Annotated in this window: 47 protein-coding genes (2 of these 47 cut by a window edge); 22 read left to right on the top strand and 25 right to left on the bottom strand. The window is 68.3% G+C overall.

Going from position 1 to position 57671, the window contains the following annotated elements; all coding sequences use genetic code 11:
• Nucleotides 1-350, bottom strand: partial view of an acyl-CoA carboxylase subunit beta gene (locus AC1REK_RS16470; protein WP_492269208.1) — the 5' portion only. Its footprint begins 1249 nt before the window's first position; only the first 350 of its 1599 coding nucleotides appear in the window; the start codon lies at nt 348-350; its stop codon lies off the left edge, out of view.
• A 148-nt stretch (nt 351-498) separates the two neighbouring features.
• Here AC1REK_RS16470 and AC1REK_RS16465 point away from each other — a divergent pair, with 148 nt between their 5' ends.
• Nucleotides 499-969: a MaoC/PaaZ C-terminal domain-containing protein gene (locus AC1REK_RS16465; RefSeq protein ID WP_492269209.1), complete on the top strand. Its 471-nt coding sequence runs from the start codon at nt 499-501 to the stop codon at nt 967-969.
• Entirely contained in the window at nt 966-1571 is a 606-nt protein-coding gene (locus AC1REK_RS16460; RefSeq protein ID WP_492269210.1) for a TetR/AcrR family transcriptional regulator, read from the top strand. Before AC1REK_RS16465 ends, AC1REK_RS16460 begins: the two co-directional genes overlap by 4 nt.
• 19 nt (nt 1572-1590) lie before the next feature.
• Here the strand turns inward: AC1REK_RS16460 and AC1REK_RS16455 are convergent, their stop codons facing one another.
• Nucleotides 1591-5595, bottom strand: coding sequence for a Pls/PosA family non-ribosomal peptide synthetase (locus AC1REK_RS16455; protein WP_492269211.1), 4005 nt, complete (start codon nt 5593-5595; stop codon nt 1591-1593).
• Nucleotides 5596-5769: 174 nt separating this feature from the next.
• Nucleotides 5770-6243, bottom strand: a complete 474-nt coding sequence (locus AC1REK_RS16450) for a MarR family winged helix-turn-helix transcriptional regulator (protein WP_492269212.1) — start codon at nt 6241-6243, stop codon at nt 5770-5772.
• Nucleotides 6244-6321: 78 nt separating this feature from the next.
• On the opposite strand from AC1REK_RS16450, the gene AC1REK_RS16445 reads away from it, so the two are divergent.
• From AC1REK_RS16445 to AC1REK_RS16410, 8 genes are all read left to right on the top strand, one after another.
• A complete protein-coding gene (locus AC1REK_RS16445; RefSeq protein WP_492269213.1) occupies nt 6322-6729 on the top strand; it encodes a Rid family hydrolase in 408 nt (135 codons plus the stop codon).
• Nucleotides 6713-7792: a TRAP transporter substrate-binding protein gene (locus tag AC1REK_RS16440; protein ID WP_316017691.1), complete on the top strand. Its 1080-nt coding sequence runs from the start codon at nt 6713-6715 to the stop codon at nt 7790-7792. The genes AC1REK_RS16445 and AC1REK_RS16440 overlap by 17 nt, the downstream gene beginning before the upstream one ends.
• A 46-nt stretch (nt 7793-7838) precedes the next feature.
• Nucleotides 7839-8600 (top strand): aspartate/glutamate racemase family protein, encoded by a 762-nt coding sequence (locus AC1REK_RS16435; protein ID WP_492269214.1) that lies wholly within the window; start codon nt 7839-7841, stop codon nt 8598-8600.
• A 105-nt stretch (nt 8601-8705) separates the two neighbouring features.
• On the top strand, nt 8706-9005 hold the full coding sequence (locus AC1REK_RS16430; protein ID WP_316017693.1) for a PepSY domain-containing protein: 300 nt from the start codon (nt 8706-8708) through the stop codon (nt 9003-9005).
• A gap of 33 nt (nt 9006-9038) precedes the next feature.
• Nucleotides 9039-9575 (top strand): general stress protein, encoded by a 537-nt coding sequence (locus tag AC1REK_RS16425; protein WP_492269215.1) that lies wholly within the window; start codon nt 9039-9041, stop codon nt 9573-9575.
• Nucleotides 9576-9631: 56 nt separating this feature from the next.
• Nucleotides 9632-9835, top strand: coding sequence for a CsbD family protein (locus AC1REK_RS16420; RefSeq protein WP_066476002.1), 204 nt, complete (start codon nt 9632-9634; stop codon nt 9833-9835).
• Between the two features lie 446 nt (nt 9836-10281).
• A complete protein-coding gene (locus AC1REK_RS16415; RefSeq protein WP_492269216.1) occupies nt 10282-10491 on the top strand; it encodes a hypothetical protein in 210 nt (69 codons plus the stop codon).
• Between the two features lie 120 nt (nt 10492-10611).
• Entirely contained in the window at nt 10612-10737 is a 126-nt protein-coding gene (locus tag AC1REK_RS16410; RefSeq protein ID WP_282568049.1) for a hypothetical protein, read from the top strand.
• Between the two features lie 218 nt (nt 10738-10955).
• On the opposite strand, the gene AC1REK_RS16405 is transcribed toward AC1REK_RS16410, so the two are convergent.
• The gene (locus tag AC1REK_RS16405; protein WP_327522648.1) at nt 10956-11324 is read right to left on the bottom strand and encodes a hypothetical protein; all 369 of its coding nucleotides are present in this window, start codon (nt 11322-11324) and stop codon (nt 10956-10958) included.
• Nucleotides 11325-11674: 350 nt separating this feature from the next.
• Here AC1REK_RS16405 and AC1REK_RS16400 point away from each other — a divergent pair, with 350 nt between their 5' ends.
• From AC1REK_RS16400 to AC1REK_RS16345, 12 genes are all read left to right on the top strand, one after another.
• Nucleotides 11675-12559: a MurR/RpiR family transcriptional regulator gene (locus tag AC1REK_RS16400; protein WP_492269217.1), complete on the top strand. Its 885-nt coding sequence runs from the start codon at nt 11675-11677 to the stop codon at nt 12557-12559.
• A 299-nt stretch (nt 12560-12858) separates the two neighbouring features.
• Nucleotides 12859-14007 (top strand): mandelate racemase/muconate lactonizing enzyme family protein, encoded by a 1149-nt coding sequence (locus AC1REK_RS16395; protein ID WP_492269218.1) that lies wholly within the window; start codon nt 12859-12861, stop codon nt 14005-14007.
• 16 nt (nt 14008-14023) lie between these two features.
• Entirely contained in the window at nt 14024-14782 is a 759-nt protein-coding gene (locus tag AC1REK_RS16390; RefSeq protein ID WP_327522646.1) for a creatininase family protein, read from the top strand.
• A gap of 58 nt (nt 14783-14840) precedes the next feature.
• On the top strand, nt 14841-16376 hold the full coding sequence (locus AC1REK_RS16385; RefSeq protein WP_492269219.1) for an ABC transporter substrate-binding protein: 1536 nt from the start codon (nt 14841-14843) through the stop codon (nt 16374-16376).
• A gap of 267 nt (nt 16377-16643) precedes the next feature.
• Nucleotides 16644-17585 (top strand): ABC transporter permease, encoded by a 942-nt coding sequence (locus tag AC1REK_RS16380; RefSeq protein ID WP_316017700.1) that lies wholly within the window; start codon nt 16644-16646, stop codon nt 17583-17585.
• Nucleotides 17585-18445 carry an ABC transporter permease gene (locus AC1REK_RS16375; RefSeq protein ID WP_327522644.1) on the top strand — a complete coding sequence of 287 codons (861 nt, stop codon included), beginning with the start codon at nt 17585-17587 and terminating at the stop codon, nt 18443-18445. Before AC1REK_RS16380 ends, AC1REK_RS16375 begins: the two co-directional genes overlap by 1 nt.
• Before the next feature lie 2 nt (nt 18446-18447).
• Nucleotides 18448-19494: an ABC transporter ATP-binding protein gene (locus tag AC1REK_RS16370; protein ID WP_492269220.1), complete on the top strand. Its 1047-nt coding sequence runs from the start codon at nt 18448-18450 to the stop codon at nt 19492-19494.
• Entirely contained in the window at nt 19491-20489 is a 999-nt protein-coding gene (locus tag AC1REK_RS16365) for an ABC transporter ATP-binding protein (RefSeq protein WP_492269221.1), read from the top strand. Before AC1REK_RS16370 ends, AC1REK_RS16365 begins: the two co-directional genes overlap by 4 nt.
• 115 nt (nt 20490-20604) lie before the next feature.
• A complete protein-coding gene (locus AC1REK_RS16360) occupies nt 20605-20871 on the top strand; it encodes a heavy-metal-associated domain-containing protein (RefSeq protein ID WP_492269222.1) in 267 nt (88 codons plus the stop codon).
• Between the two features lie 71 nt (nt 20872-20942).
• Nucleotides 20943-23309 (top strand): heavy metal translocating P-type ATPase, encoded by a 2367-nt coding sequence (locus AC1REK_RS16355; RefSeq protein ID WP_492269223.1) that lies wholly within the window; start codon nt 20943-20945, stop codon nt 23307-23309.
• Nucleotides 23310-23496: 187 nt separating this feature from the next.
• Nucleotides 23497-24417 (top strand): LytTR family transcriptional regulator DNA-binding domain-containing protein, encoded by a 921-nt coding sequence (locus AC1REK_RS16350; protein WP_492269224.1) that lies wholly within the window; start codon nt 23497-23499, stop codon nt 24415-24417.
• 300 nt (nt 24418-24717) lie between these two features.
• A complete protein-coding gene (locus AC1REK_RS16345; protein WP_492269225.1) occupies nt 24718-31635 on the top strand; it encodes a hypothetical protein in 6918 nt (2305 codons plus the stop codon).
• Nucleotides 31636-31707: 72 nt separating this feature from the next.
• Here AC1REK_RS16345 and AC1REK_RS16340 read toward each other — a convergent pair whose 3' ends face one another.
• The 21 genes from AC1REK_RS16340 to AC1REK_RS16240 form a co-directional block, all read right to left on the bottom strand.
• Entirely contained in the window at nt 31708-33306 is a 1599-nt protein-coding gene (locus AC1REK_RS16340) for an isochorismatase family protein (protein ID WP_492269226.1), read from the bottom strand.
• 220 nt (nt 33307-33526) lie between these two features.
• Complete coding sequence (locus tag AC1REK_RS16335) at nt 33527-34375, bottom strand: N-acyl homoserine lactonase family protein (RefSeq protein WP_316018452.1); 849 nt, start codon at nt 34373-34375, stop codon at nt 33527-33529.
• A 12-nt stretch (nt 34376-34387) separates the two neighbouring features.
• Entirely contained in the window at nt 34388-35272 is an 885-nt protein-coding gene (locus AC1REK_RS16330; protein ID WP_492269227.1) for an amidohydrolase family protein, read from the bottom strand.
• On the bottom strand, nt 35269-36381 hold the full coding sequence (locus AC1REK_RS16325) for a vWA domain-containing protein (protein WP_492269228.1): 1113 nt from the start codon (nt 36379-36381) through the stop codon (nt 35269-35271). The genes AC1REK_RS16330 and AC1REK_RS16325 overlap by 4 nt, the downstream gene beginning before the upstream one ends.
• Nucleotides 36378-37262: an AAA family ATPase gene (locus AC1REK_RS16320; RefSeq protein WP_492269229.1), complete on the bottom strand. Its 885-nt coding sequence runs from the start codon at nt 37260-37262 to the stop codon at nt 36378-36380. Before AC1REK_RS16320 ends, AC1REK_RS16325 begins: the two co-directional genes overlap by 4 nt.
• A 4-nt stretch (nt 37263-37266) precedes the next feature.
• Nucleotides 37267-38310: a xanthine dehydrogenase family protein molybdopterin-binding subunit gene (locus AC1REK_RS16315; protein ID WP_066469480.1), complete on the bottom strand. Its 1044-nt coding sequence runs from the start codon at nt 38308-38310 to the stop codon at nt 37267-37269.
• A gap of 1 nt (nt 38311) precedes the next feature.
• Nucleotides 38312-40057 (bottom strand): xanthine dehydrogenase family protein molybdopterin-binding subunit, encoded by a 1746-nt coding sequence (locus AC1REK_RS16310; RefSeq protein ID WP_492269230.1) that lies wholly within the window; start codon nt 40055-40057, stop codon nt 38312-38314.
• An 11-nt stretch (nt 40058-40068) separates the two neighbouring features.
• Nucleotides 40069-40551 (bottom strand): (2Fe-2S)-binding protein, encoded by a 483-nt coding sequence (locus AC1REK_RS16305; protein ID WP_327524327.1) that lies wholly within the window; start codon nt 40549-40551, stop codon nt 40069-40071.
• 10 nt (nt 40552-40561) lie between these two features.
• Complete coding sequence (locus tag AC1REK_RS16300) at nt 40562-41386, bottom strand: FAD binding domain-containing protein (RefSeq protein WP_492269231.1); 825 nt, start codon at nt 41384-41386, stop codon at nt 40562-40564.
• 1 nt (nt 41387) lies between these two features.
• Nucleotides 41388-41840, bottom strand: a complete 453-nt coding sequence (locus tag AC1REK_RS16295) for an SRPBCC family protein (RefSeq protein ID WP_066469470.1) — start codon at nt 41838-41840, stop codon at nt 41388-41390.
• Nucleotides 41841-41844: 4 nt separating this feature from the next.
• Nucleotides 41845-42282 carry an SRPBCC family protein gene (locus tag AC1REK_RS16290; RefSeq protein WP_492269232.1) on the bottom strand — a complete coding sequence of 146 codons (438 nt, stop codon included), beginning with the start codon at nt 42280-42282 and terminating at the stop codon, nt 41845-41847.
• Nucleotides 42283-42294: 12 nt separating this feature from the next.
• Complete coding sequence (locus AC1REK_RS16285; RefSeq protein WP_492269233.1) at nt 42295-45183, bottom strand: flotillin family protein; 2889 nt, start codon at nt 45181-45183, stop codon at nt 42295-42297.
• A gap of 28 nt (nt 45184-45211) precedes the next feature.
• On the bottom strand, nt 45212-46105 hold the full coding sequence (locus tag AC1REK_RS16280) for a phosphoenolpyruvate hydrolase family protein (protein ID WP_492269234.1): 894 nt from the start codon (nt 46103-46105) through the stop codon (nt 45212-45214).
• Nucleotides 46102-48351, bottom strand: coding sequence for an ABC transporter permease (locus tag AC1REK_RS16275; RefSeq protein ID WP_492269235.1), 2250 nt, complete (start codon nt 48349-48351; stop codon nt 46102-46104). The genes AC1REK_RS16280 and AC1REK_RS16275 overlap by 4 nt, the downstream gene beginning before the upstream one ends.
• On the bottom strand, nt 48344-49132 hold the full coding sequence (locus AC1REK_RS16270; RefSeq protein ID WP_327524332.1) for an ABC transporter ATP-binding protein: 789 nt from the start codon (nt 49130-49132) through the stop codon (nt 48344-48346). Before AC1REK_RS16270 ends, AC1REK_RS16275 begins: the two co-directional genes overlap by 8 nt.
• Complete coding sequence (locus tag AC1REK_RS16265; protein ID WP_492269236.1) at nt 49129-50214, bottom strand: branched-chain amino acid ABC transporter permease; 1086 nt, start codon at nt 50212-50214, stop codon at nt 49129-49131. Before AC1REK_RS16265 ends, AC1REK_RS16270 begins: the two co-directional genes overlap by 4 nt.
• Nucleotides 50215-50216: 2 nt before the next feature.
• Nucleotides 50217-51227 (bottom strand): branched-chain amino acid ABC transporter permease, encoded by a 1011-nt coding sequence (locus tag AC1REK_RS16260; RefSeq protein WP_327524334.1) that lies wholly within the window; start codon nt 51225-51227, stop codon nt 50217-50219.
• A complete protein-coding gene (locus AC1REK_RS16255) occupies nt 51220-52074 on the bottom strand; it encodes a helix-turn-helix transcriptional regulator (protein ID WP_316018439.1) in 855 nt (284 codons plus the stop codon). Before AC1REK_RS16255 ends, AC1REK_RS16260 begins: the two co-directional genes overlap by 8 nt.
• A 164-nt stretch (nt 52075-52238) precedes the next feature.
• Nucleotides 52239-53489 carry an ABC transporter substrate-binding protein gene (locus tag AC1REK_RS16250; RefSeq protein ID WP_316018438.1) on the bottom strand — a complete coding sequence of 417 codons (1251 nt, stop codon included), beginning with the start codon at nt 53487-53489 and terminating at the stop codon, nt 52239-52241.
• 466 nt (nt 53490-53955) lie between these two features.
• On the bottom strand, nt 53956-56877 hold the full coding sequence (locus tag AC1REK_RS16245; protein ID WP_492269237.1) for an FAD-binding and (Fe-S)-binding domain-containing protein: 2922 nt from the start codon (nt 56875-56877) through the stop codon (nt 53956-53958).
• 159 nt (nt 56878-57036) lie between these two features.
• On the bottom strand, nt 57037-57671 hold the 3' end of the coding sequence (locus tag AC1REK_RS16240) for a tripartite tricarboxylate transporter permease (protein ID WP_316018436.1). 889 nt of this gene lie beyond the right edge of the window; the window shows 635 of its 1524 coding nt (coding positions 890-1524); its start codon lies off the right edge, out of view; its stop codon occupies nt 57037-57039.

Raw genomic sequence — 57671 nt, 5'->3', positions numbered from 1 at the left:
AAGAAGGAGCCGCCCTTCACCGTCGCGTCATTGGCGATGATCATGCAGGGGGTGCCCGAGACCATGCCGATGCCGGTGACGATGCCTGCCGCCGGCACCTCGTTGCCATAGAGCTCCCAGGCCGCGAGCGGCGACAATTCCAGGAAGGGCGAGAACGGGTCGACGAGCAGGTCGATGCGCTCGCGCACCGGGATCTTGCCCCGCTCGCGATGGCGTGCCTGCAGCTTCTCGCCGCCGCCGGCGAGCACGCGGCCGTGCCGCTCGCGCAAGGTCTCGACCAGCGCGGCATAGGCGGCCCGCCTCTCATCCTGCTCGGCCCCGCCGCGCAGCCTGCTCTCGATCACCGGCATTCGCCCGTGCCTCCCGTCATCTGCCGCGCCGGCGCCTTGCCAGCGCGCCGCGGCGTTGCTACCTAACTACCGTTAGGGAGATAGCAAAGGCAAGGGCCATTCCGCGCCGGGCGAACGGAGGATGCCTTGCCAATCCGGGAGGAAATCGATGGGCCGCGTCTATGACGAGTTTTCGCTCGGCCAGCGTTTCGTGACGCCGGGCCGGACGATCACTGAAGGCGATATCGGCGATTTCGCCGGCCTCACCGGCGACTACAACCCCGTCCACACCGATGCCGAGTTTGCGGCGAAGACCGAGTTCAAGACCCGCATCTCCCATGGCCCGATGGGCATCGGCATTGCCTTCGGCCTCGCCTCGCGGCTAGACCTGATCGACGGGACGGTGATCGCGCTGCTCGGCGTCAGCTGGGATTTCGCCGCCCCCGTCCGCCCCGGCGACACCATCCGCGCCGTGATCGAGGTCACCGAGATGCGAGCAGTCAAACACCCGGATCGCGGCCTGATCGCGCTTGCGATCGCGTTGGAGAACCAGCACGGCACCGTGGTCCAGAACGGCACGGCCCGGCTCCTGATGCGCCGTGAGCGGATCGCCGGCACCGCCTGGGGCGAGATTTCGTGAAGCCGGACCCGGCCAGCAATCCGGCGGCCGGCCAGCGCCCGGAAGGCGGCGCGCGCCGCCAGATCCTCGACGCCGCCGCGGCGTTGCTGCGCCAGGGCTACGACGCCACGACCACGCGCGAGATCGCCACCCGGGTCGGGATCAAGGCCGGCAGCATCTATCACCACTTCGCCTCGAAGGACGACATCGTCGGCACCGTCGTCAACGAAGGCGTGCGCGTCGTCCAAGAGGCCGTCACAGCCGCGCTCGAAGCGCTCGGGCCGGAGGCGGAGCCGCGGCAGCGTCTGGAGGCCGCGATCAAGGCGCATCTGCGCTCTTCGCTCGAGCACAGCGACTATACCTCGGCCAGCATCCGCGCCTTCCCCTTCCTGCCCGCCACGGTGCAGGAGGGCTGCCGCGTCGAGCGCCGGCGCTATGAGGAGATCTGGCGCGGGCTGGTGGCGGAGGCCGCCGCGGCTGGGCTCCTCGCCCCGGGGGTCTCACAGGATTCGGTGCGCCTCCTGCTGCTCGGCGCGGTCAACTGGGCCGGCGAATGGTACCGGCCCGAGCGCATGAGCATCGACGAGATCGCCCGCGACTTCGCTGCCAGCATCCTGCGCTGACCCGCCGCCTCTCTACTCTCTACGCCGCCGCCGGCTGTGCCGGGGCGCCAGCCCATTGGGTATGGGCCGGGATCGCCTCGCCCTTCATCACGATGGTGAGGTTGCCGAGCCTGGCATAATCGCCGATGCGGGTGTCGTAGAGCACCGTGGTCAGCGCCGAGATCGCCGTGCCCTGGCCGATCTCGATCCGCCCGATCTTCATCACCCGGTCCTCGAACAAATGAGTCTGCAGGTTCGAGGTCGCGTTGATCGCCGCATGGTCGCCGATCGAAACGCAGTCGAATTCGGTGATGTCGGTGCTGTCGAGGAAGACACCCTTGCCGACCTTGGCGCCAAACAGCCGCATCCCCCAGGGCAGCATCGGAGTGCCGCGCAGCGCGTTGAGCAGCAGCGCCCCGGCGGTGCCCCAGTAGAAGGTCGTCATCGCCTCGGTGCGCAAGGCCCACCACGACCACAGCCCGTGATTGCCGGGGCGGTAGACGCCCATCAGCAGCCATTTCACCAGGAGGACCACGCTCGCCAGGATGATCGAGCAGGCGACGCAGGTCGCGATGAAGATCGGTGCGAACTCGGTCCAGCTCTGCGATTTCTCCAGCGCCGGGAACAGCACGTATTCGGCGGCGAAGGTGCCGAGCGTGATGAACATCATCGTCGGCATCGAGACGCTGAACAGTTCGAACACAGCGCGCAGCACGCGCCGCCAGGCCGGCGGCCGGAAGGTCTTGGCGACATCGGCATCGTCGAAGCGCTGGCGGGCCGGCAGCAGGATCGGCGGGCTGCCGAAGCGGGTCTCGTTCGGCGCCATCGGCTGGTCGGCAGGCGGCTTCGACTTGATGCCGATCAGCGCGCCATCGGGAATCGAGGCGCCGGGCGGCAGCACGGAATCATTGCCGATGAAGACGCGCGAACCGGTGCTGACCTGACCGGAGGTCATCCAGCCGCGGCGGACATCCTCGTCGCCGAGCACCACCTCGTCGGCGACGAAGCACTGGTCGCCGATCGCGATCGTGTCGTAGCGCCCGGCGAAATTGGTGGCGATCTCGGTGTCCTTGCCGATCTTGGCGCCCATCAGCCGGTACCAGACCCGCATGTAGATGGTCGAGAACAGCGAGCTCAGGCTGTCCAGCATGACATCGGAGGCGAGCCCGACTGTCCATTTGCGCACTGCGAAGCCGGAATGGATCGACTTGGTGCCGGCCGGCGCGCTCGGCAGCACGATCCAGCGGATCGCGGTCACCAGCAGCACCGTGCCGAGCATCATCAGCATCGCCGTCGGCCAGGTCAGCACCGGCAGGAACCAGTGATAGTCGACGCCGACCATCTGCTGGAGCACCGTGTCGTAGCGATCGAACAGATAGAAGGCCGGGAAGATCGGCAGCAGGCTGAGGGCCGGCATCGCCAGCACCATCAGCGCGTAATAGACCGTCTGCAGTGCCTGGACCGGGGCGGAGGGCGCCGGCGCATGCTGCGGCCACTTCGCCGGATCGACCGTGCCAACCTTATGGCCGGGCGAGCCGTCCCAGTGCTCGAAGGCTCCGACCCGCATGCCGGGCGAGAGCGCGGTCAGGTCTGCGAGTTCGGCGCCCTCGCCGATGACGGTGTCATGGCCGATGGCGCAGGAGGTTCCGATATAGGCGTCCCGCCCGATCGTCACCGTGCCGATCACCAGCTCGTTGCCGATCACCTCGGCATTGGCGATGCTGAGCTTGCCGCCAAGGGTGACGTCGTCGCCGATCTCGACGAGATCGACCGCGCCGGCCTCGAAGCCGCTGAAGAAGACGCGCTTGCCGACCTTAGCGCCGAGCAGGCGCAGCACGAACGGCCCGAGCGGCGTGCCCTGCATGCGGTTGAGATGGATGAAGGAGGTGAGCTGCCGGGCGAGCCACCAGCGGAAGAAATAGACGCCCCAGAGCGGATAGCGCCCCGGCTTCGTCCGCCACAGCACCAGCCGCTTGCCGACGATGCCGGCGATCAGGATGGCGAGCGTCACCAGCATGTAGACGCCCATCAGCATCAGGATTTCCCGGCCTTCGACCTTCTCGTCGACCGTGATCAGCTCATAGGTCACGAAGATGGTGAGCCAGGGCCCGGTCAGCGCCAGCAAAAGCAGCGGCATGCAGGCGAGCTGCGCCAGCCCGCAGAGCACCCGGCGCAGCAGTGGCGGCGGCGTGAAGCTGAGATCGCGCCGCTTGCGCCCGCCCGCGGCCTGCTCGCGCTCGTCGAGCCGGGCGGCGATCGCCCTCAAGCTGCGCAGGCTGTAAATGTCCTCCAGCGTGATCGCCGGCAGGTCGGGATTGCCGCGCACGGCCGCCAGGAAGGTCGCGGCCAGCAGCGAATGGCCGCCGAGATCGGCAAAGAAGTCTGCGTCGAACCCGACATTCTGGCCCGGGAAGAGCGGCTTGGCCGCCGCCAGCAGCGCGGCCTCGGTCGGCGTCTGCGGTTCCTCCTGCTCCTCGGTCTCGGCCGGAGCGCTGAGCTGTGCGGCCTTCAGCGCCTTGCGGTCGGCCTTGCCCGAGGTCAGGCGCGGCAGCTCGGCCATCTCCTCGAAATGCGATGGCACCATATAGGGCGGCAGCGTCTGCTTCAGCGCACTGCGGATTTGCGCCCGGTCGAGCGCGGCGCCAGCGGCCGGCACGACGAAGGCGACGAGCCGGTCGATGCCGTCATCGCGGCGCAGCACCACCGTCGCCTGCGCGATGCCGGGCAGGTCCGACAGCCGCGCCTCGATTTCGCCGAGCTCGAGCCGGAAGCCGCGCAGCTTGACCTGGTCGTCGATGCGGCCATGGAAGAGGATCTTGCCGTTCTCGGCGACGCTGACCGCATCGCCCGAGCGATAGAGCACCGGGTCGCCCGCCATCGGGTGGAACGGGTTGGCGATGAACTTCTCGGCGGTCAGGTCGGGCCGCCCGAGATAGCCGCGCGCGACGCCCGGCCCGCCGATCAGAAGCTCGCCCTCGACGCCCGGGCCGACCAGCCGCATCTGCTCGTCGACGACATAGCAGGTGTAGTTCGGGATCGGCACGCCGATGGTCACCGCCTCCTCCGGCGTGACCTCGTCGACCGTCGCGACGACGGTCGCCTCGGTCGGCCCGTAGGAGTTGAAGATCTTCCGGCCCGGCCGGCACCAGCGCTGCTTCACCGAGGGCGGGCAGGCCTCGCCGCCGAGGATGATGATGCGCAGGCTCGGCACATCCTGCGGCAGCATGGCGAGCAGCGTCGGCACGGTGTCGAGCACGCTGATCCCGGCCGCGTTCATCAGCTCCGGCAGACGCTCGACCTCGCCGAGCACCTTCTGGGAGGCGACCCAGAGCGTCGCGCTGACGAGATAGGGGACGAATATCTCTTCCAGCGACAGGTCGAAGGCGACCGAGGCGCCCTGGAAGGAGACGTCGTCCTGCGTCATCCCGTAGATCGCGTTGGACGAACGCAGGTAATGGCAGATGTTGCGGTGCTCAATGACAATGCCCTTGGGCTTGCCGGTCGAGCCCGAGGTGTAGATCGCATAGGCCGGGGTTTCGGGCGTGACGCCGTCGGCGCGCAGGTCGAGAGGTACGCCCTCGCCGCCCTCAGCCACCAGTTCGAGGCAGTCCCGCGCCGTCGCCGGCAATTCGCGGTCGAGTTTTCCGGCGGTAACCGCGTCGATCACGATGACCTTCGCCGCGCAATCGCTCAGGCATTCGCCGATGCGTTCGGCCGGCGCGTCGACGTCGAAGGGGATGTAGGCGGCGCCGCTCTTCAGGATGCCGAGCAGGCCGACATGCAGGTCGAGCGAGCGCGACATCCACAGCCCGACGAACTCGCCCGGCTTCACGCCCTGCTTGCGCAGCGCCCGGGCGACCCGGTCGGCCTGCGCATTGAGCTCGGCATAGCTGATGCGACGATCCTCGAAGACGATCGCGGTGCGCTCGGGCGTCCGTGCCGCCGAAGCCTCGAAGATCTCGGAAAGCAGCTCGTCCCGCAGCAGCGACGGATCCACGACACCATGCAGCACACCGGCACGGTCGCCGCTTACGGACATCTCCATCGAACCCCACCCCTCTTTGCGGACGCGCTTGGCCGCTCCGGCCGGGGGCAAGACGGCGCCGCGACGCCCCCGCATCGCACCGTTGATAGGGGTGACGTTGTGTAAATTGCGTTATCGCGCCTCGGAAAAGCGAAACGGACGGCGCAAATACACGAAAGCGGCTGCGACGCGGCTCTAGACGGTGGTGTCGAGCCAGTCGTCGCTCCGGAAGATCAGCCGGGCGAGAAGCCCGTCCAGCGCTGCGCGGTCGGCGGCCGAGGCCAGCGGCTCGAGCATCGGGCGCTCGCGCGCGACGAAATAGGCGACGACCTTCTCGCTCATCGCCTTGCCCTCCGCCGTCAGCGAGAGCAGCTCGATCTTGCGGTTCTGCTCGGCCGGCTCCTTCACGATCATGCCGAGCCGCAGCAGCTTGCCCACCGCGGGGCTGATGCTGTTGCGCGGCCTCCCGGTCATCTCGGCGATCTCGATGCCGCTCAGCGGCGCCATATGCGCCAGGCAGAACAGGATCGCGGCCTCGGCCCGGTTGAAGCCGAGATCGGCCTGCACCCGCGCATAGATCGCCCCCATCAGATAATTGGCCAGGAAGCTGATGCGATAGCCCGTGGTGATCGCATTGCCGGTGAGCATGGCCTTCGCAGAATCTCGCATCGCGCCCTGAATCCGATTGACAGGAATCTATGCCCGCCCTTTTATGTTCCGAACGGAACATAAAAGGGCGGAACGGTTGTGAGACAGCAGGTAGTCAGCGACGGGCCCTATGAAAAGCGCATCGGCTATTGCCGCGCGGTGCGCGTCGGCAACCATGCCGTCGTCGCCGGCACCACAGCCCTCGGCCCGGACGGCGTGATCGGGGCGAACGATGTCGAAATCCAGACCCGGGAAAGCCTGCGCAAGATCGCCGAAGCGCTGACGGCCTGCGGCATGAACGGGCTCCAGAACACGGTCCGCACCCGCATCTTCCTGCGCCATGCCGAAGACTGGGAGAAGGTCGGAAACATCCACGGCGAGTTCTTCGGGCAGATCCAGCCCGTCACGTCCTTTCTCGCCGGGATCACCTTCATCCACCCGGACATCCTGATCGAAATCGAAGCTGACGCAATTCTCGGGGGAGAAGAAGATGGCGTTCACGCGTAGGAGAATGCTGGCCGGGGCAGCCGCGGCCACGACGGTCGCGGCACCGGCCGTGGCGCAGCAATCCGGCGAGGTGCGCTGGCGCCTGGCCTCGAGCTTTCCGAAATCGCTGCCCATCCTGTTCAACGCCGCCGAGAACCTGGCACGCCGGGTCGATCAGCTGACCAAGGGGCGCTTCAAGATCCAGGTCTTCGCGGCCGGCGAGATCGTCGGCGGGCTGCAGGTGCTCGATGCGGTCGGCGCCGGCACCATCGAATGCGGCCACAGCGCGACCTTCTACTACACCGGCAAGGACAAGGCGCTCGCCTTCGACACCGGCCTGCCCTTCGGCCTCAACTCGCGCCAGCACATCGCCTGGATGATGCAGGGCGGCGGCCTCGAACTGCTGCGGCCGCTCTTCGCCCGCTTCGGCATCGTCCAGTTCCCGCTCGGCAACACCGGCTGCCAGATGGGCGGCTGGTTCCGCAAGGAGATCAACGGCGTCGCCGACCTCTCCGGCCTGAAGATGCGCATTCCCGGCATCGGCGGCGAAATCCTGTCGCGCATGGGCGTCGTGCCGCAGACCATCGCCGCCGGCGACATCTATTCCGCGCTGGAGCGCGGTACGATCGACGCGGTCGAATGGGTCGGCCCGGCCGATGACGAGCGCCTCGGCTTCCAGAAAGTCGCGCGCTACTATTACTCGCCGGGCTGGTGGGACTGCGGCCCGCAGATCAGCCTCTATATCAACGACAAGGCCTGGGCGGCGCTGCCCGACGATTTCAAGGCGGCGATCGAGACGGCGAGCGCCGAGTCGACCATGCTGATGCTGGCGCAATACGACACCCAGAACATGGCCGCGCTGCGCCGTCTGGTCGGAGCGGGCGTGCAGCTTCGCTCCTTCCCACGCGACGTCATGGAAGCCGCGTTCAAGGCGGCTGACGCCTATTATCGCGAGGAAGCGGCCCGCAATGCCGAGTTCCGGCGGATCTACGAGCCGTGGACCCGCTTCCGCGACGAGATCCAGCAATGGTTCCGCATCGCCGAACTGAACTACGACGTCTTCGCGCATACGCAGAAGCGATGAGCGAGCTGAAGATCGGCGCCGGCGCCCGGCAGGGAACTGTCGCATCGTGAAGCCGCTCGGCCTGCTCGGCGGCATGAGCTGGGAGAGCACGGCGGTCTATTACCGCCTGCTCAACGAGGGCGCGCGGGCCCGGCTCGGCGGGCTCCACTCCGCCTCGCTCCTGCTGCATTCCTTCGATTTCGCCGAGATCGCTCGCCTGCAGGCGGCCGGCGCCATGGCGGAGCTTGCCGGGCTGATGACGGCTGCCGCACGCGGTCTGGAGCGGGCCGGCGCCGCCGGCCTGCTGATCTGCGCCAACACCATGCACAGCCTCGCCCCGGAGATCGAGGCGGCGGTCGGCATCCCTCTCATCCATCTCGTCGACACGACCGCACGTGCGATCGAGGCCGCGGGATGCAGTCGGCCGGCGCTGCTCGCCACGCGCTACACCATGGAGCAGGAATTCTATCGCCACCGGCTGGCGCGCAGCGGGCTGCTCTCCCCGGTGATTCCTGACGCGCGTGGGCGCCTGGCGATCAACGACATCATCTTCGAGGAGCTTTGCCGCGGCATCGTCCGCCCGCAATCGCGCCTGACCTGCCTGCGTGAGGTCGAACGCATGCGCCCGCAGGCGATCGACAGCGTCATCCTCGGCTGCACCGAACTGACCCTGCTGCTCTCGCAGGGCGATTTCAGTCTGCCGATCTTCGACACGACGAAGCTGCACGTCGCCGCCGCCCTGGATTTCGCTCTTCCCGGCAGAGCCAGGCCGCAGGCCGCCCCAATACGCGCAGGATTCGCATCCACCCGCCCGCGGCCTGGCTACTGAGCCGCGAGAACCTTCCTCGCATCTTCACTTTTTCGGGAACCATCGCGGCCGCTGCCGGTTTTATCGGCAGCGGACGAAATGCCGTTTACCCACAAGGAGATGATGATGCGGAACGTGGTTCTCACGTCGATTTTCTGCGCCTTGCTTTCGACAAGCGCGCTGGCGCAGACGTCGACCACATCGCCGACACCAGCCCCGAATGCGCCGGCCGACGCCAATGCGCCGCTTCCGGGCGCCAACAGCTTCACCGAGGGCCAGGCCAAGAGCCGCCTCGAAGCCAATGGCTACTCGAATGTCGGCGGCCTCAAGAAGGACGACAACGGCGTCTGGAAGGGAACGGCCACCCATTCGGGCGCTCAGGTCAACGTATCGGTCGACTATCGCGGCAACATCACCCGCAACTGATCGACCGTAATCGATATCGGGAGACAACAAGACATGACCCAGACCATCACGCGATCCTACGACAACTATGAATCGGCTCGCATCGTCGTCGAGCAGCTCGAAGCCGCAGGCTTTTCGAGTTCCGAGATCAGCATTGTCGGTCGTCACGAGAAGACGGACGACAGCAATGCCGGAGAAGGCGCCGGCATCGGCGCGACGCTCGGTGGCGCTGCCGGCCTGCTCGCCGGCCTTGGCCTGATCGCGATTCCCGGCATCGGCCCGGTGGTTGCGGCCGGCTGGCTCGCCTCGACGGCAGCCGGCGCTGTGGCCGGCGGCGCCGCCGGCGGCATTGTCGGCGCCCTGACCAGCGCCGGCACCAGCGCTGACGATGCCAATTACTATGCCGAAACCGTGCGCCGCGGCGGCTCGGTGGTCTCGGTGCGGACCAGCGACGATCGCGCGCCGACCGCCGAAGCGATCATGGACGGCGCAACGCCCATCGACCGTGACGAGCGCCTCGCCGAATACCGCCAGAGCGGCTGGAGCCGGTTCGACGAGAGGGCGGAGCCCTATCGCGGCCCGCTGATCTGACCGCTCTCGCGCGGCAACCGATAAGCAAGCCTTACAACCCTGACAGGAGAAATCCGATGGACTGGAACCGCGTCGAAGGAAACTGGAAGCAGCTCAAGGGCAAGGTCAAGGAGCAGTGGGGCAAGCTCACCGATGACGATCTCGACGTGATCGCCGGCAAGCGCGACCAGCTCGAAGGCAAGATCCAGGAGCGCTACGGCATCGAGAAGGACCGTGTGAAGACGGACGTCGATACTTGGTACAACCGCCAGACCTGGTAGCTCTCGCTTGCGAGCCTCGCGCACTGTCCGCGCGGGGCTCGTTGCAACGACCCGCCGCTAACAAGGGCCGGCGGGTCGCTCTTTTGCGCCAGCGTGCCGGCTACTTGCTCCCGCGCCCCGCCCCTTCCTCGTCCGTGCTCATCTGCGTCGATGAGTCGGAGCTGTTCGCTTGTTCCGCTGCCCGGGCCGCGGCGGCGGCCTTGCGGGCGGCGCGCTTGCGCCTGTCCAGGCGGTCGAGGATTCGAGCTAGGCGCAGAGAGGGGCGGCGCGACGACATGGACGTCTCCGATTGCGCGTTTTTGGGACAACGCGTTTCGAAACTGGACGGCATCGGCATAGTCGCCTTGCTCCGCGCAAATCGCGCGCCATCACCAGCGCTTGCCCGGCATCAAACTCCTGCCCAACCTCTGTGCTCGGCTGGCCGGGTTTCGAAACCGGAGAGCAAAATGCGACTGACCTTGGCCATACTCGCCCTGGCGCTTGCCGGATGCAGCGGCGCGCAGCAGCCGCAAGGATCCGCACCCAATCTGACCGTGGGAACGGCGCAGTGCTCGAAGCACTCCTGGGGAACATCGGCCATGGCCGAATGCCTGGATCGCGCCGCGGAGAGCCAGTCGGCGACCGCGACGGAAGCACGCTCGGGGGGCAATGGCTGAGCCCAACCTGCCCTTCGGGAAGGCCGACCCCCTGCCCAAAACCTTGTGCAGCGCAGCAAAAACCCCTATCTTTGGTGTGCCAGAAGCAACCCTCCCCCTAGATTATGAAAGGAGAGAACCATGCTCGAACGGCACGACTCGGACGGCGCACTCGACGCCGAACACGAGAACGACATCGAGACGACCGAACAGGACGACTCGGAAACGTTCTCGCCACGCGCCCATCAGGATGGGTTCTGGAGCTAGTACCGGACGCTTTCAAATGGCAGTGCCAGGCGTTGCCATCTGAAAGCAGTATCCGTCGATCATCGACGCCGGAGGCAGGACTTGAGTACGCAGGGCGACGCTATCGCCCGTCTGCCCTGCCTCGATAATTCCAATTGAGAAGAGGCGGAGGGCTGAATGGTCCTCCGCCACCTGGGAGCAGCGGCTCCTTCGCAAGCCGATAGCCGACAGCACGTCGGTCAGCCGAGCCGCCTCGTGACGACCGTCAGCTCGCCCTCGTCGTTCACTTCGGCCATCACCACATCGCGGGTCGAAAAGCCCTTGGCCTCGATGGCGGACTTTACCGCCGGAGCGGCCTCGATGGCCTTCTGAAGCTGTTGCAGCTCATTCGCCGTGCGGGTCGCCACAACCTGGTTCACCTGCGCGCGCGTCGCCTCGGGAAGCGCGTCGAGCTCCACCACATTGATCGACTTGATCGTCGGCGCGGTCGACGGCGTCTGCGGCGCTGTGGCAGGCGGCGCGCTCGCGGGCGGATCGGCCGGACGGGTCTGGGCATTGGCGGCGCCCGCCAGCAAGAGCGCGGCACCGGCAGCGGCAATCGTGGTCATTCGCATGGAGTTTCCTTCCATCGGTTGCGGATGAGCGCGCGATTGAACACCGGAAATGGGATCTGAGGCTGAACCCAATCGGGTCATTTCGTGACCATGTCGCGGCGGGGGCATGGCGGATAGCGCGAACCATCATCCCTCATCGCATGGCATGCTTGGCCCTTCAGGCACCTGGTACCGCGCCCCTTGCCTGATCGTCCGCCCATCGAAATACTCGACGCGCGACAGCTGCATGGCCGGAAGCGCCGCGCTCGCGGCAGGAAGCTGTGGAACCGAGCGCGCCACGGATTTGCTTGGTTCCGGTCGAGAGATATCTGACGCCACCGCGGCGAGTGCCGGAAACTGGGACGATGCGCCACGTGAGCAGCCTGATCGACCGCATGCGGGTCGAAGCACCTGAAATGAACCGGGCCGAGCGGAATGTCGCCGAGATCATTCTGGCGGACATCGACGGCGCAGCGCGGATCAGCACCCGGGACCTGGCGGCCCAGGCGCATGTCAGCGAGCCGACGGTGGTGCGCTTCGCCCGCCGCATGGGCTGCGACGGCTTCACCGATTTCAAGATCCGCCTGGCCCAGGAATATGCGATCGGCCGGATGTATCTCGCCGCCGAGCGCCAGCAGCCCGCCGACACCGGCAACGAGGTCGCCGAGCACGTCTACAACGCGACCGTGCAGGCGCTGTCGATGGCCTTCGCCCAGCATGATCCGCACGCGATCGAGGCGGCCGTCGACCTGCTCGACAAGGGCCGCCGCGTCTTCTGCTTCGGCGTCGGCGGCAGTTCGGCCAATGTCGCGACCGAGGCCGAGAACCGGCTGTTCCGCCTCGACGTCGCGGCATCCTCGACAGCCGACCCCTATCAGCAGCGCGTCATGGCCGCGACCTGCGGACCCGACGACGTCCTCCTGATCTTCTCGGTCACCGGCAAGCCGCGCTCGCTGCTCGACAGCGCCGAAATCGCCCGCAGCCAGGGCGCCGGGGTCATTGCGGTCACCCACCCGCCGAGCCCGCTCGCCGAACTCGCCAGCGTGCTCGTGCCGCTGCAGGCCTTCGACGAGGAGAAGTTCTTCTACATGCCCAATCGCGGCCGCTACGGGCAGCTCTTCCTGCTCGACTGCATCGCGACCCTGCTCGGCGCCCGCCGCATGAAGGTCGTCTCGAAGAAGCTCTGGCGCGCACGCGCGACGCTCATCGCCCTTCACGGCAGCACCGAGGGGCAGCCGATCGGCGACTGATCTCCTCGAAAGGTAATTTCGCTACATTGACGGACCAGCAGAGCCGGCCGGGACACACGGCGCGGCTTGACGACGCGTGGTCCATCTAAAATTATTCACGAAATCAGCCACTTGGCTATCAAGCGAGTTGGCAAAAGCCGAAACGCCTCCTCCGCGACCGCGGGCGTTTCGCTCCTGTCACGTGACGACGGAAGGCGGCCGACTGTGCAAATCGCGCCAGCTAGATTGACAGTAAATGTAATCTAGCTACATTCCCGGCCGCCGCGCCAAGCGCCAACGACGAGAAGACGAGCCGAGCCATGCAGCCAGCCGACGGAACGATCCTGTCCTTCCAGTTCGACGAGGTCATCGTCCCCGCCAATCCCGGCGTCATCAATTCGGAGACCCTCGCCAAGCCGCTGCACATGCTGCCGGTCGGTGGCAAGGCGAGCTGGAGCGTGCAGTTCGACGAGCTGCCCAAGCTGATCGTCCGGATGAAGCTGAAGAACGGCGTCGTCGGCATCGGCGAATTCTATCGCGACCATGAATGGCCGCGCCTGGAGGCGATCTGCGCCAACCTGATCGGCCAGTCGATCTTCGACCTGCCGCTGCAGGACCTGCCGCTGCCGCTCTGCCGCGAATATGACGGCTTCGAATGCGCGATCTGGGACGCCTATGCCAAGACGCTGGGCGTGCCGATGCACCGCCTGCTCGGCGGCGCCATCCGCGACCGGGTCAATGTCAGCGCCTGGTCGAGCCACCGCACGCAGGACGAGGTCGGCCCCTGGGTGAAGCGCTATTTCCAGCAGGGCTACAAGGTCATCAAGTTCAAATGCGACCTCGAGGACGACGTCGCCGGCTGGTGCGCCCGCATCAAGGAATATGCGCCCGGCATGAAGGTGATCTTCGATCCCAACCAGCGCTGGGAGAACTCGGGCAATGCCCGCCCGATCATCCGTGAGCTGGAGAAGGTCGGCAACGTCCTGCTGCTCGAAGACCCGCTGCCGCGCTGGATGCTGCAGGATTTCGCGGAGCTCCGCCGCTTCTCCTCGATCCCGATCGTGCTGCACGTCTCGCTGCCCTATATCTATCAGGGCCAGCGCGCACATGACGCGATCAACGCCATTGCCCATGGCGCCGTCGACGGCTTCAACTTCAACTGCGGCCTCGCCAAGTTCCAGACGCTCGACCACATAGCCTCGACCGCCGGCGTCTACTGCTGGCACGGCTCGGAGGTCGATCTCGGCATCCTCGAAGCGATGTATGTCCACCAGGCCGCGGCGGCGAAGAGCTGCGTCTGGCCGAGCGACATCTTCGGCCGGATGATCCGCAGCCACGACCTGCTCGCCAAGCCGCTCGCCTTCGAGCCGCCGCATGTGCGCATCCCCGATGACGGGCCGGGGCTCGGCATCGTCCTCGATGAGGCCGCGATCGCCCGCTTCCGCGTCTCCGAACGCACGATCTCCTGAGAGCCGGACCAGAACCATGCGTTGGGAAACCCTCACGACGAACGAAGTCGCCGCGCTCGATCGCGACATCCCGGTCGTCCTGAACGTCGCCGCCATCGAGCAGCACGGCCCCCATCTGCCGCTCGAGACCGACGCCGTCATCGGCGATCATTTCCTGCAGGCGCTGGAAGCCAAGCTGGGGGATCGGGTCCTGATCCTGCCGCAGGTGAAGGTGTGCTGCTCCGAGCACCATATGGATTTCGCCGGCACGCTCAGCGTCCGCCACGAGACCTTCCTGGCCTATGTCGGGGATATCCTCGAAAGCGTCGTGCGCCACGGCTTCCGCAACATCGTGCTGTTCAACAGCCATGGCGGCAACCAGGCGATCGGGCAGGTGCTGCTGGAGACCTTCGGCACGAAGCACCGCGACTGCCGCGTCGCCTTCCTGACCTGGTGGCGTCTTGCCGCCAAGGAACTCGGCACGATCCGCGAGAGCAGCTTCGCCGGGGTCAACCATGCCTGCGAGTTCGAGACCTCGCTGATGCTGCTCGGTGCGCCGAAGAGCGTGCGCACGGCGCTGGTCTCCGGCATGAGCTATGTCGGCACCCATGACTGGGCCAATGCCGACATGATCCTGCCGGCCCGCGGCGCGCTGTTCCGCTCCATGCACGAAATGTCCGGCGGCACCGGGGTCGTCGGCGACCCCTCGCTGGCCACGCGCGAGAAGGGCGAGCAGATCACCGCCGCCGTGGTCGAGCAGCTCGCCCATGTCGTGGAGACCATCCGCCGGCGCTGACGGGAAGCGCCGTTGATTTCAACACCGACTGACAAGAAACCACAGGGAGGAAGCTGAGATGTTGAAGAAATTGGCCCGCATCGGCGCAACCGCGCTCGCCGTCGCGGGATTGGGCGCCGCGGCGCCGGCCCTCGCCCAGCAGAAGGGCGGCGCGCTCAACGTCGCCACGATCGGCGAGCCCAACACGCTCGACCCGATGGTCGCCGCCGGCGACCTTCTGGGCATGATCACCCAGCACTTCTACGAGACGCTCTACACCTTCGACAAGAACTGGGCGCTGACCCCGCTCCTGGCCGAAGCGCTTCCGCAGATCAGCGACGGCGGCAAGGTCTACACCATCCCGTTGCGCCAGGGCGTCACCTTCCACAACGGCAAGGCGATGACCGCGCAGGACGTCGTCGCCTCGCTGAAGCGCTGGACCGAGCTCGCCTCGCGCGGCAAGCTCGTCGCCTCCAACATCGCCTCGATCGAGGCGGAGGGTGACAAGTCGGTCAAGATCACGCTGAAGGCCCCGTTCGCGCCGCTGACCGCGCTGCTCGCCTTCAACAACTCCGCGGCCGTGATCATGCCGGCCGACAAGATGGAGAACCCGATCAAGGACGTGATCGGCACCGGGCCCTACCAGCTCAAGGAGCGCAAGCCCGACCAGTACATCCAGCTTGTCCGCTTCGACGGCTACAAGCAGCGCCAGGGCGAGCCCGACGGCTTCGGCGGCGCCCGCAAGCAGTATCTCGACGAGATCCGCTTCGTGCCGGTTCCCGACGCCAACACCCGTGTCGAGGGCGCGCTCGCCGGCCAGTTCGACTTCGCCGACCTGATCCCGGTCGAAGCTTTCGATCGGCTGAAGGGCCAGGCCAAGACCGAGCCGTTGCTGATGCAGGGCTTCGGCTGGCCGATGTTCATCATGAACAACAAGCAGGGCATGATGACCAACCAGGACATGCGCAAGGCTGTCCAGGCTGCCCTTAATGCCGAGGACATGCTGGCTGCCGCCTTCGGCAAGCCGGAGTTCTACAAGGTCGACGGCGCCATGTACCCGGAAGGCTACACCTGGCGCAGCGATGCCGGCATCAAGGCCTACAACCAGGGCGACGCCGACAAGGCCAAGGCTCTGGCCAAGACCGCGAAGTATGACGGCGCGCCGATCCGGATCCTGACCAGCCGCCAGTACGAGTTCCACTACAAGATGGCGCAGGTCGCGGCCGAGTATCTCAAGGCCGCCGGCCTGAAGGTCGACCTCCAGGTCGTCGACTGGGCGACGTTGGTGCAGCGCCGCGCCGAGCCGGCCCTGTGGGACATCTTCATCACCCACAGCCCGTTCCTGGCCGAGCCCGCCCTGATCGCGCCGCTGCCAGACAGCTATCCCGGCTGGTGGGCGAGCGAGACCAAGAACAAGCTCCTCAACGCGCTCAACGCCGAAGCGGACGAGACGAAGCGCAAGGCGATCTTCGCCGATCTGCAGAAGCTGATCTTCGAAGAGGTGCCCTTCTACAAGGTCGGCGATTTCGCCGCCCTCAGCGCCAAGTCGCCGCGCCTGACCGGCTACACCGCCTCGCCCTGGCCGTACTTCTGGAACGCCTCGCTCAAGCCCTGAGCGATCGTCAGGAAGCCAACTCCACGCACTTCGGGAGCAGCCTCGGGCTGCTCCCGATCAAGCGCGTGTCATCCCGGGCGACCGTAGGGAGACCCGGGATCCATGCCGGAAACTCTTGCGGAAAGGCTCCGGCATGGATCCCGGATCTCCGCTTCGCTCCGTCCGGGATGACCAGAGTTTTTCGAACGCCGATGGGCAGAACACGCCTGCAACGGCGGCTGACCGGCGATGAACGCCGGGAAGCACAGAAGGGAAGATCGGCACGCGATGACGCGATATGTGATGCAGCGCATCCTCGGCATGCTGGCGGTGATGTTCACGGTCGTGACGATCGTCTTCATCATCGTCCGCATCGCCCCCGGCGACCCCGCTGCGGTGATGCTCGGCCCCGATGCGACGGCGGCCGATATCGCCGGCCTGCGCAGCCGGCTCGGGCTCGATCAGTCGCTGCCGACGCAATACGTGCTGTTCCTCGGCCAGCTCCTGCGCGGCGATCTCGGCCAGTCGATCTTCCTCAACATGCCGGTGCTGAGCGCGCTCGCCGAGCGGGCCGAGCCGACTTTCTTCCTCACCCTGTTCTCGATCCTGATCGCCAGCGCCATCGCCCTGCCGGTCGGCATCCTCTCGGCCTATAAGCGCGGCTCGCTCTTCGACCAGCTCGCCACGACCTTCGCCATGTTCGCCGCGAGCATTCCGAGCTTCTGGCTCGGCCTGATCCTGATCCAGGTCTTCGCCGTGCGCTATGGCTGGATGCCGGCCTCCGGCTATGGCGGCCCCGACGCCTCCTTCCTCGAGCGGCTGCGCCATCTCGTCCTGCCGGCGCTCGCCCTCGGCATCGTCTCCTCGGCGCTGATCACCCGCTTCACCCGCGCCTCGATGCTCGACGTGCTCAACGACGACTATGTCCGCACCGCCCGCTCCAAGGGCATGGGCGAGTGGGGCGTGGTGATGAAGCACGCCCTCAAGAACGCGCTGATCCCGGTGCTGACCGTGATCGGCCTCACCGCGGCGCTGCTGATCTCCGGCGCGGTCGTCACCGAGACGGTGTTCAGCCTGCCGGGCATCGGCAATCTCGTCGTCTCGGCCGTGCTGCGCCGCGACTATCCGGTCATCCAGGGCGCGCTGCTCGTCATCGCCGCCCTCTATGTGCTGATCAATTTCCTGATCGACATGCTCTATCTCGCGATCGACCCAAGGGTGCGCTACTGATGGCCGCCCCCTCCTCACCCGCCGCCCGTCCGCGGCTCGCCAGCCTGATCCTGCAGCGCAAGACGCTGGTGATCGGCCTCGTCGTCCTCGCCGTGATCGCTTTGCTCGCGATCCTCGCGCCGCTGATCGCGCCCTATTCGCCGAGCCGGCTTTCGGTGGTGAACCGGCTGAAGCCGCCGAGCGAACGCTGGTTCTTCGGCACGGACGAGTTCGGCCGCGACATCTTCAGCCGCACCATCTATGCCGGCCAGCTCTCGCTGCTGGTCGGCGCGGCGGCGACCGCGCTCGCCGCGATCCTCGGCATCACGCTCGGCCTCGTCGCCGGCTTCTTCCGCCGAGCCGACGGCGTCATCGCCCGCATCATCGACGCGATGATGGCTTTCCCCGACATCCTGCTGGCCATCTCGCTGGTCGCGGCGCTCGGCCCCTCGCTCGCCACGGTCATCGTCGCGCTCGGCATCGTCTACGCGCCGCGCCTCGCCCGCATCGTGCGCGCCTCGACGCTGATCATCCGCGAGCTGCCCTATGTCGAGGCGGCCCGGGCGCTCGGTGTGCCCACCTGGCGGATCATGACCCGCCATGTCCTGCGCAACCTCGTCTCGCCGATCCTGGTCCAGGCCACCTTCATCTTCGCCTATGCGATGCTGGCGGAGGCGAGCCTGTCCTTCCTCGGCGTCGGCGTCAGCCCGGAGATCCCGACCTGGGGCACGATGATCGCCGGCGGGCGCCAGTATATCGGACAGGCCGACTGGATGATGCTCTTCCCCGGCGCGGCGATCGTGCTGAGCGTGCTGTCGCTGCAGCTGGTCGGCGACGGCCTGCGCGATCTGCTCGATCCGCGCCTGCGCAAGGACCTCTGACCATGGCGACCACGGAAATGGCACCCGTCGCCACGCGCGCGGCCGAGGACGATATCCTGCTCAGGGTCGAGGATCTGCAGACCCACTTCCTGATCGGCTCGAATGCGATCAAGTCGGTCGACGGCGTCAGCTTCTCGCTGCGCCGCGGCGAGACGCTCGCCGTGGTCGGCGAGTCCGGCTCCGGCAAGTCGGTGACCAGCCTGTCGATCATGCGGCTGCTTGCCCATCCCGGCAGCATCGTCGGCGGGCGCATCCTCTACCGGCTGCGCAGCGGCGCGGTCGTCGACCTCGCGCAGATGCCTTTGAAGCAGATGCGGGCCATTCGCGGCAGCGAGATCGCGATGATCTTCCAGGAGCCGATGACGAGCCTCAACCCGCTCTTCACCGTCGGCGACCAGATCATGGAAATGATCCTGCTGCACGAGCCCCTGTCGCGGCGTGAGGCGCGCGCGCGGGCCAAGCGCATGCTCGAGCTGGTCGAGATCCCCGCGGCCGAGCGGCGCCTCGCGCAGTATCCGCACGAAATGTCGGGCGGCATGCGCCAGCGCGTGATGATCGCACTCGCTCTGTCCTGCAATCCGGCCCTGCTGATCGCCGACGAGCCGACGACGGCGCTCGACGTCACCATCCAGGCGCAGATCCTCGATCTGCTCCGCCGGCTCCAGGCCGAGATCGGCATGAGCATCCTGTTCATCACTCATAATCTCGGCGTCGTGGCCGAGATCGCCCATGAGGTCGCGGTGATGTATGCCGGGCGCGTCGTAGAGCAGGGTCCGGTCGCCGGCGTCTTCGCAAGGCAGCGCCACCCCTATACGCGCGGCCTGCTCTCCTGCATTCCCGATGCGCGGCGCGACCGCGTTCCCGGCCAGGGGCGCCGCCTGCTCAACGCCATCCCCGGCAGCGTGCCGAGCCCCCTCGCCTTGCCGCCCGGCTGCACCTATGCGCCGCGCTGCCCGCTGGCCGAGGCGCGCTGCACTGAAGCCGTGCCGCCGCTGCTCGACGTCGCGGCCGCCCATCTCACCCGCTGCTGGAGGCACGACGCGCTGTGACGGCTGCAAGCACGCCCGAAACCCTCGGCTCGGAAGCGCCGCTGCTCTCCGTCCGCAATCTCCAGAAGGTCTTCTCGACCCGCGGCGGCGAAGTCCGGGCCGTCTCCGACGTCTCCTTCGAGGTCCGCCGCGGCAGCATCGTCGGGATCGTCGGTGAATCCGGCTCGGGCAAGACCACTGTCGGGCGCTGCATATTGCGCCTGGTCGAGCCCTCCGGCGGCGAGGCCGTGTTCGACGGCACCGACCTGTTCGGCCTGCCGGAGAAGGCGCTGCGCGCCTACCGTCGCCGCCTGCAGATCATCTTCCAGGACCCCTATTCCAGCCTCAACCCGCGCATGCGGGTCGGCGAGATCATCGGCGAAGCCATCGACACCCATGGCCTCGCCAAGGGCAAGGCACGCGAGGCGCGGATCGCCGAGCTGCTCGGGCGGGTCGGTCTCAACGCCGAGCATGCTCGGCGCTACCCGCATGAATTCTCCGGCGGCCAGCGCCAGCGCATCGGCATCGCCCGGGCGCTCGCGGTCGAGCCCGAGCTGATCATCGCCGACGAGCCGGTCTCGGCGCTCGACGTCTCGGTGCAGGCGCAGGTACTCAACCTGATCCAGGAGCTGCAGCGCGAACTCGGCCTGACCATGGTCTTCATCAGCCATGACCTGTCGGTGGTCGAGTATCTCTGCGACGACATCGTCGTGCTCTATCTCGGGCGGATCATGGAGAAGGGCCCGGCGCAGGAGGTCTACGCCAATCCGCGCCACCCCTACACCAAGGTGCTGCTCTCGGCCGCGCCGGTGCCCGATCCGAGCGTCAAGCGCGAGCGCGTGATCCTCAAGGGCGACATCCCGAGCCCGTTGAACCCGCCCTCGGGCTGCGTCTTCCGCACGCGCTGCCCGCACGTGATCGACGCCTGCGCCAGCGCGATCCCTGCGATCGAGGAAGTCGGCTCTGGCCACAGCGTCGCCTGCATCCGCCAGAAGGAGCTCGCCGGTACGGCTTGACCAAGGCTCGGCGGCGAGCAGACCCGCTCGTCGTCCTTGGCGTGTGCAGGAGGCCTTGACCTTACCACTGTGGGAAGGTGCAGGCTGCTGCCATCGTCAACTAGGACATCGAGTCATGAGCTGCTGCCAGCCACGTTCCCAGACTGCCGCGACCACCGCGGCACCGCCCGAAGGCGCGATCAGCTTCCGCGTCGACGACATGACCTGCAGCCATTGCGCCGGCACCATCAAGACCGCGATCGAGAGCAAGCTGCCGGGGACGTCCGTCGACGCCGACCCTGCATCCAAGCTGGTCAGCGTCCGCGGCGGCGCTGACTTTTCGGCGCTCAAGTCGATCGTCACCGCCGCCGGCTACACGCCCGGCCCGCAGCTCGTCCGCTGAAAAGCACGCGCAGCCGGCGGGCATCCCGCTGGCTGCGCATCGCGGCGCTGCGGGAAAGGGGAGAAGGCACGATGGCTGATCACCAGCATCACGGACATCACGAGCACGGTCACCATCACGGCCATGGCCACGCCACGCCGGACAGCGTCAAGGATCCGGTCTGCGGCATGACCGTCGATCCCGCCACGGCCAAGTACAGCGCCTCCCATGCCGGCAAGCGCTACTTCTTCTGCTCCGATGGCTGCCGCGGCAAGTTCGAGTCAAAGCCCGCCGCTTACGCCGAGGGCGCGACGCCGAAGCCCACCGGGGCGCCTGCGCCCGAGGGCACGATCTATACCTGCCCGATGCATCCGCAGATCCGCCAGCCCGCCCCAGGGAGCTGCCCGATCTGCGGCATGGCGCTCGAGCCGGAGATGCCGACTGCCGATCAGGAGCCGAGCCACGAGCTCGTAGACATGACCCGGCGCTTCTGGGTCGGCCTCGTCCTGACGCTGCCGGTCTTTGTGCTCGAAATGGGCGGCCATCTCATCGGCCTGCACAGCCTGATCGCGCCGCAGAACTCCAACTGGCTGCAATTCGTCCTGGCGACCCCGGTCGTGCTTTGGGCGGGCTGGCCCTTCTTCGAGCGCGCCTTCGCATCGCTCGTCAATCGCAGCCTGAACATGTTCACGCTGATCGCCATGGGCACGGGCGTCGCCTGGATCTACAGCGTGATCGCGACCTTCGCCCCCGGCATTTTCCCACCGACATTGCGCGCCGCCGACGGCTCGGTCCCCGTCTATTTCGAGGCCGCGGCCGTGATCACTGTGCTGGTTCTGCTCGGCCAGGTGCTGGAGCTCAGGGCTCGCGAGCAGACCGGCGGCGCGATCCGCGCCTTGCTCGACCTCGTGCCGAAAACGGCGCGCCGCGTGCGCGAGGATGGCGAGGACGAGGACATTCCGCTCGAAGCCGTCCATGTCGGCGATCGCCTGCGCGTGCGCCCGGGCGAGACCGTGCCGGTCGATGGCGAACTCATCGAAGGCCGCAGCTCGCTCGACGAATCCATGGTCACCGGCGAATCCATGCCGGTCACCAAGGAGGTCGGCGCGGCGCTGATCGGCGGCACGCTCAACCGCACCGGCGGCTTCATCATGCGCGCCGGCAAGGTCGGCAGCGACACCATGCTCGCCCGGATCGTCAAAATGGTCGCCGACGCGCAGCGCTCGCGCGCGCCGATCCAGCGCCTGGCCGACCAGGTCTCCGGCTGGTTCGTCCCGCTCGTCATCGTCATCGCCATCGCCGCCTTCGCCGCCTGGATGATGTTCGGCCCGGAACCGCGCCTCGCCCACGCCCTCATCGCCGCGGTCGCGGTGCTGATCATCGCCTGCCCCTGTGCGCTCGGGCTGGCGACGCCGATGTCGATCATGGTCGGTGTCGGGCGCGGCGCCGGCCTCGGCGTGCTGATCAAGAATGCCGAGGCGCTCGAGCGTTTCGAGAAGGTCGACACGCTGGTCGTCGACAAGACCGGGACGCTGACTGAAGGCCAGCCCCGGCTGATCGCCATGCGAACGGCCGGCGGCATCGACCAGAACGAGTTGCTGCGGCTCGCCGCCTCGCTCGAGCGCGCGAGCGAGCATCCGCTCGCAACTGCAATCGTCGAGGCCGCCAAGGAGCGCGGCCTCAGCCTCGCCGAGGCCCGGGATTTCGACAGCCCGGTCGGCAAGGGCGTGACCGGCAGCGTCGAAGGCCGCGCGCTCGTCATCGGCAGCCACCGGATCATGGGCGAGCTCGGCATCGACTTTTCCGCCCTCTCCGCCGAGGCGGAGACCCTGCGCGGCGAGGGCGGCACGGTGATCTTCGTCGCCATCGACGGCAAGATCGCGGGCCTCCTGGCGATCGCCGATCCGATCAAGCAGACCACCCCGGCTGCGATCCGCGCGCTCCGCGACGCCGGCATCCGCGTGGTCATGCTGACCGGCGACAACCGGACGACGGCACAGGCCGTGGCGCGCCAGCTCGGCATCGACGAGGTCGAGGCCGAAGTGCTGCCGGAAGAGAAGAGCGCCGTGGTCGACAAGTTGCGCGCCCAGGGACGGGTCGTCGCGATGGCCGGCGACGGCGTCAACGACGCCCCGGCGCTGGCCGCCGCCGATGTCGGCGTCGCCATGGGCACCGGAACCGATGTCGCGATCGAGAGTGCCGGTGTTACCCTGGTCAAGGGCGATTTGCAGGGCATCGTGCGCGGGCTTCAGCTCAGCCGCGCGACGATGAGCAATATCCGGCAGAACCTGTTCTTCGCCTTCATCTACAACGCCGCCGGCGTCCCCGTCGCAGCGGGCCTGCTCTACCCGTTCTTCGGCATCCTGCTCTCGCCGATCATCGCGGCGGCCGCGATGGCGCTGTCCTCGGTCAGCGTGATCGGCAACGCGCTGCGGCTGCGCGTCACCGCGCTCGACTGATCGCGAGCTGAATTCGGGCGGAGTAGCCGCCTACTCGCGGGCTCGGAGGAAACTCCGAGCCCGCATCACTTGATGGCGAAGGCGCCAGCCCGGCTCGTCCGCGACTGGCGCTTTTTCGTGCCGTCGCCTCCGCCGCACCGCCTTGCCAAGCGATGACGCGCGCGCTTGACTGCCGCGCCCTCGAGCGGTGACCAGCTTGACCTCCAGCTACCAGACACTGGCGCGCGACGAGCTCGCAGACTTGACGGCACCGGACTGGGCCTTCCGATCCGCCCTGCATCTGCTGGCGCAGCCGGTCGATGCCGCGATCTCCTCGTTGCTGGAGGAGCTCGGGCACAAGGCGGCGGCCGACCGGGCCTGGATGTTCGAATACGACGCCAAGCTGCTGCGCTTCCGCAATACGCATGAATGGTGCCGCCCGGGGGTGGCTTCCTTCGTCGAGGATCTGCAGGGCGCCCCGGTCACCATGATCGCCTGGCTGCAGCAATTCCTGGCGGCCGGAAGGGCGGTGATGATCGACCGCGTCGAGGCCTTGCCGCGGGCGGCGCGGGTGCTGCAGGTCGAGATGCTGCGGCAGGGCGACAAGAGCGTGCTGTCGGTCCCGGTCTTCCATGACGGATGCTTGCGCGCCTGCATCGGCCTCGATGCGGTCAGGGCGCAGCATCGCTGGCCAGGCGCCGAGGTGAAGGGGCTTTTCCAGTGCGCCGACCTGGTCGCGAGCGCGCGTTATGGCCGCAATGACGCGGCACAGCCCGGCGCGGGCAAGCCGGATTTCGAGCCGCTGATCTATCTGCGCAAGCGCGGCGGCGCGCAGGGCGTGAAGGCGAGCCTGATCGTCGGCCTGCGGGCGGCGCGCAACTACACCGAGGTCTGGCTAGCAGACGGGTCCTCGGTGCTCGACCTGCGCCCGCTCGCGCTCTGGCTGGCGCTCGTCCCGCAGGCCTCGTTCCTGCGCATCCACCGCACGGCGCTGGTCAACCTGCTTCATGTCCAGGATGTCGAGCGGCCCTCCGGCGACCGTTGGCAGGTGAAGCTGCGCGCTCTCGACCGCGCCTGGCCGGTGTCGCGTCCCCATCGTCAGGAACTGCGTTCGCGCCTCGGCATCTGACCCTCGCGCCGGCGGCCGGGGCATTCGCGCGACGGAATTCGTTTACGATGTTTCGCGCTGCCGTGCCATTCGTCCACCCCACATGTCGATTGGTCCGCTCGCAATTGCCAACCGCCCGTACTGTGGGACCATTCCGGCAGCGTGGCGACGCAACGACGATTCGGGGCTGGGCCTATGAGACAGGGCGGGATTGCAGGCCGCGCCGCAAGGCGCAGCGAGAGCCTTTCCCATGCCCGTTCGCGCAAAGGGAAGTTTCGCCTTTCGGTCTCCCATCTCGCGCTCTCGGCCCTGATCGGCTCGTTGAGCCTGGGGGCCGCGATCACCCCGGCGCGCGCGGACTGCCCCGCCCTGCCCGGCGGGTTCTGCTTCAACATCTCCGGCGCCGGCGGCTTCGACGGCCATAGCGGCAACGACTATCTCGGCGGCGACGGGCAATGGGGCGACTACGGAAGCAGCGGGGTCGTCTCCCTGCCTTCCACCGTCCACGCCAACGGATCGGCCGCCGCGACGATAGCGAGCAATGGCGGCGACGGCGGCTGGGGCGACCGCTCCCGCCCGAGCTATGGCTGGGGCGGCAATGGCGGGTCGGCCGGCGGACTGCACGTCAACGGGACCGGAACGAGCGTCATCAACAATGCCGGCTACGGCATCGACATCTGGGCGCGGGGCGGCAATGGCGGCCCTTCGGCGATCAATGCGGCAGAGAACGACTATGACGGGCGCGACCGCGGCTATGGCGCCGCGGGCGGTGTCGTCGTCGTCGATCTCAACGGCATCACCACGGCGACGCAGGCGAGCGGCATCAGGGTGAACGTGCGCGGCGGCGACGGCGCCAACGGCGCGATCCGGCCGGCCGCTCACAATCCGCGCGGCGGAGCCGGCGGCAATGGCGGGCAGATCATCGCCAATATCTCCGGCAACCTGACCACGACCGGAGCCGGCGGCGACGGCGCGATCACCTTGAGCGCCAATGGCGGCGCTGCCGGCAACGGTGCGGGGGATGGCGGCGGCGCTTGGCCGCGGAGCGGCGGCGATGGCGGGCTGGGTGGCACGATCAGCCTGAACTTCTCCGGCACGATCCAATCGCGGCGCTATGGAATCTATGCCGAAAGCCGCGGCGGCGCGGGCGGGAGCGCCGCGCAGGACAGCAATGGCGACGACTACCAGACGCCGGGCGGTTACGGCAGCGCGGGCGGCAACATCGCGCTCACCCTCGGGCAAGGCCTGATCACCGTCACGGCGGACGGCGTCGACGCCGTATTCGCGACGAGCACCGGTGGCAATGGCGGCCACGGCGGATCGAGCCATCCCGGCAATCCGCACACCGGCAAGGCCGGTGGCAATGGCGGTTCCAGCGGCAGCATCACCATCGACAGTGCCATCGGCATCGAGACGCATGGCACCAACTCGGTCGGCATCGACGCGATCGTCGCCGGCGGCATAGGCGGCGCCGGCGGCTCGGATTCCGGCATCATCTACTCGAAGGGCGGTGCCGGCGGTCGCGGCGGCGCCGAAGAAGATCTGCGGATCATCAATCGCGGCGCGATCTCGACCTTCGGCATCGGCTCGCACGGCATCGTGGCGCAGAGCCTCGGCGGTGGTGGCGCTTCCGCCGGCAGCGCGAGCGGCGGCTTCGTCTCGATCGGCGGCAAGGGCGGCAATGCCGGAAGCGGCGGCACGGTCTCGCTGACCAACAGCGCGCTGGTCCGAACGGCGCAGGGCGAGCTCGTCGGCATCCGGACCAGCGGCGATGGCGCCAACGCCCTCATGGCCTTGAGCATCGGCGGCGGCGGCGGCCTAGGCGGCGGCTCGCTCGCGACGCCGGGCGTCCCGTACGGGGTCGGCGTCAGTCTCGGCGGCGATGGCGGCGCGGCCGGCGATGGCGGCGCCGTCACGGTCCGGAATTCCGGCGATCTGACGACGCTCGGGCACGATGCGGCCGGCATCGTGGCGCACAGCATCGGCGGCGGCGGCGGCAATGCCAACCAGGCGCGGCTGATCGGCGTCAGCTTCGTCAACGTCGCCATCGGCGGCAAGGGCGGTGCCGCCGGCAATGGCGGCGAGGTCCGGGTCTCCAACATCGACCAGACCATCCTGACGAAGGGCGCCGGCAGCGCCGGTATCGACGCCAAGTCGATTGGCGGCGGCGGTGGCAATGCCGGCGGCACCTACACATTCTCCGTCAACGTGTTCCCGGCCGTCAGCGTCGGCGTCGGCGGCGACGCCGCACGCGGCAGCGGTACCGGCAATGGCGGCGCCGTGACGGTCGAGAACGAAGGCGACATCAGGACCGAAGGCGCGAAGGCCAGCGCGATCCTGGCGCACAGCATCGGCGGCGCCGGCGGCAAGGGCGGCCCCGCCGAGATGACCGCGGTGGGGGCGCTGGTGAATGTCGCGACGGCGGTCGGCGGCCTGGGCGGCGGCGGCGGCTCCGGCGGCTCTGTCACGGTGACCAATGGCCCGTTCGGCACCATCGCGACGCGCGGCACCGCAAGCCTCGGCATCGACGCTCAATCGATCGGCGGCGGCGGGGGCGCGGGCGGAGCCGCAACCTCGAACCAGCTCACGATCGGCGTTGCACCACCCAACTACCCCTCCGGCCTCGGCGTGAACACCGTGGTCGGAGGTGCAGGCGGTTCGGGCGGCGCAGGTGGCCTCGTCACCGTCACCAACAATGCGACGATCGCCACCGCCGGGGACAATGCCGCCGGCATCTTCGCCAACAGCGTCGGCGGCGGCGGCGGCTCCGGCGGCTCGGCGATTTCCCGAAGCGTGCTGCTGGCGACCGGAGCCTCGCTCGCCGTCTCGACCGCCGTGGGGGGACGCGGCGGCGCCGGCGGCAATGGCGGTCAGGTCACCGTCTCGAACGTCGTGCACGAACAGGGCGACGAGCCACCGGCGATCGAGACGCGGGGCGCAAGCGCCGCGGGCATTTCCGCCCTGAGTGTCGGCGGCGGCGGTGGCTCCGGCGGCAACACGATGAGCGTGGTCATGCTCGGCTCGCTGCCGCCGACGGGGCTCGACCCGAGCGCCGCGACCAAGATCACCGGCAATTTCAGCGTGGCGGTCGGCGGAACCGGCGGCAGCGGCGGCCAGGGCGGCAGCGTCACCGTGACCAATGCCGGCAGCATCGTCACGCATGGCGATACGTCCTACGGCGTGCAGGCACAAAGCACCGGCGGCGGCGGCGGTTCCGGCGGCAACGCCGCAGGGCTCGCATCGTCGCTTCCCACTCTCAGCGGCGCGGTGAACATCGGCGGCAAGGGCGGCTCGGGCAATCTCGGTGGCGCGGTCACCGTGACGAACGGCGGAACGATCACGACCGGCGGCGTCGATGCCACCGCGATCTTCGCGCAGAGCATCGGCGGCGGTGGCGGCTCCGGCGGCAGTGCGGAGCGCCTCACCGGCGACACCTTCAACTCGCTGGTCGGCGATGCCAGCGCGCTCGGCAAGCTCGTCACCTTCCTGCGAAAACTTGGCTCGGAAGGCTGGGACAACCCCGACTTCACGCCGAGCGTCAACGCCTCCGTCTCGGTCGGCGGCAGCGGTGGCAGCGGCAATCATGGCGGCACGGTCAGCCTCTCCAGCACAGGGCCGGTGACGACAAGCGGCGCGGGTTCCGCCGGCATCCTGGCGCAGAGTGTCGGCGGCGGCGGCGGCAAGGGCGGCCATGCCTATGCCGGCATGCAGGCCGCCTACCTCACCGCGCTCAACGACACCCTGGCCCGGTTCCTGGGCAATGCCAGCAGCTACAAGAAATTCTCGCTGTCGGTCGGCGCGAACATCGGCGTCGGCGGCTCGGGAGGCGCCGGCGCCGATGGCGGCGCCGTCACGGTGAGCAACAGCGGAGCGATCGCGACCGCTGGCCACGCTGCGGCGGGCATGATCGCCCAGAGCATCGGCGGCGGCGGCGGCAATGGCGGCGGCTTCGGCAAGGAGAACGGCGATCTCGACGTCTCGCCGGAAGGGTCGGCGATGCTCGACATTCTCCGCAACATCCTGCCGTTCAAGCTCTCCGCCACCACCAACGTCAATATCGGCGGCTCCGGCGGCGCGGCCGGAACGGGCGGAACCGTCACGGTCACCAACGGCGCCGGCGGCAGCATTTCCACCAAGGGCGATGCGTCCGACGGCATCCTCGCCCACAGCATCGGCGGCGGCGGCGGCAATGGCGCGCACGCCGCGCCGACGCTGGCCGGAGCGACCCTCAACCTCAGCTTCCAGCACGGCGGCAAGGGCGGCGGCGGTGGCGCCGGCGGCCTGGTCACGGTCGGCAATGCCGGCACGATCACCACCGGCGGCGCGGGCTCTTCCGGCATTCTCGCGCAGAGCATCGGCGGCGGCGGCGGCAAGAGCGCCGAGATCTTCGGCGGCGGCGGCAATGTCCTGACCGGAGCCCTCGGCGGCAGCGGCGAGGTCAGGATGGGCGCGGACGGCGCCACCGGCGCCGGCGGCGACGTCACGGTCACGACATCAGGCAGCATCGCGACGCGCGGGCCCCTGTCGCATGGCATCCTGTCGCAAAGCATTTCGAATGGCGGCGGCGCTCATCTGCTCGTCCTGCCCAAGACCTCCGAAGCCCCGGCCCTCGCGCCGACCTACGCGCTGGGCGCGACCGGCGGCTCGGGCACGTCCCACGGCGGCACCGTGACGAACGATATCGCGGGCACGATCACCACGCAGGGCACCGCCTCCTTCGGCGTCTTCGCCCAGAGCATCGGCAATGGCGGCGGCTATGCCGTCGCGGCCGCCGGCGACGGGCTTCTCGACACGCCGACCAAGGCGACGCTGGGCGCGAGCGCCGGCGCCAGGGGCGATGGCGGCGCGGTCGGCGTCACGCTCGCAACCGGCGGCCTCGTCGCCACGCAAGGTCGCAACGCGATCGGTATCCTCGCCCAGAGCATCGGCGGTGGAGGCGGCGTGACCGCCCTCACCGCCGCGCCCGGCCTGATCACGCTCGCCAACCCGTCGAATCCGGCCGCCGGTGCGGGCGGCGCCGTGAATGTCGCGGTCAACGGCCAGGTGCAGACCATGGGCGACGGCGCGGTCGGCATCCTCGCCCAGAGCATCGGCGGTAGCGGCGGCCTTGCCGGCGACATGGCCTCGGCGAACTACGACCTCGGCCTGATCAGGGATGGCGGCACGGGCGGCACGGGCGCCGGCGGCCATGTCAGCGTCAACGTCGCTGGCATCGGCTACCTCGACGGCCGCTCCCGGGTTCCCGGCGTCGTCACGCATGGCGCCAACGCTCCGGCGATCCTCGCCATGAGCCTGGCCAATGGCGGCGTCCTGACCGATCAGGGCATCCTGGCGCGGCGCGCGGCCTCAGGCGCGGGCGACGCAGCCGGCGCGATCACGATCAGCGTCGACAAGGCGGCGACGGTCGCAGCCCATGGCGCGAACTCCCCGGGCATCTACGCGATCAGCCGCGGCGAAGGCACCACTGGACCGAACGGCGACGACATCAACGTCTCGGTGGGGGCCGGTTCGAGCGTTCGAGGCGGCAGCGGCCCGCGCGGCGCCGCCATCGTCACCAGCACGACCGGCAGTACGAGCATCACCAACGCCGGAACCATCGCCTCGCTCGGCGGCGTCGCCATCGTCACCTCCGGCCCCGCCAGCGTGACCAATGCGCAGGAAGGCACGCTCGACGGCGATGTCCGGCTGGCGGTCGACACGTCCTTCGGCCCGCTGAACACCCTGGTGAACAATGGCGACTTCAGCCCGGGGACGACGATCTTCCTCGGCAAGAATGGCGGCGTCCTGACCAATTCCGGCTATATGGACCTCACCGGCAACGGCCAGTACGACACCACCCGCCTGACCGGTCAGTTCGTCCAGACCGCTGGCGGAACGACGATCTTCGGGCTCGATTTCCGGGGAGGAAAGAGCGACGTCCTCTCGGTCAGCGGCGCCACGCAGTTCGGCGGCGAGATCGACTTCGACACGCGAAACCCGCTGAAGGGCTACTCGCTGCCGATCGCGCATTTCGACCATGGCGCGCAGGGTTTCTCGGCCAGGACCAGCGATCTCGAAGGCCTGCCGATCAGCTACACGCTGCGCTTCAGCCCCGATGGGCGCGACCTCTCGGTGTCCCCGCAGGGCAATTTCGCCCGCGCGGGCGCCGCCTTCGCGTCCGACCAGGCGAACATCGCGAACTATCTGCAGGCGCTCTGGGATTCCGGCCATACCGGCGCGGCTCCCCTCTTCACCTATTTCGCCCGCCTGAAGGATGCCTCGAGCTATGCCGGCATGCTGGGCGGCATGGCCAACGATTCCGCCCACAGCCGGCTTTCGGCGCAGGCGCATCACTCCTACGGCTTCTTCAACAGCCTGATGAGCTGCCCCTATTTCGTCGATGGCAGCACGCAGCGCAGCGAGGGAGAATGCGTCTGGGGCCGGGTGACCGGCAGCCGCCTCGATCGCGAAGGAAGCCGCGACGACAGCGGCTATCGCGCACTGATGTCGACCTATCAGATCGGCGCGCAGAAGCAGATCGCGCCCGACTGGTTCCTCGGCGGCTCGCTGAGCTACATGGCCGGCGACACGAAATCGGACGGCTCGGTGGTCGCCACGACCAGCCACACCGTCAGCGGCGGCCTCGCGCTGAAGCGGCAGATCGGCCCCTGGCTCTTCGCCGCCGGCCTGCGCGCCGGCTATGAAAGCAACGAGATGAAGCGGCAGGTGGTGGTGCCGGGCTTCGCCGGCCTCGCGCGCAGCGAGCCGCAGTTCCTGCATGTCGGCGCCCGGCTGCGCGCCGCCTATGAGTTCGCCTTCCCGAACTGGTACCTGCGGCCGCTGGTCGACCTCGACCTCGGCTATGCCCATCAGCAGGCCTATCGCGAAAGCGGCGCCGGGCTGTTCAACCTGGCGGCCCAGGCGACCGGCCAGGCGAACCTCATGGTGACCCCCGCACTCGAGATCGGCGGCCGCATCGACCTTCCCAACGATACGATCCTGCGGCCCTATGCGACCCTCGGCGTCAGCTTCCTGGCGGGCAGCGACTGGACCGCGCGCATGCAGCTCAGCGAGTTCGCCGCGAGCGGGATCGCGCCGTTCCGGATCACGACCGGCGCACCGGATGTCTACGGCAACCTGACCGCAGGCCTCGAACTGCAGACGAAAGGCGGCTTCGAGCTTCGCGCCGAATACAGCCTGCGCACCGCGGACCGCTACACCGATCAGACGGCCTCGCTGCGGGCAGCGCTGCGGTTTTGAGTCCGGGCGGGCGCGCCGCGGCGGAAGCCCGCCTGCCTGTCACCGGCGAGCCGGCATCGATCGTGCCCGGCTTCACCCGCCGGTGGCGTCGAGCACCGCGTCGACATCGGTCACTACCGCGACGTTCTGCAGGGCGTAATTGACCGAGGCGGTATGCCATTCGGCGTTCATGGTCGAGCAGGCGTCCTCGGGCACGACCATGAAATAACCCTTGTCGGCGCCCGTGCGGGCGGTGTGCTCGATCGACATGTTGGTCCAGGCGCCGGTGACGATGACGATGTCGCGGCCGAGCGCCTTCAGCACCGTCTCCAGCCGCGTGCCCTCCCAGGCGCTCATGCGCTGCTTCTCGACGATGTGATCGCCGCCTATGGCTTCCAGCCCCGGCACGGGCGCCGCGCCCCAGGTCCCGCGCACCAGCGCATTGGCATCGGCGAGCCCCTCGAAGAGCGGCGCGTTCATGGTCACGCCCGGCGTGCCCTGCTCGACGACGAACCAGACATGGATCACCGGGATGCCGCGCAGGCGGGCCGCCTGCGCCAGCCTTGCGGCGTTCCCGATGGCGTTCTGTTCCTTGCAATGCGCCGGCGAGCCCGAGGATGCGAAGGCGCCGCCCTCCATCACCACGTCGTTCTGCATGTCCTGGATCAAGAGCGCGCAGCGCGAGGGCTCGAGCCGGTAGCCTGGCGCCGCCTTGTTCGTGCCGTTGCGCGAGACGCTGGCGGCCGGCGGCGCATCGGCCTGACGTGCGCGGTCGGCGCCGGCGCGCGGCTTCATGAAGGGCTCGGGCCTTGGGCCGACCTTGGTTTCGATCGCGTAGAGCGAATGGGTCGCGGTCAGGAACAGCGTGCGCCAGTCCGGCCCGCCCCAGGCGAGATTGCCGACCAATTCCGGTACCCTGAGCTTGCCGATCAACTCGCCCTTGATCGTATAGACCCAGACGCCGCCGGGGCCGGTGACCCAGAGATTGCCCTTGGCATCGCATTTCATGCCGTCGGGAACGCCGGGTTCGGCCCCGACGATGCCCGAGGCGAAGATGCGCGGCGGGCCGAGCCGCCCGTCCGGCAGGATGTCGAAGACGCGGATATTGTGCTGGACGGTATCGTTGACGAAGAGCCGGTCTTCCGTCGGACAGAAGCAGAGCCCGTTGGGCTGGTCGAACAGGTAGCGGTCGACCACGAGCTGCGGTTCGCCGCCTCCTGGAGCGATGCGGTAGACGCCCTGGAATCCGAGCTGGCGCGGCCGCTCGACACCGAAGACGGGCATCCGGCCATACCAGGGATCGGAGAAATAGATCGCCCCGTCCGACTTCAGAACGACGTCATTGGGGCTGTTGAGCTCCGAGCCCTCGAAATGCGAGGCCAGCACCTCGCGCCGCCCGTCCGGCCGTTCGCGAACCAGGCTCGAGGTCGCGTGCTCGCAGACGATCAGGTTGAGCTCGGCATCATAGGTCATGCCGTTGCATTTGTTCGCCGGCCGCATGACCTCGCGCACGCCGTTCCGATCCCAGCGCCGGCGCACATCCCCCGGCATGTCCGAGAACAGCAGATGCTGCTCCTGCGGATGCCAGACGGGCCCCTCGCAGAACTGGAAGCCGCTGCCGAGCTGGCGGACCGGCGCCCAGAGATCGACGAGCTCGGCGAATTGCGGGTGGATGGCGGTGTGCGTGGTCATGGAACACCGTGAATTGCGTTGGTGAGTTTCGGCCGGCCGAGACGGGACTCCGTCCAAATCCTCCAGCCCTCATCCTGAGGAGCGCCCGCAGGGCGCGTCTCGAAGGATGGACGAGCAGGTTCCGGCGCCTCCTGGAGCATCCTTCGAGACGCCGCTGCGCGGCTCCTCAGGATGAGGCCTGGGGAGAGCGGGCGTCCTGGCTCGACGGCTGGAACGACGTTCACGCCGCGAACCAGTTGCGCGCCGGCAGCGACTGCACCACGGGGCCGGGCACGGCCATGTCCATGCGCCCGACGACCTGGCCATGGGCGATCTTGGCCGGCTTGTCGTGGACCGGCAGCAGGAACTTGCCCGTCGCCAGCAGCTTCTTGATCGCCGCCTTTTCCTCGCGCTTCGAGACGCCGTGATTGCCCGTCGTGCGCGGCTCGTTGGCATGGAGCTCGTGGAAGGGCGTCACGATCTGGTCGTTGAAGTCGTAGATCACGTCGCCGCAGATGATGGCGCGGCCCTCGGCCGTATCGACATGGACGTTCATCGAGCCCTCGGTATGGGCGCCGGCAGCCTCCAGATAGCAGCCGGGGAAGAGCTCGATCATCCCCGACAGTTCGAGATCCTCGAAGCGCAGCGCATCGCGCGTGTGCAGGCGGTCGATCAGGTGCTTGATGTCGGGCGCCGGATATTGCGGGTGCATCAGCCCCGAGACCGAGTATTCGAGCTCGCGGCGGTTGACGAGCACGGTTGTGTTCATCGGGAAGAGCTCGTCTTTCCCGGCATGGTCGATATGGAGATGGGTGTGCATGACATAGCGCACGTCGCCCATCCGCACACCGTGCCTCGCGAGCTGGTTCTCGATCATGTTCTCGTGGAACTGGAGGCCGCGCATGCCGAGGCTCTCCATGATCTGGTTGTGGCGATAGCCGGTGTCGACCACGACCGGCCAGGGCCCGCCCAGGATCAGGAAGCCATAGGTCGGCACGCGCCTTGTCCGGCCGCAATCGCGCCCGAGCACGAGGAAGCTCGCCTCCAGCTCGATATCGCCGTAGTCGAGAATCTTGATTTCGAGCGCCATGCCTTCCTCCCCTCAGTCCTGTCGCAGGCGGTAGACCCGCCGTGCCGTTTCGTTGAACACGGCCTCCCGGGCGCCTTCCGGCACGGCCGCAAGATGCGCCGCGATCAGCTCGGCATAGCTCGTCCAGAGCTTCTCGATCGGGAAATTGGAGCCGAACAGGCAGCGCTCGGCGCCGAAGAGCGCCAGCGTCTGCGCGTCGATATAGCCGACATGCTCGGGGTCGTTCCGGCGCAGGAAGGTGCCGAGCCCGGAGAGCTTGCTGACGATGTTGGGCTGGGCGGCGAGCAGCGCCAGCCCCTCGCGCCAGGCGGCGATGCCCTCCGGCGAAAGGTCCTCCAGCATGCCGGCATGCTGGAGGACGAAGATCACGTTAGGGCAGGTGGCGGCAAGCTCCGCCGCCCCCGCCATCTGGCCGGCGAAGACCTGGAGGTCGAAGCTGAAGCCGTATTCGGCAAGGCGCCCGACATTGGCGGTCAACTTCGGATCGCGCGCCAGATCCGGCCCGCTGGCGAAGCGATAGAGGGTGTTCTCGTGCCAGTGCAGCTGCATCCGCACGCCGCGGACACGGCCATTGGCGGCGAGCGCATCGAGCTGCGGCCTGACATCATCCGCCAGCATGTCGGCATAGGCGACGATCGCGATCGGGAAACCGCTCTCGTCGGAGGCCTGCGAGACGTATTCGACCTCGTCGAGATGGCGCGCCGGCGCCCAGTTCGCCTGGACGTAGACCGCTTCCGCGATGCCGGCGGGGCGGCAGTCGTCGAGATACTCAGTAACGGGATAGTCGCGGCGGATCGGCTCGTAGGGACCGAAGATGCGCGGCTGCATCGGCCCGAGCAGCCAGGGCAGGTCCGCCTGCCGCCAGATATGGAAATGGGAATCGACGAGACCGGTCATGCCGCTTGCGAGCCTCCGAGCGAGAGAATGTGCCGGCAGATGCGCGCCGTGCTGGCGCCATTGCCGAGGCTGGCGAGCCGCGGCGCGATCAGGCGCAGCGCCTCCGTCTCCGGCTTGTAGGCGGGGTCGGCCGCGAGCGGGGTCAGCCAGTCGATGCGGTGCGCGCGCTGGCTGAGCCGCACCACGGCGGTGACGAGCGCCGCCGGATCGCCGCGCTCCAGCCCGTCCGAGAGCACGACGACGACGGCGCCGCGCGCATAGGCCGCAAAGCGCGGCACGGCGAGGAAAGCCAGCAGCGCGTCGCCGATGCGGGTGCCGCCATCCCAGTCGGCCACCAGCCCGGCGGCATCCGCCAGCGCCTGCTCCCGGCGCTTGCGCCGCAGCGCCTTGGTGAGACGCGTCAGCCGCGTGCCGAAGGTGAAGACCTCGGCATGCGGCACGGACTGCACGACGGTATGGGCGAGCGCGATATTGGCGTCGCTGCGCTGCTTCATCGAGCCGGAGACGTCGATGAGAAGCAGGATCGGCCGCGCCCGCGTGACCCGGCGCAGCTTCTTCAGGCTCATCACCTCGCCGTCATGGCGGATCGCATCGCGCAGGCTGCGTGCGAGATCGACGGTCGCGCCCCGGCGTGCCGCGCGCTGGCGATAGCCGCGGCGGCGCGGCAGCGCTGCCGGCAGCTCCCGGCCGAAGCGGCGCAGCGTCTCATTCTCGTCGAGCGGCTTCAACATGCGGACCGAGAGCGCCTCCGCGCCGGTCGCAGCCTGCCCGGTCTCGTTGACCTCCTCGCCGAGCAGGACCTCGCGGGAGCCGCTGTCCTCCTGCACCGAGACGTCGTCATCGGGCGCGAAGTCCTCGTCGCCGGGTTCGGCGATGGCGCCGAGGAAATGGGCGTCGAACAGCGCCTCGAAGCGCTCGCGCTGCTCCGGATGCGGCGCCAGCGTCGCGACGGCCGCCTTGCGGACATGCTCCAGGCTGCGCGGCCCCAGGCGCTCGATCGCGCTGAGGAAGGAGACGGTCTGCTCGGGCGCAACGGCGATGCCGTGCTGGCGCAGCAGCCCCGGAAAGGAAACGAAGAGCCGGGCTGCCGGTGGGAGAGGCTCGATCATGCCGCCAGCCCCGGGATGAACAGCGGCAGGCGCGGCCGCAGATGCGCGAGGTCTTCCTCGTCCTTGATCGCGGTGCCGAGCGAGCGCCGGAAGGCTTCCGGCCAGGGCGCGCCGCTCTGTGCGAGCGCCGTCGCGGCCTCGGCCCAGTCCACGGCCTCGGCGACGCCCGGCGGCTTGGCCAGCGGTTCCTGCCTGAGCAGGCCGACCGCGTGGACGACGGCCCGCGCCGTGCCTTCCGCCACCGCCGAGGAGCGCAGCATGATGATCTGCGCCTCGCGCTCCGGTTCGGGATAGGCGATGTAGTGGTAGACGCAGCGGCGGCGCAGCGCCTCGTGCAGCTCGCGGGTGCGATTCGAAGTGAGCACGACGACCGGCCGCTCGGGCGCGCGCAACGTCCCGCGCTCGGGGATCGAGATCGAGAAATCCGAGAGGAATTCGAGCAGGAAGGCCTCGAATTCATGGTCGGAGCGGTCGATCTCGTCGATCAGCAGGACCGTGGATTCAGGCCGCCGCAACGCCGTCAGCATTGGCCGCTCGATCAGGAAATCGTCGCGGTAGATGTCGAGGGTTTCACCTTCGCGCGCCTGCCGGATCGCCAGCATCTGGCGCGGATAGTTCCATTCATAGAGCGCCGCCGAAGCGTCGATGCCCTCGAAGCACTGCAGACGGATCAGCTGCCGGCCGAGAATGCCGGCGATCGCCTTGGCAGCCTCGGTCTTGCCGACGCCGGGCGCGCCTTCGAGCAGCAGCGGCTTGCCGAGCGCGAGCGAGAGGTAGCCGGCCGTCGCGATGCCGTCATCGGCGAGGTACATCGCCGCCGTCAGGGCCTCGGCGAGGTCCTCGGGGCTTGAGATGCCGGCGACGGTCGTGCGCAAAGCCATCGCGTCAGCGCCAGTTCACCGGGCCGCCGCGGCGCGGGCCGGGCTTGGCGCCGCCATTCGCCTTGATGCCGCGCAGGATCTTCTCGGGCGTGATCGGCAACTCGTCGACTCTGACGCCGACGGCGTTGTAGACCGCGTTGGCGATCGCGGGCAGCACCGGGTTGGCGCACATCTCGCCCGGCCCCTTGCCGCCGAAGGGCCCGTCCGGCGCCGGGCGCTCCAGCACGGTCACGTGATAGGGCGCGATCTCTCCCGGGCCCGGCATCAGATACTCGTTGAAGTCGCGCGGGCCATGCTCGGGGTTGGGATAGTACGGCTCCGGCGTTTCGTAGAGCGCGTGGCTGATGCCCATCCAGGCGCCGCCGACCAGCTGCTGCTCGACCATGCGCGGATTTATGACGCGGCCAAGCTCGTAGGCGCTGGTCATCCTCAGCACCTCGACCTCGCCGGTCTCGTCATCGACGGCGACATCGGCGACGAGGCAGGCATGGGCGAAGGCGGTGTTGGGGTTCATCTCGCCGGTCTCGGCATCGACAGCCGAGAGCGGGATCAGGAAGATGCCGCGCCCGGCGATGGTCTTGCCCTGCTTGAACTGGGCCGCCTGCGCCGTCGCCTTGACCGTGATCGTCTTCGAGGGCGCGCCGCGGACATGGATGTTGCCGCGTCCGTCGGTGACGAGGTCGCTGGCATTGACCTCGAGCTCCTCCGCGGCAGCTTCCAGCAGGACGCCGCGAGCCTCCCGCGCCGCGACGATGATGGCGTTGCCCATGCGGTGCGTGCCGCGCGAGGCGAAGGAGCCCATGTCGTGCGGGCCGGTGTCGCTGTCGGCGGTGTCGACGAAGACGTCCTCGATCGGCACGCCCAGCGTCTCCGCCGCGATCTGCCGCGAGACCTGCTTCATGCCCTGGCCGAGATCGATCGCCGAGAGCGCGACGGTGAACTTGCCGTCCGGGTTGGAGTGGATCAGCGCCTGGCTCGGGTCGCCGCCGAGATTCATGCCGATCGGATAGTTGACCGAGGCCATGCCCCTGCCTTCGTGACGGGCCATCTCAGCGCCTCCTCGTGCCGAAGACTGAAGAGAACCGCACCGCGCCATGCTGCGTCTGGGCCGGGGCGGCCGGCTGTGGCGGCGGCGCGGGCTGGTAGGACGGAGCAGCAGGAGAGCTGGCCGCTTGATAGGGCGGTGGCGCGTAGGCAGGCGGCGCGTTCGGCGGCGGCATCGTGGGCCGGGCCGGCTCGTAACGCGGCACCTGCGTCGGCGCGGCGCGCCCGTCGCGAGCCCCTTCCATCACCGGCTGCTTGCTCAGCGGGATGCGCGCCGTGCCGGCCGGAAGCGTCTGGGTCGGCGTTCCCGCTCGCGTCTCGGGCCGCCCAATCTGCCCCTTGGTGTCGACTGTCGTCGCGGGGATCTGGCCGCGTTCGCCAGCGCCACCATGCAGCGAGGACTGCCGCCTCGCCTGTTCTGAGAGCGGCCAGTTCGCCTTCTCGGCGGCAACCTGCACACATTCGACCAGCGCCGTGTTCTTGGCGGCGCGCCTGTGCGGCTTCATGTCCCCGTCGCGATAGGCGTTGAGGATACGGAACTCCATCGGGTCCATGCTCGCCGCCTCGGCGAGACGGTCCATCTGGACCTCGAGCGCGAAGTCGACCGCGGTGACGCCGAAGCCGCGCATCGCGGTGGAGGGGCAGCGATTGGTGTAGGCGACGTAGATGTCGGAGGCGACATTGGGGATCCAGTAGGGCCCCGGCACATGCGCCGTGCACTTGATCGCCGCATAGCTCGACAGCCGCGTATAGGCTCCGGCGTCGAAATAGCTGCGGATGTAGCGGGCGACGATGCGTCCGTCCCGCATCACGCCGTCCTTGATGTAGATGCGCTCGGCCCCGCGCGGCGAGCCGTAGAGCATCTCCTCCTCGCGATCGAGGACGAAGCGCACCGGCTTGCCGGTCAGCATCGCGCCGAGAACCGCCAGCGGCTCGGTCAGCGAGTCGACCTTGCCGCCGAAGCCGCCGCCGACCGTGCCGCCGATGAAATGCAGCCGGTTCGACTCGACATCGACGATCTTGGCGGTTGTCCCCAGCGCGAAGAACAGGCCCTGCGCGCAGGAATGCACGACGAAGCGGCCATTCTGCTCGGGCGCGGCGATCGTACCGTTGGTCTCCGTCGGCGCATGCTCGATCGGCGACATCTGGTAGCGATGCTCCATCACGATGTCGGCGCCAGAGAAGCCGCGCTCGACATCGCCGAAGCGCAGCTTCTGATGGTCGAAGCGCTCGTGATACTCGAAGTAGTTGCCGGGATAGGTCTCGTTGACGACGGGCGCGCCCGGTTTCAGCGCCTCCTCGACGTCGAACACGCTCTGCAGCGGCTCGTAGTCGATCCGCACCAGCTTCCTGGCCGCCAGCGCCTCGGCCTCGCTGTCGGCGAGGATCGCGACTACCGGCTCGCCCTTGTAGCGAACCTTGTCGACGGCGAGCGAAGGTTCGTCGTCCTTGCCGAAATTGATCAGGCTGAGCAGCGTGTTCTTGTTCACCGGCACATCGGCGCCGCGCAGCACGCGCTTGACGCCGGGCGCGCGCTCCGCCGCCGAGATGTCGATGGAGCGGATACGGGCATGGGCATGCGGGCTGCGGACGACCTTGAGATGCAGCAGGCCTTCGAAAGCGTGATCGTCGAAATAGCGCGTCCGACCGGTGACATGGCCGGGCGCGTCCTGCCGCTGCAGCCCCTTGCCGATCACGTTGAGGTTGTCGTCGCGCTCGTCGGCGAAGATGTCCTTGCGCATTTCCAGCATGGCGAGGCTCCTCAGGCTCGGCGCGCGCCGGGCGCGCTGGCGGCGGCGAGAATCGCGGCGACGATCGGCTCATAGCCGGTGCAGCGGCAGATATTGCCGCTGATCGCCTCGATCACATCGTCGCGGCTCGGGCTCGGATTCTTCGCGAGCAGGACGCGTGCCGCGGTCAGCATGCCCGGCGTGCAGAAGCCGCACTGGGCGGCGAAATGGTCCATGAAGGCGGCCTGCAACGGATGCAGGTTCGGTCCGTCGGCCAGCCCCGCGGCGGTCTCGACATGGCGCCCCTCGCAGGCGACCGACAGCGTCAGGCAGGAGAGCTGCGGCTCGCCGTCGACGAGCACGGAGCAGACGCCGCAGGTGCCCTGGCCGCAGCCATATTTCGGCGAGAAATCGCCGAGACCGCGCCTGAGCGTGTTGAGCAGCGTCTCCGGCGCATCGACGAAGGCGGCACGGTCGGAGCCGTTGAGCCGGAACTGGACCGGGATCTTGGCCATGGCGACCTCCTCAGCGGGGCTCGCCGGCCAGCAGCCGGCCGAGATGGATGGGCAGCACTTCGCGGCGGTACCATTCGCTCGCGATGGCGTCGGTGGCGGGACGGCAGCCTTCGAGCGCGGCCTGCCTGGCGGCCTGGATCGCGGCGGCGTCGAGCGCTTTGCCGTCCAGCGCCCGCTCGACCCCGCGCGCCCGGATCGGCGTCGGCGCCATCGCGCCATAGGCGATGCGCGGCTGCGCGGCGCGCCCGCCCTGCAAAGGCAGATGGGCGGCGATGGAGAGCACCGAAATGCCCTTCGGCTTGACCCGGCTGATCTTGCGGAAGTGGAACTCAGCCTGATTGGCCGGTCGCGAGAACTGTACGCCGGCGACCAGTCCCGAGACGCTGCCGCGGTCGCGGCCGGCGAGGAGCTCTTCCAGCGGCACGCCGCGCCCGGTGCCGTAGCCGGCCTGGAGCACGACCTGCGCGTCGAGGGCCAGCAGCGCCACCGTGAAGTCGCCATAGGGGGCGGCCGCGAAGAGATTGCCGCCGACCGTTGCCATGGTGCGGATCGCCGGGCCGCCGATGGCGCGTGCGGCGGGGTGCAGGAAGGCGAGCTCGCGACTGGCCAGCACCTGGGCCATGGTCACGCCGGCGCCGAGCTCGATGCGCGGGCCTCCGGTGCTCATCTGCCGGAATGCGGGGTCCGTGATGCGCACCAGCGTGCCTTCGGTCAAACGCCCTTCATTGACGTCGCGCATCACCAGCGTACCGCCGCCGAGCAGCACGGCCTGGCGATCCCCGGAGAGGATGCCGGCGGCCTCGGCGATCGTCGCGCAGCTTCTCACGCCGAGCATGTCAGACGCCCTCCCTGGCCAGTTCGGGCAGGCGGCGCACCGCCTCGATGCCGTTGGTGTAGACCTCGTCGCCGACGATCCGCGCGAGCTCGGCCTCGCGGCCGGGCGGCGTGGTGAAGCGGCTCTCCCAGTGCCAGAAGGCCCGGTTGCCGTCCGTGACCGGCAGCAGCCGGACATGGGCGACGTAGTTGAAGAGCGGGATCGGCGTATCGAGCAGGCAATAGCTGAAGGTCATTTCGAGGTCCGAGAGGGTCAGGAGTTGCTCGCGTAGCTCGCTGCCGTCCTGCAGGGAGAAGCGACGCACGCAGCCGATCCTGTCGGAAGGGTGCCCGCGCTCGATCTCGCTTCGCGCGACGATCGGGTGCCAGCGATCATGGCCGTTGAAATCGCGCAGGATCGCCCAGAGCCGGTCGACCGGCGCGTCGATGATGGTGCTGCGGACGACGTGAGGCATGGCCTCATCCCCCGAATGCGCGCTTCAGCGCGTCGAACCCGCCCTGGAAGACGTTCGTGCCGATCCCTTCGACCAGCTCGGCCTCGCGCTCGGGCGCGCAGTCGAAATCGGCGGACCACTCGATGAAGGTACGTTCCTGATCGGTGATCGGCGTCAGCCTGAGCGTCGCGACATAGTTGGTCAGCGGCATCGGCGAGTCGAGGATCGAATAGGTGCAGAACATGTCGTAATCCGACAGGCCCAGAAGCTGCTCGCGCAGCCTGTCGCCGCTGCGCAGGCTGAAGGCGCGGATGCAGCCGACCTTGTCGGAGGGCTCGCCGTTCTCGATCCGGCTTTCCGCGATGCGCGGGTGCCAGTTCGGCAGGCCGTTGAAATCGCGCACGCGGGCCCAGACCTTGGCGGTGGGGGCGGCGATGACGCTGGAGACGTAGACGCGGGCCATGATGCTTCGTCCTCAAGCCTTCGTCTCGGGCGCGCCGTCGGCGCCACTGCTTCCGCCGGAGCCGCCACCTTTGGGCTTGGCCGGCTGCGCTTCCTTGGCGACGCGCTGCATGTCGGAAGCCTCGCGCATCAGCCCGCCCATCTTGGCGAGATTGCCGCCCTCGATGCCGATCTCCTTCAGCACCTGGTCGATCATCGGCGCCTGCACCCGGTAGCGCAGGGCGGATTCGATCACCTCGTCGGTCGGCGAACGCGCCGCCCCGCCGGCCCCGCTCGCTCCCACCCCGCCGGCGAGCCCGTCGACATGGAGGATGCGGATGCCCTCGATCTTCTCCATCGGCTTGACGCTCTCGCGCACGATGCCCTCGATCCGGTCGAGCAGCCGGCGCCGGAACAGCCCGTAGCGGGCACCGTCTGTGAGCACGTTCTCGGCCTCGTAGAGCAGCTTCTGCGCCTCGGCATCGACCGCCTTGCGGATCTTGTCGGCCTCGGCGGCGATGCGCGCTTCCTCGGCCGCCTTCTCGGCGAGCAGGACCTCGACGGTCTTGCGGCGCTTCGCCCCCTCGCTCTCGCGGATGGTCTTGACCTTCTCTTCGGCCTCGACCGCCTTGCCGCGGGCGATCTCGGCATTGGCCTGGGCGGCGGATTCCTCCAGCGACTTGGCGTAGAGCGCGATCGCCTTGTCCATCGCCGCGCTCTCGACCTCGCGCTCGCGCTCGATCTCGAGCTTGCGCAGTTCGCGCTGGCGGCCGACGCGAGCCTCGTCCAGCCCGCGATCGGACGAGATGCGGGCCCGCTCGACCTCTTCGTTCGAGGCGATCTGCGCCTCCTGCAGCGCCTGGGTCCGGGCGATCTCGAGCTGCTCCAGCGCCCGTCGCCGTTCGATCCGCGCCGCCTCCAGCGCCTGCTCGCGGGTGATATCGACGGTCTCGACCTGCTGGCGCGCCGTGATCTCGGCCTGGCGCAGCGTCTTGTCGGCGTCGGTCCGCTCGACCTTCTTGGCGGCAACCGCGATGGCGCGCTCTTCCTCCGCGACCTCGACCGCCTTCTTCTGGGCGATCTGCAGCATCTCGCGGGTCTTGGAAGAGTCGATCCGCTCCTTCTCGAGCCCGAGTTCGGTGACGATGCGCTGACGCTCGACCGCATCGCGTCGCTTCAGCTCGGCGGCGTCGAGATCGGCACTGCGCTTGATCTCCAGTTCCTTCGTCGCGAGCTCGGCGGCGATCCGCTCGGCGGCGACCGCCTTCTCCTGGGCGATGCGCGCGGCCTCCGTGGCCTCGCGAGCCGAAATCTCGGCGGTTTCGATCGCCTGATTGCGGAGGATCTCGAGACTGCGCACCTCCTCGTCGCGGCGGATGCGCTCGCCGGAGACGGTCCGCTCCTGCGCGATGCGCGCCTTCTCCACGCTTTCGCGGGCGGCGATCTCGGCAGCCTCGATAGCCTCGGTGCGCCCGATCTCGAGCAGGCTCTTGCGCTGTTCGAGCGCGATGCGATCGGCCGTGATGGCGTTGTCCTGCGCGATCCGGGCCTTCTCGACGGCCTCGCGCGCCGCGATCTCGGCCTCGTCGAGCGCCCGGTTGCGGGCGATGCCGAGCGCTCGGACGCGCTCCTCCTGGGCGATGCGCGCAGTCTCGACGGCCTCGCGTGCCGCGATGTCCTCCTGGTCGAGGGCGCGCGTGCGCTCGATCTCGCGGTTGCGCACCTCCTGCTCGCGGGCGATGCGCTCGGCGTTCACCGCCGTCTCCTGCAGGATGCGGGCCTTCTCGGTGGTCTCGCGGGCGGCGATCTCGGCCGCCTCCAGCACCTTGGCGCGCTCGATCTCCTTCTGACGGATCTCGCGCTCGGAGGTGATGCGGGCCGCGTTGATCGTCTGCTCGTTCGCGATGCGCGCCTTCTCGACCGTCTCGCGCGCCGCGATCTCGGCCTCCTCGACGGCCTGTGTGCGCGCGATCTCCTGCTGGCGGATCTCACGCTCGGAAGCGATGCGCGCCTCGCTGATCGCGCGCTCATTGGCGATGCGCGACTTCTCGATCTCCTCGCGCGAGAAGATCAGCGCCTGCTCGGCCTCGGTGTCGCGCGCCGCCCGCTCGCGGGCGACCTCGGCGCGCTGCACGGCGCGCTTGATCTCGATCTCGCGCTGCTGTTCGAGCCGCGCCGCCTCGCTGTCGCGCTCGATGTCGAGCGCCTGGCGCTCGGCCTCGAGGTTGCGGGTGCGGATGCGGATCATCGAGTCCTGCTCGATGTCGTTGCGCAGCTTCCGCTTGTCCTCGATCTCCTCGATGATCCGCGTCAGACCGGCGGCGTCGAAGCGGTTCGACGGGTTGAAGAACTGCAGATCGGTCTGGTCGAGATCGGTCAGCGCGACCGATTCCAGCACGAGGCCGTTCTGGTCGAGAGCCTCGGCAGCGGCGTCCTTGACGCGCTGGACGTAGGTGCCGCGCTGCTCGTGCATCTCCTCCATCGTCATCTCGGAGGCGACGGTACGCAGCGCCGAGATGAACTTGCCGGAAAGCAGGGCGTTAAGCTGATCTGGCTGCAAGGTACGCCGGCCGAGCGTCGCGGCGGCGACCGAGACCGACTCCCGCTGGGGCCGAACGCGCACGTAGAACTCGGCGTCGATATCGACGCGCATCCGGTCGCGGGTGATCAGCGCGTCGTTGTTGGCGCGCGTCACGGCGAGCTGCAGCACGTTCATATTGACCGGCGTGACGTCGTGGATGATCGGCAGCACGAACGCGCCGCCATTGATCACCACTTTTTCGCCGAACAGGCCGGTGCGGACGAAGGACACCTCCTTCGACGAGCGGCGATAAAGCCAGTTCACCAGATAGACGACGATGGCGATGACGATCACCGCCACGATCAGCCAGAGGATCAGCGATCCGATCAGCTGTCCCGTCATGTCCTCATCCTCCCGCCCGTCCTTCGGGTCACTTCGACTTGCCGGCTTGGCGCGCCGGTCTCTTCGTCGTCTGCTTGTCCGTCGTCTCTTGCCGGCGCGCGATCCGCTTGAAGGCGCGGGTCTGGTCGCGGATCGCGATCTCGACCGGCAGTCGCTCCATTGAGGATGCGCCGTAGAAGCCGTGGCAATGCTTCGTGTTCTTCATGATGAAATCGGCATCGGCCGGCTCGGCGACCGGCCCGCCATGGACGAGGACGATCGCGTCCTTCTTCACCGCGAGCGCCGCCGCAGCCCAGCGGTCGACGAGCGCCGGACAATCCGCGAGTTGCAAGGCCGTGCCGGCACCGATCGAACCGCCGGTCGTCAGGCCGAGATGGCAGACGATGATGTCGGCGCCGGCCTTGGCCATGGCGCGCGCGTCGTCCTCGCAGAACACGTAAGGCGTGGTCAGCAGGCCCTTCTGGCTGGCGAGCGAGATCATCTCGACCTCGAGCCCGTAGCCAATGCCGGTCTCTTCGAGATTCTTGCGGAAGACGCCGTCGATCAGCCCGACCGTCGGAAAATTCTGGACGCCGGCGAAGCCGATCCGCCTGATATCGTCGAGGAAGACGTCCATGCGCCGGAACGGATCGGTGCCGCAGACCCCGGCGATCACCGGCGTCCGCTGCACCACGGGCAGCACCTCGGCGGCCATCTCCATGACGATGGCGTTGGCGTCGCCATAGGGCATCATGCCGGAGAGCGAGCCGCGCCCGGCCATGCGGTAGCGGCCGGAATTGTAGATCACGATGAGGTCGATGCCTCCGAGCTCCTCGCATTTGGCGGAGAGCCCGGTACCGGCGCCGCCGCCGATGATCGGCTCGCCCTTGGCGATCATCGCCCGGAAACGCTTCAGCAGGGTCTTCTTGTCGAAAGGCGTCATGACCTGCCTCCGCTGGCCCGCTCGCGCCGGCGGCCGGCATGCAGTGCGCGGAACTGCTGAACCAGCGCCGCGGCGAAGGCGGGATCGTTGATGTGAAGCGGCAGGCGGATGAGCTGCCGGTTGGCGCTGGTGCGCACCGTCTGCTCCAGCGCCTGGACCAGCGCGGCGTCGGCGGCCGGGTCATGGAAGGCCTGGCCCGGCGCATCGAGCGCCGAGACGCCGCCTTCGGGGATCAGGAAGCGGACCGGGCCTTCCATCTGGTTCAGCCGCTCGCCGATCCAGCGGCCCATGCGCGCATTCTCCTCCGGCGTCGTCCGCATCAGCGTGATCTGCGGGTTGTGCGGGTAGAGCTTGCGGCCGCGATAGCGCTCCGGCACCGTCTCGGGCGCGAAGAAGTTGACCATGTCGAGCGCGCCGACCGAGCCGACATAGGGGATGCGCGTGCGGATGACCGCGCCGAACCGGTCCTCCGTCGCCGGCAGGAAGCCGCCCATCATCATGTCGCAGATCTCGGTGGTGGAGACGTCGATCACCGCGCCGACAAGGCCGGAATCGACAAGCTTCTCCATCGATTGGCCGCCGGTGCCGGTGGCATGGAAGACGAGCGGCTCCCACTCGGCCTCGAGCAGCTTGGCGATCTGCTGAACGCAAGGCGTCGTGACGCCGAACATGGTCAGGCCGACCAGCGGCTTCTCGGGCTCTGCCCGCCGCGGCGTGGCCTCGCGCTTGAGCTCGGCGAGCCGTGCCTTCGCCATCGCCGCGACCGCGCGGGCGCCATTCCCGAGCACGAGCCGCGAGACGCGGTTCAGCCCCTGCACATCCGTGACGGCGTGCATCATCGTGATGTCGGTCGCGCCGACATAGGCGCGCACATCCCCCGAGGCCATGGTCGAGATCATCAGCTTGGGCACGCCGACGGGGAGCGCCTGCATCGCCGGCGTCACGATCGCGGTGGCGCCGGAGCCGCCGGCGGAGATGATGCCGAGCACGCCCTCCTGCCGCGGCAGCCAGGCCGCGAAGGCTTCCGTCATCGCCGCGACCGCCGTGCCGCGATCGCCCGAGGAGATGCCGGTCGAGCCCCTGGCCGAGGCGAGCGCGACCTGCTGGGGCGTGACGTCGCCGCCGGCGCTGCGGCCCGAGGTCGAGAGATCGACCAGCAGGGTCCGCAGCCCCTCGGCGCGGACGAGGTCGCGGATATAGCGCAGCTCCTCGCCCTTGGTGTCGAGCGTGCCGGCGATGACGACATAGGGCTCGCCCGCGCCTGCCGCGGCGGCGAGCGGCCGGATCGCGCCGACATGCGCGCCGTCGCGCGTCGCCAGGGTCGGGCGGGAGATCGTGCGCGCCTGGGCCTCGATCCGCGCCGCCGGGATGGGCTGCGACCAGCGGGTCGGGATGACGGGGTTGGCATTGTAGACGCGGGTCGGGCCCGCGACGATGGCGGGTGCGGGACGTGCGTCGGCGGCGCCGGCCGTGGGGTCAGGCGCGCCGTCGGTTTCGTCATGGCCATGGCGCCCGACACCGAGCAGGCGCTGCTGCAAATCGCGGTCGCCGGCGAGCGTCGCCGAGGCGATGATGCGGTTGACCCGGCCATTGACCATGATGGCGACCGGGTCCGACATCTGCGTGGCGACGCCGATGTTCTGCTCGATGACCAGGATCGCGACATCGCCCTGGTCGGCGAGCCGGACGAGCATCTCCTCGACATGGGCGACGATCACCGGCGCCAGCCCCTCGGTCGGCTCGTCCATGACGAGCAGGCGCGGGTTGAGCATCAGGGCCCGGCCGATCGCCAGCATCTGCTGCTCGCCGCCGGAAAGCTGTGCGCCGCCATTGTTGCGGCGCTCGGCGAGCCGGGGAAAGGCTTCGTAGATGCGCTCCCGCGTCCAGGCGCCGCGCTTGCCGCGCTGCATCAGCTGGAGATGCTCGTCGACGGTGAGCGAGCGCCAGAGCCGGCGCCCCTGCGGGACATAGCCGATGCCGAGACGGGCGATCTCGGCGGGCGAGCGGCCGGCGATCTCCTCGCCGAAGAACCGGATCGAGCCCGACGAGATCGGCACCAGCCCCATGATCGCCTTGCACATGGTCGTCTTGCCCATGCCGTTGCGGCCGACAACGGACAGCACGCCGCTCTCCAGCGTGAGATCGACGCCCTGCAGGGCATGGGAGCGCCCGTAGAACACGTTGAGCCCGGCGATCTGCAGGATCGGCACGCCGGCGGCGGGCGGAGGCCTGAAGCGCTCAGCCATGGCCGCCTCCGAGGTAGAGTTCCTGCACCTCGGGATCGGATTCGATTTCGTCCGGCCGGCCTTCCTTGAAGATGCGGCCGTTGTGCATCATCGTCACGCTCTCGACGACGCGCAGCGCCACATCCATGTCGTGCTCGATGATGATGTAGCCGATATGAGCCGGCAGCGAGGTCAGGATATGGACGAGGTCGCGCCGCTCCGTCGGCGAGAGGCCGGCCGCCGGCTCGTCGAACAGGATGAAACGCGGCGCGCCCGACAGGGCGAGCGCGATTTCGAGCTGGCGCTGCTGGCCATAGGCGAGCTCTCCGACCAGCCGGTCCTTGACCGCAGAAAGATGCACGGCCTCGACCAGCCCTTCGGCGGCGTGGACGAGCGCATCGTCGCGGCGCGGTCGGACGAGGGAGAAGCGGTTCCGCGAGACGCCCCGGCAGGCCAGATAGACATTGTCGAGGACCGAGAGCCCGGTGAACAGCGAGGAGATCTGATAGGTGCGCCGCAGGCCGCGGCGGATGCGCTCCTGCGGCGGAAAGGCGGTCACATCCTCGCCGAAGAACCGGATCAGGCCGGTGCTCGGCGCGAAATCCCCGGTTATGCAGTTGAACAGGGTCGTCTTGCCCGCGCCATTCGAGCCGAGCACGGCGCGACGCTCGCCGGGGCGCACCGAGAGCGTGACGTCGGACAGCGCGGCAAGCGCACCGAACAGCCGCGAAACGCCGCGCAATTCCAGCGCATTGGCCGAGCCGGCGGAGGCCAGGCTCTCGCGTGCGGTGACGGCGCTCATGGCGAGCCCCCGCCGATGCGCATGCCGGCCTCGCGGGCCTCGCTGCCCTTGCGATAGCGCTCGCGCAGGCGTTGCCAGATGCCGATCAGCCCGTCGGGCGAGAACAGCACGATGACGAGAAAGCCGAGGCCGATCAGCAGCTGGTAGCGCTTGCCGTCGAGGCCGACCCCTTCCAGCATGTCGAGCGAGAAGGTCCGCAGCAGCACATAGACAAGTGCGCCGATGAACGGGCCGATCGGGCGGCTGAGGCCGCCGACGACGGCGATGATCAGCATGTCGACGACAGGACCGACCCCGGCCGTGCCGGGCGAGATCTGGCGCTGATACCAGACCAGCAATACGCCGGCGCAGGCGGCGATGAACGAGGCGAAGGCGTAGGCCGCGATGCGATGGGCGACGACGTCGAAGCCGAGGGCCGCCATGCGGCGCGGATTGTCGCGCGTCCCCTGCAAGGCGAGGCCGAAGGGCGCCCGCGAGACATAGATCACCGCGCCATAGGCCAGAGCGGAACAGGTCAGCGTGAGATAGTAGAAGGGCAGGTTCTGGCCCCAGTCGATGCCGAGGAAGACCGGCGGCTTGATGCCGTTGAAGCCGCTGAAACCGTTGAAGATCGTGTAGTTCTGCAGCGCGAGGTAATAGAAGGCCGAGGCGATCGCGAGCGTGATCATGATCGTGTAGATGCCTTCGGTCCGCACCGAAAGCGCGCCGCTGAGCGTGCCGAACAGGGTCGCGACCAGGATCGCGACCGGCGCCGCCATCCACCAGGGCCAGTGCAGGCTGATCTGCGAGATCGCGCTGTCGCCGAGGATCGCGACGAGATAGCCGGCGCAGGCCGCCACCGTCATCTGCGCGAGGCTGACGATGCCGCCATAGCCCGCCAGGAACATCAGGCCGAGCGCGACGAGGCCGAGGATCATCGAATAGGCGAAGATCTGGACGAGCCAGAACGGGCTCGCGATCGCGGGCATCACCAGCAGCAGCACCGCCACGACCCAGAAGGCCGTGCCGCGGCGTGCCAGCCAGGCCGGAAAGCCCTCCCGGGTGCGGGCGCGCTGCTCGAGGTTGAGATCGGCGATCGCCATGCTCAGCGCCTCGCCGCCAAGCCCTGCGGCCGCACCGCCAGGACCGCCACCATGATGACGAAGGTCAGCATCACCGCGTAGGTCGGCATGTAGACCGAGCCGAACTGCTCAGCGAGGCCGACGATCAGCGCGCCGATCGCCGCGCCGGGGATCGAGCCCATGCCGCCGACGATGACGACCACCAGCGAGGACAGCAGGATCTTGGTGTCCTCGCCCGGCTGCAGCGACTGGAAGGTGCCGCCGACGACGCCGGCCAGCCCCGCGAGCCCGGCGCCGAAGGCGAAGATCATCACGAAGACGAGCTGGACGCGCACGCCGGTCGCCGAGAGCATGTCGCGATCGTCGACACCGGCACGCACCAGCATGCCGACCCGCGTCCGGTTGAGCGCGAGCCACATCAGGACACCGACGATGACGGCCCCGACCAGGATCGCGAGGCGCACCAGCGGATAGGTCATCATCACCGGGTCGCCATTGCCGCGCAGCGCCACGACGAAGGGCAGCTGGACCGGGCCGGAGAGCCAGTCCGGCGTCGTCACCTGGAAGGTGTCGCCGCCATAGTTCCACAAAAGGAGGTCGGCGAAGATGATCGAGAGGCCGATGGTCACCAGCGTCTGACGCAGGTCCTGGCCTTCCATCCAGCGGAAGAGCAGCACCTGCATCAGCACGCCGACGATGCCGACGACGACGAAGGCGGCCAGGAGCGCCAGGAGCCAGGAGCCGGTGAGATGGCCGACGCTGTAGCCGAGATAGCCGCCGAACAGATAGAGCGAGCCATGGGCGAGATTGACGTTGCGCATCAGCCCGAAGATGAGGGTGAAGCCGCTGGCGACCAGGAAATAGAGCGCGCCGAGCGTGATGCCGTTGAACAGCGCGCTCAGGAAGACGCGCTTGCGTCCCAGCATCGCTTCCATCCCCGGCGTCCAGACCGAGAAGATCAGCCAGGCGAGGATGCCGACCGCGAAGATGATGACCAGAGACCAGATCGGGCGGCGCGCGACGAAGTCAGACATGGGCCGCCTGCATGGGCGCCGGGCCGACCGTGCGCAGCACGCGGCGGTAGTCGCGCGGCGCCATGCCCATATGGGCGGTGAAGAAGCGGGTGAAGACGCTCTGGCAGGAGAAGCCGAGGCCGTTGCCGATCCGCGTCACCGGGTCCTGCGAGAAGACCAGCCGGTCGAGCGCGGCATCGAGGCGGACGGTGTTGGAAAAGACCGTCGGCGTCACGCCGACCTGCTGGCGGAACAGCTTGAAGAAATGCGCCCGCGACAGCCCGGCTTCGCGGGCGACGCGCTCGAGCGCGCCATCATAGCTCGGGTGATCTTCGAGCAGCCGGCAAGCGCGCAGCACCCGGCGGTCGAGCGCGCCTTCCGGCGCGAGATGGGCGAAGGAGGAAGCCAGCGTCGGCTCGATCGGTTCGCTGGAGGCCTGCGCCAGTGCCATCAGCACCGGCCCGAGATTGAGGTCGCGGCGTGAGCACAGCAGCATCTCGACGATCTTGTCGCGCCAGGCGGCAAGTTCGCGGGTCACGACCAGCTCCGATGAGGGAAAGAACGATCCTCCGAAGGGTGACATGCCCTGGGCCGCCAGCCATTCCGGCCTGAGATAGACGACGAGGAAGAGGCCGAAGCAGCCCTTGCTCTCCGGCTGGAAGTTGTGCGGTTCCCACGGGTTGATCGCGACCCCCATGAAAGGGTCGACGCGCGTCGTATGGCTGCCGACGGTCACGAGCCCACGCGATCCTTCGAGGAAGAAGATCAGATGCGCTTCGCGATGGGCGTGCAGCACCAGGGGCCGGTCGAGATCGTAGATCGAAACCCGGCCGAACGGACCGTGGCAGACCGCGACTGCGCGACTCATGGTTCCTCTCGAAAACAGGTCCGGCGGCACGACATTGGCCTCGTCAGGCCAGCCGCCATCCGTCGCCTGCGCAGATCATCGCAGGCGGCGGCACCGGGACGTCACAGGGACGAAGGGGGCGCGCATCTCGCGTAGCTCCCCCTTCGGCAGTCTTCGTCAGGCGTCTACTTCTTGCATTCCGGGTTGGTGCGCGAAGGCAGGCCCACCGCCTTGAAGGCTTCGGGGGACAGGCCCATCGTCTTCGACACGTTCGGAACCGTGCGGACGAACTTGTTGGTGAGTTCGCCGTTCGGCAGTTCCGCGACCTCGGTGATGAAGGTCGTCGCGATCGCCTGCCGGTCGTCGTCGAGCTTGATCTTGCCGTTAGGCGCATCGAGCTCAACCTTGGCCAGTTCAGCCCGCAGCTTCGCGCCGCCGTCCGAAAGGTCGGCGTTGACCTTGCCCAGCGCCGTCGCGAGCGCGGTGAAGGCGTTGTAGTAGTTGGTCGCGAAGAGGGACGGGCTGGCGAAGCGCTTGTCCGCCGGGAAAGCGTCCTGATAGGCCTTCACCCAGGCCTTCCAGCGCGGATCGTCCCAGGCATCCGCGACGCCGCCGGAAGACGGCGTGCCGACGAGGAGTTTCTTGGCCGCGCCGCGCGAGGAGAGCACGGTCTGGTCGACCATGATCGAGCCGCCGACGAACTTCGCGTTGCCGCCGGTCTGGCTGTACTGGTTCAGGAAGTTGACCGCGTCGCCGCCACCGAGGCCGAGGAAGACCGCGTCGACATCATCGGGAATATTGGCGATGACCGAGCCGAAATCCTTGGTGCCGAGCGGCACCCATTGGCGCTGGGTGATCTGCCCACCGGCGCCGCAATAGCCGAGCGCGAAGCCGAAGACCTGCGTGTAGGGGAAGGAGTAGTCCTCCGCGATCACGGCGATCTTCTTGAAGCCCTTGTCCTTGAAGACGTAGTCGCCGAGCCCGGCCATCCACATCGCGCCGTTGCTGTTGAAGCGGAAATAGTTCGGCGACGGATTGACGTAAGTGGTCTCGAGCGCGCCCGAGGAGCCGTCGACGACGGTCACGTTCGGAACGGTCTTCGAGTAGTCGCGGATGGCGATGCCCTCGGAGCCCGAGAGCGGCCCGACGATGACCTGGACCTTGTCCTGTTCGACGAGCTTGCGCGCGGCCCTCAGCGCGGAATCCGGGCTGGCATCGGTGGTGGCGATGATCAGCTCGACTTCCCGCCCGGCGATCTTGTTGCCGAGCTGCTTCAGCGCCACCTGGACGCCGCGCACGCCATCCTCGCCGCCGGACGTCAATGCGCCCGACAGCGTCGCCATCATACCGATCTTGAGTTTTTCCTGGGCGCCGGCAACCGATGAGGCAGCGACGAGACTGCAGACCGCGACGGCGGTCAAAAGCACCTTTCGCATCGAATTTCCTCCCTTCGTGTCTGACCACGCCGAAGGTTTCAACGGCGAGGCCGAAGGCGGCTTTTGTATCCGCTCTAAGGGAAAGGTAGCACACGGCGTCCCGCTGCCAAGGTCGCGGACATTGCGCAGGGTCTGCTTTTTGGCTTCGGTGTCAGCTTTGCCCGGCCGGGGCGCATTCTACGGCGATCCGGAACCAATCGAAAAATCATTCTCCAAAAATCGCTGTATTGGGACAGCAGCTGCAGATCCGAATGGCCATGTCCGTGGGCAGCTTCACTTGGCGGGAAGCAGGCGAAACGCGATCAGTTTCAGTTCATCCAGAAGGTCAGGGCCAGAAACAGAACCTGACTCAACGTCATCAACGACCGATCACGCGTCTTTCATTGCTCGCTGCACGCCCGGCTCCGCTCCCGGAAGGGAGCGGAAGGCACTGAAGACGCGCGCCCCGGCGAAGGCGTTTCAGACCTCAATCCGCCAGTGACTGCGCCAGCACCCTGACGACGTGCACGGCCTCCCGGCCGGCGCCGTCGTGGATCTGGTGGCGACAGCTGGTGCCGTCGGCGACGACGAGATCGTCCGGACCGGCCTTGCGTACCGCCGGGAGCAACGACAGTTCGCCCATGGCGAGCGAGACGTCGATGGTCGCGGCGCCGTAGCCGAAGGCGCCGGACATGCCGCAGCAGCTCGACTCGATCGGCCTGACCTCGAGCCCGGGCACTGCCCGTAGCGTCTTCTCGACCGCGCCCATCGCGTCGAAGGCCTTCTGATGGCAGTGGCCATGCAGATGCGCGATGCGCCCGCCCTGATCCTGCAATGGCAGGCTGGTCTTGCCCGCAGCCATGTCGGCGGCGAGCAGTTCCTCGACCAGCAGCGCTGCCTTGGCCAGGGGCTCGACCTCGGCCTTCGGCAGCAAAGCTGCGAATTCGTCGCGGAAGCTCATCAGGCAGGAGGGTTCGAGCCCGACCACCCGCGCCCCCTTGGCGACGAAGGGCGCGAGCGCATCGAGCGTGCGCCGCGCCTCGGCGCGGGCCTCGTCGACCAGCCCGGCCGAGAGGAAGGTACGTCCGCAGCAGAGCGGGCGGCCGCCATCGGCGGCTTCGACGCGATGCAGCCGGTAGCCACCGGCCTCGAGCACGCGCTCGGCCGCTTCCAGGTTCTCGCGCTCAAAATAGCGATTGAAGGTGTCGCCGAAGAGCACGATGTCGCGGCCGTCGCCCTGCACTGCCGAAAGGCTGGACGGCGCGGCTGCCTCGCGCCAGGGCTTGCGCCAGACCGGCAGCGAGCGCCGCGCCGAGAAGCCGAGCCAGCGTTCGCTGAGCTTCGCCAGGAGCGGGATGCGATCGCGCAGGTTCATCAAGGGCGCGAGCTTTGCAGCGAACGGCGCATAGCGCGGCAGGAAGGCGATCAGGCGCTCCTTCAGCGGCAGCCCGTGCTTCGCGTAGTAGTGATGCAGGAACTCGACCTTCATCCGGGCCATGTCGACGCCGGTCGGGCAGTCGCGCTTGCAGCCCTTGCAGGAGACGCAGAGGTCGAGCGTCTCCTTCATCTCCGGCGAGGTGAAGGCGTCCGGCCCGAGCTGCCCGGAAATCGCGAGGCGCAATGAATTCGCCCGCCCGCGGGTCAGATGCTGCTCCTCGCGCGTCGCGCGCCAGGACGGGCACATCGTGCCGCCCGCCATCTTCCGGCAGGTGCCGTTGTTGTTACACATCTCGACCGCGCCGCCGAGGCCGCCCCAGTCGGACCAGTCGAGCGCGGTCGCGACCGGCACCGGCGTCGCGTAGCCCGGCGGGAAGCGCATCAGGCTGCGATCGTCCATGCGGTAGGGCCGGACGATCTTGCCGGGATTCAGCCGGTTCTCCGGGTCGAAGCCGTCCTTGACCGCCTCGAAGGCGCGGGTCAGCGGCCCGCCGAACATCGGCTCGACGAAATCCGAGCGCGAGATGCCGTCGCCATGCTCGCCGGAGAACGAGCCTTTGAAGCGGCGCACGAGGTCGCAGGCCTCCTCGGCGATGCCACGCATCGCCTTCACGCCGGCTTCCGTCTTCATGTTGAGGATCGGGCGGACATGCAGGCAGCCGACGGAGGCGTGCGCATACCAGGTGCCGCGCGTGCCATGCCGCTCGAACAATGCGGTCACTGCATCGGTATAGTCGGCGAGATGCTCGAGCGGGACGGCGCAGTCCTCGATGAAGGAGACCGGCTTCCCGTCCCCCTTCATCGACATCATGATGTTGAGGCAAGCCTCGCGCACCTCCCAGACCGGCTTCTGCCGGGCCGGCTCGACCACCTCGACCACCGCATCGGGGAAGCCGTGATCGGCCATGCACTGGTCGAGCCGCTTCAGGTCACGCTTGAGATCGGCAAGCTCGTCGCCGGCGAACTCGACCAGCAGCAGGCAGTTCGGCTTGCCCTTGGTGATGTCGGCGAGCGTGCGCACGAAGAGTGGGATGTCGGCGCCGAGCACCAGCACGTTGTTGTCGACGAGCTCGACCGCGACCGGCCCGAGCGCGACGATATGCTGCGTCGTCTCCATCGCGGCGCGGAAATTCGGGAAATGGCAGACGCCCATGACGCGATGCGTCGGCAGCGTCGAGAGCTTCAGCGTCGCCTCGGTGGTGATGGCGAGCGTCCCTTCAGATCCGACCAGGAGATGCGACAGGTTCGGCCGCGGCACGATCAGTTCGTCGAGGTTGTAGCCGCCGACACGGCGCTGCACTTTTGGGAAGATCGCCTCGATCGCGTCGCGATGACCATCCGCCAGCGCCAGCATCCGTGTCATCAGATCGCGCGTCCGGACCGAGGCATTGTCGCCGAGCGGCCCGTCGCCGAGCGCGAAGGCCTCGCCATCGTGGAACTGCGCCCGCAGCCCGATGACGTTGTCGACCATCTTGCCGTAGCGCAGGGAGCGCGCGCCGGAGGAGTTGTTGCCGGCCATTCCACCGATCGTGCAGCGGCTCGCCGTCGAGGGCTCGACCGGGAAGAACAGCCCGTCCTTCTTCACATGGCTGTTGAGCGCTTCCAGCACGATGCCGGGCGCGACCGAGACGGTGCGGTTCGCCGGATCATAGTCGCGGATCGCATTGAAATGCCGGCTCATATCGAGGATCAGCGCATCGCCGATCGGCTGGCCGTTCTGCGATGTGCCGCCGCCGCGCGCGATCACCGGCACGCCGTGCTCGGCCGCGATCGTCAGCGCCGCGGCGATGTCGGCCTCGCTCTTTGGGAAGGCGACGCCCTGCGGAATGATCTGGTAGATCGAGGCGTCGGTGGCATAGCGCCCGCGGGTGAAAGCGTCGAAGCGCACCTCCCCTTCCAGCGCCTGCGCGAGGCGCCGTTCCAGCCCGAGATTGCGAGAGCCCTGCTTGGTCAGGGGGGCTGCGTGGGTCATCGTTCTGCTAGCCAATTCTAGTGTGAGCCGTCATCCCGGCCGTAGCGAAGCGGAGCGCCGGGATCCATCGTAAATCCCGGCGCTCTGCGATGGATCCCGGAGCGCCGCGGCTTTGCGGCCTATCCGGGATGACTGTGGCTCTTTTCGAAGGTGGCACGACTACTCGGCGGCCTCCGCCGCCTTGCCGGCATGGCGGCCGCGCGCGGTGGCGATCAGGTCCGAGACCGGCCCCCAGAGCAGCAGGATCATGGCGAGGATGACGAGGGTCGTGACCAGACCATTGGCGATGAAGACGTGCAGGCTGCCGCCGGAGCCGAGCAGCGCCTGGCGGAAGGCATCCTCCGCCCGGTCACCGAGCACCAGCGCCAGAACCAGCGGCGCCAGCGGATAGTCGAGCTTCTTGAAGACGTAGCCGACGACGCCGAAGATCAACATCAGCCAGATGTCGAAGATCGAGTTCGAGATCGTATAGGCGCCGATGGCGCAGACGATCAGGATCACCGGCGCGACGAAGGAGAAGGGCACGCGCATGATCGCCGCGAACAGCGGCACGGTCGCGAGCACGATGATCAGCCCGGCGAGGTTGCCGAGATACATCGAGGCGATCAGCCCCCAGACGAAGTCCTTCTGCTCGACGAAGAGCATCGGCCCAGGCTGCAAGCCCCAGACCAGCAGGCCGCCGAGCAGCACCGCGGCCGTCGCCGAGCCGGGAATGCCGAGCGCCAGCATCGGCAGGAGCGCACTGGTGCCGGCGGCGTGCGCCGCCGTCTCCGGCGCCAGCACGCCCTCGATCT

Source organism: Allobosea sp. GW823-FHT02B03 (genome assembly GCF_058797755.1).
This window is presented reverse-complemented; position numbering and strand designations above follow the sequence as displayed.

Bases quoted from the DNA above. Each gene is read 5' to 3' on its own strand.
- AC1REK_RS16465 (WP_492269209.1), top strand. From the start codon at position 499: ATGGGCCGCGTCTATGACGAGTTTTCGCTCGGCCAGCGTTTCGTGACG.
- AC1REK_RS16455 (WP_492269211.1), bottom strand. From the start codon at position 5,595: ATGGAGATGTCCGTAAGCGGCGACCGTGCCGGTGTGCTGCATGGTGTC.
- AC1REK_RS16450 (WP_492269212.1), bottom strand. From the start codon at position 6,243: ATGCGAGATTCTGCGAAGGCCATGCTCACCGGCAATGCGATCACCACG.
- AC1REK_RS16440 (WP_316017691.1), top strand. From the start codon at position 6,713: ATGGCGTTCACGCGTAGGAGAATGCTGGCCGGGGCAGCCGCGGCCACG.
- AC1REK_RS16430 (WP_316017693.1), top strand. From the start codon at position 8,706: ATGCGGAACGTGGTTCTCACGTCGATTTTCTGCGCCTTGCTTTCGACA.
- AC1REK_RS16425 (WP_492269215.1), top strand. From the start codon at position 9,039: ATGACCCAGACCATCACGCGATCCTACGACAACTATGAATCGGCTCGC.
- AC1REK_RS16420 (WP_066476002.1), top strand. From the start codon at position 9,632: ATGGACTGGAACCGCGTCGAAGGAAACTGGAAGCAGCTCAAGGGCAAG.
- AC1REK_RS16415 (WP_492269216.1), top strand. From the start codon at position 10,282: ATGCGACTGACCTTGGCCATACTCGCCCTGGCGCTTGCCGGATGCAGC.
- AC1REK_RS16410 (WP_282568049.1), top strand. From the start codon at position 10,612: ATGCTCGAACGGCACGACTCGGACGGCGCACTCGACGCCGAACACGAG.
- AC1REK_RS16405 (WP_327522648.1), bottom strand. From the start codon at position 11,324: ATGACCACGATTGCCGCTGCCGGTGCCGCGCTCTTGCTGGCGGGCGCC.
- AC1REK_RS16400 (WP_492269217.1), top strand. From the start codon at position 11,675: ATGCGCCACGTGAGCAGCCTGATCGACCGCATGCGGGTCGAAGCACCT.
- AC1REK_RS16395 (WP_492269218.1), top strand. From the start codon at position 12,859: ATGCAGCCAGCCGACGGAACGATCCTGTCCTTCCAGTTCGACGAGGTC.
- AC1REK_RS16390 (WP_327522646.1), top strand. From the start codon at position 14,024: ATGCGTTGGGAAACCCTCACGACGAACGAAGTCGCCGCGCTCGATCGC.
- AC1REK_RS16385 (WP_492269219.1), top strand. From the start codon at position 14,841: ATGTTGAAGAAATTGGCCCGCATCGGCGCAACCGCGCTCGCCGTCGCG.
- AC1REK_RS16380 (WP_316017700.1), top strand. From the start codon at position 16,644: ATGACGCGATATGTGATGCAGCGCATCCTCGGCATGCTGGCGGTGATG.
- AC1REK_RS16375 (WP_327522644.1), top strand. From the start codon at position 17,585: ATGGCCGCCCCCTCCTCACCCGCCGCCCGTCCGCGGCTCGCCAGCCTG.
- AC1REK_RS16370 (WP_492269220.1), top strand. From the start codon at position 18,448: ATGGCGACCACGGAAATGGCACCCGTCGCCACGCGCGCGGCCGAGGAC.
- AC1REK_RS16360 (WP_492269222.1), top strand. From the start codon at position 20,605: ATGAGCTGCTGCCAGCCACGTTCCCAGACTGCCGCGACCACCGCGGCA.
- AC1REK_RS16355 (WP_492269223.1), top strand. From the start codon at position 20,943: ATGGCTGATCACCAGCATCACGGACATCACGAGCACGGTCACCATCAC.
- AC1REK_RS16340 (WP_492269226.1), bottom strand. From the start codon at position 33,306: ATGACCACGCACACCGCCATCCACCCGCAATTCGCCGAGCTCGTCGAT.
- AC1REK_RS16335 (WP_316018452.1), bottom strand. From the start codon at position 34,375: ATGGCGCTCGAAATCAAGATTCTCGACTACGGCGATATCGAGCTGGAG.
- AC1REK_RS16330 (WP_492269227.1), bottom strand. From the start codon at position 35,272: ATGACCGGTCTCGTCGATTCCCATTTCCATATCTGGCGGCAGGCGGAC.
- AC1REK_RS16325 (WP_492269228.1), bottom strand. From the start codon at position 36,381: ATGATCGAGCCTCTCCCACCGGCAGCCCGGCTCTTCGTTTCCTTTCCG.
- AC1REK_RS16320 (WP_492269229.1), bottom strand. From the start codon at position 37,262: ATGGCTTTGCGCACGACCGTCGCCGGCATCTCAAGCCCCGAGGACCTC.
- AC1REK_RS16315 (WP_066469480.1), bottom strand. From the start codon at position 38,310: ATGGCCCGTCACGAAGGCAGGGGCATGGCCTCGGTCAACTATCCGATC.
- AC1REK_RS16310 (WP_492269230.1), bottom strand. From the start codon at position 40,057: ATGCTGGAAATGCGCAAGGACATCTTCGCCGACGAGCGCGACGACAAC.
- AC1REK_RS16305 (WP_327524327.1), bottom strand. From the start codon at position 40,551: ATGGCCAAGATCCCGGTCCAGTTCCGGCTCAACGGCTCCGACCGTGCC.
- AC1REK_RS16300 (WP_492269231.1), bottom strand. From the start codon at position 41,386: ATGCTCGGCGTGAGAAGCTGCGCGACGATCGCCGAGGCCGCCGGCATC.
- AC1REK_RS16295 (WP_066469470.1), bottom strand. From the start codon at position 41,840: ATGCCTCACGTCGTCCGCAGCACCATCATCGACGCGCCGGTCGACCGG.
- AC1REK_RS16290 (WP_492269232.1), bottom strand. From the start codon at position 42,282: ATGGCCCGCGTCTACGTCTCCAGCGTCATCGCCGCCCCCACCGCCAAG.
- AC1REK_RS16285 (WP_492269233.1), bottom strand. From the start codon at position 45,183: ATGACGGGACAGCTGATCGGATCGCTGATCCTCTGGCTGATCGTGGCG.
- AC1REK_RS16280 (WP_492269234.1), bottom strand. From the start codon at position 46,105: ATGACGCCTTTCGACAAGAAGACCCTGCTGAAGCGTTTCCGGGCGATG.
- AC1REK_RS16275 (WP_492269235.1), bottom strand. From the start codon at position 48,351: ATGGCTGAGCGCTTCAGGCCTCCGCCCGCCGCCGGCGTGCCGATCCTG.
- AC1REK_RS16270 (WP_327524332.1), bottom strand. From the start codon at position 49,132: ATGAGCGCCGTCACCGCACGCGAGAGCCTGGCCTCCGCCGGCTCGGCC.
- AC1REK_RS16265 (WP_492269236.1), bottom strand. From the start codon at position 50,214: ATGGCGATCGCCGATCTCAACCTCGAGCAGCGCGCCCGCACCCGGGAG.
- AC1REK_RS16260 (WP_327524334.1), bottom strand. From the start codon at position 51,227: ATGTCTGACTTCGTCGCGCGCCGCCCGATCTGGTCTCTGGTCATCATC.
- AC1REK_RS16255 (WP_316018439.1), bottom strand. From the start codon at position 52,074: ATGAGTCGCGCAGTCGCGGTCTGCCACGGTCCGTTCGGCCGGGTTTCG.
- AC1REK_RS16250 (WP_316018438.1), bottom strand. From the start codon at position 53,489: ATGCGAAAGGTGCTTTTGACCGCCGTCGCGGTCTGCAGTCTCGTCGCT.
- AC1REK_RS16245 (WP_492269237.1), bottom strand. From the start codon at position 56,877: ATGACCCACGCAGCCCCCCTGACCAAGCAGGGCTCTCGCAATCTCGGG.